This is a genomic window from Prosthecobacter vanneervenii (assembly GCF_014203095.1).
GTDB classification, from domain to species: domain Bacteria; phylum Verrucomicrobiota; class Verrucomicrobiia; order Verrucomicrobiales; family Verrucomicrobiaceae; genus Prosthecobacter; species Prosthecobacter vanneervenii.
In genome coordinates this window covers 461,374-519,044 of sequence record NZ_JACHIG010000005.1, presented here as the reverse complement: position 1 = coordinate 519,044, position 57,671 = coordinate 461,374, and the positions used below count along the sequence as shown (strand labels likewise).

Below are 57,671 nucleotides of genomic sequence, written 5' to 3'. Positions count from 1 at the left end.
CGGGCGTCGCGCAGCTCGATGATCCAGGCGCAGGCGTCCTCGCGCTTGCTGTGGCCGCGCATGGCCCCATTGCGCCCGGCGTGGTGCACGACGATGACGGTGATCTTGCGACGCCGCAGGTCGAGCAGCCAGTGGGAGATGGGCTCGTAGTCCATGCCTTTGTTTTCATCCACCCCGCTGGCCAGGGAGCTGAGATTGTCCAGAATGAGGACGCGGTAGCCGGACTCCAGGATGAGGTTGGTGATGCGCTGGCGGTCTTCGGCCTCGCCGATATTGACGGTGCTGGCCCCTTTTTCAAAGAGGTGCTCGTGGTGCAGGTACTGCACGCCGCTGTATTCCATCTGCAGGCCGTTGGAGCGGTACTGCGTCAGCTCCATGGACATCTCTCCGTCGATGTAGAGGACGGGCACGCAGGCGTCTGCGCCGCTGGGCGGGGGATCGAGATCCAGCGTGGAGGTGGTGGTGTCTGCGGTGCTCTCGGAGCCTCCTTCGCTCTGCGAGCTCCGAAGGCCTTCGGAGGAGGAGGAAGATGGGTTGCTGCCAGCGGCCCACAGGCCCAGCGGGGTGCGCTGGGAGATGGCGCGTGGCAGGGACATGGCCATCCAGGTCTTGCCCACGCCGCGCGGGGCGAAAATGTAGCCCAGATCTCCCTCGCACAGCCAGCGGTCCAGCAGGGCGGGGCGCTTGGGGATTTTCATGTGCTTGAGCTGCAGGGCGGTGAGCACATACGGGGCCAGCGGCGGGCGCGGTGGCGGCGGTGTGGCTGCTGCGGGCGCGGGGCTGCCAGTGCCCAGGGTGTGGGTGGCGGTGCCTGCGGGCAGGGTGCTGTAGCCGCGCATGCGCTCGTAGAGGGCCAGGTCTGCGGCGGTGGGCGTGAAGGGCCGTGCGGCCTGGATGTTTTCGATGTCGATCTGCGGGGCGGTTTCTTGGTCTTCGTTTGTTTTCATTGTCGTTGTTTGTTTTTCTTTTTCTTGGGTATTAGGACATGGTATGTCCTAAAATTGAGCTGTCTTCCTCCTCCTCTTACTCTTGCTCCTCCTCCCTGGAGGCTTGGTGGAGCTGGAGAGGCGTCTGCGAGTCCCGCTCCTCAGAGGGAGGAAGAGTAGGAGGAAGAGGAGGATTCAAAAAGGCGGGTGCACCTCGAGGTCGGGCTTGGGGAAGAGGTGGCGGCGGGCGATGGCGGCGGAGGTTTCATCGAGGCCGCTGGTGCAGTCGTTGAGGTCCTTGATGGGCAGGCCGTCGGCGCGGTGCAGGATGCCGAAGTCAAAGAGGTCCACCTCGCAGCCCACCCGGTGCAGCTGGGTGGCCCAGGCCTGGGCGCTTTTGACTCCGCCGCCGTCGGCATCGGCATGCGGGTAGATGCGCACGCGGCGGCCGCGCATGAGATCGAGCGCCTCGTCGGCGATCCTGCCTCCGGTGCTGCGGCCCAGCATGGCCACGGGGAGGACGTCCCAGCGCTCCAGCTCATGGGCAAAGTGCAGCGCGGCCAGGTAGTCGGGCCCGCCCTCGACGATGAGGAGGGTGCGGAACTGCGGCACCGTGCGCAGCACCGCCGCGCCGAGGGGCCAGCTCTTGCTGGAGCCGCGCAGGGTGTGGGCCTTGCGCGTGTGCAGCGTGCCGCACTCGGGGAAGGGCAGGCCGTCCAGCCGCCGGGCCTCGGCGCTGCGCTGGGCGGCATCGGTGAGGATCCAGCACTGAAACCCCTGCACGATGCCAAAGGTGAGCGTGCGCAGCCCCAGCGCCAGGGACACGGCCTCCTGGGTGATGCGGCGCGACTGCGCGACCTGCTGCCAGTCTTTCTCCGTGCCACGCTGCAGCGGTACACGCACCGCGCCGGGGGCATCGTCTGCGGTGGCGGGAGGGGCTGGCAATGGCGTGCCGCCGGGTGCGCTGGTGGGGCGCATGGTGCTGGCGGCTGCCACGGGCTGCGATACGCTGCGCGCCGGGGTGGCTCGCGGCTGCTTTTTTCCTGAGGATGGCGGCGTGTGCTGCGGCACGCCGGAGATTTCCAAAAACTGCCGCAGCGCCTGCCCTTTGGTGAGCTGCCGTGCGGTGGCGATGAAGTCGATCACATCGCCGCTCTGCCCGGTGCCAAAGTCCTTCCACCGCCGCCCGCCATCGTAGATGGAAAAGGAGGGCGTCCTGTCCGGGCGGAAGGGCGAGCGGCAGCGCAGGGAGGGCTGCCCCTCCAGCCCCAGCACCTGCCACACCTCCGGGATGCGCAGGCGGTCTTTCAAGGCTGGTATAACGTGGTATGCTGTGGAGCTGTGTGTCGTGTTCATGATGGGGCAGGGGAAAGCGGGTGCGGTGTGGCTGGGAATCGTCCTCCTCCTCGTTCTCCTACTCGTCCTCGATCACGGTGGGTCGCAGGGAGCTGGATGGACGAAGGAACGAAAAAGGAGATATGTTGCGGGAGCTCTGGATGGCAGCCTTGTTGTTGTGCAACAAGGGGTGCTCCGCTGGATCAAAGGGATGCGGTGGTCCGTGTGCTGGTTGGTCTTGAAAGCGCTCCCCTGTTCCACAGGAACAGGGCTACTTGGCGCTGGGCGCGACCTCGTGTATGGGTGGCGTGGGAGCGGAAGGATCGAGGACGAGTTCGAGTAGGAGGACGAGGACGAAGCTGGTGGCGCGTAGATGGCGCTGGTGGCACGTGTGTGTGCCGGGTGTGGCGGGACTGATGATCAGGCGCGCCGACCCTGCACACGCAGCGGCGGTTGGGTGCCGCTGCGTGGTAGGGTGTGGTATCAGGCGGCGCGGTCCAGGGCTGCCGGGGCCGTGGGAGCCGGGGCGGGGGCTGCGGCAGCTGCGCCGGCGTACGGGTGGCTGGCCTTCAGGGAGGCCAGCACGCGGTCCAGCTCATAGCGCACCACGTGGCCCACATGGATGGTGGGGACCACGAGGCCCTTGCGCTCCCAGTTGACGAGCGTGCGGCGGCTCACGCCCAGCATTTCGCAGAGCTGGCCGGGGCTGAGGTATTCCATCAGTTCGGCGCTGGCGGCTGCGCTGGCTTCGGCTTTGGCGGCGATGGTGTTTTCGTGTGTTTTCATGGTATGTCCGGGTATGATGTTGTCTTTTGTTTTGTTTTTGGTTTTGATCATCTCCCCGGATGCACCACAGGTTTTCCGCAGTTCATCTCGTGAAGATGTAATGTCGTTGGGACACTTTGGAAAAAGTCAACCGTGTTTGTGAAAATAATGTACCAAAAGGTGCGCGCCCCTCTGTTTTGGGTGCCCGAGCCCCTGTCGGCTGCTGAATAGCAGCTCGTGGTATGAAGTGGTGCGGGTGCGTGTTGGCACTCCTGTCGTAGGTTGGGTGTGTTTGGCGTCGAGAGTACACGCCTGCTCGACCGCCCCCTCCGCCAAACCGCCCGACCATCAGCGCCTTCCTACGCCGTGGTGCTTGCCGTACGCTGGTGGACGGGCGGGCTGTCGCCACACCCATCCTACGTATGGCGGGCATGCAAGCACTGGCTGCTTGACTTGCCTTGAAGTCCCCGACTGAACACCAAGTCTTTTCTTCAGAGCCGAACTTTCACCGGCTCCGAAATAGACCCGGCTTCAATCAATAAGGGCTTACTTCGTCCCGGCTTTGTCCTCGGCCAGTACTTTATCGAACAGCTTGCGCACCTGTGCCCTGCGCTCTTCGGCGGGCAGTTCCTTGATCTGCGGAAACAGCTCCCGCATGCGATTGCGGAATCTCTCCTTGGCGGCATCAGAGAGCGACTCGTACTGTTTGCGCATCTCGGGGTCGGGGCCGTCCCGCTCCGTATACGAAGGCCTTTCCTTCCCAGCCTCGGCAGAGTCCTTGCTGGCGGGTGTGGTGGCCTTGGGCTTGGCGGCGGGCCAGGTCTCGATGGGGGTGATGGAGAGGGTGTAGGCCACGCCGGAGACCTGCATCAGCTCGTATTTCTGCCCTGGCTTCAGCAGCAGCATGCCCGAGCCTCCGTGTCGTGTGCTGCGGTAGGTGGTCTGCACATTCGCGGTGCCCGGGTTGCCCACCTGGGAACTGGGCACGAGTGCGTTGGAGGTGAGGGCGTAACTCAGCTTCAGCGTGCCGTCTGCCTGTTCGGAGAAATCGCCGCGCAGGGAGATGGCTGCGTCGTCCGGCTGCGCCTCCTGCAGCGTGGAGAGGCTGCCGCTGATCTGAAAGCTGGCGGAGCAGGTCTGGGTGGAGATCTCTCCCAGGCTGTGCTCCCCGGCGGCGGCGCTGATGACGATGCGGTAGTTGGCCGTGAGCTGGGGTGCCTCTGCTTCCTGCGCAGGGGAGACGCGAGGCAGCACCGGACGCAGCGCAGGTGCGTTGGTCTGCGCCTGCGCCTCTGCCTGCATGAAACCGGCGGCCAGGGTCAGCACCAGGGCATGGGGGATGAGCGGGAAGGGTTTCATCGGCGTCGGTAAGAGGGGCGGTGGGGCGGGGTGGAGACTGGCGCTGCGATGCTGAGCGGCCACAGATTTATTTATTTCTGTGGCTCTGCGCTGATGGTGAGGGTGTAGGCCACGCCGGCCATCGTCATCAGCTCATAGCTGCGGCCGGGCCGCACGCGCAGCGCGCCGCTGGAGGAGTGATCTCGGAAGGAGAAAACGGTGGTCTGGGGTGCGGGCTCGGCTTTGTCTCCGGCGGCGTCCTTGCTCTTGGCAGGTGCGGACGTGGTGGTGCTCGATACCACCGGCACGCTCAGGCCAAAGTGATACGTGACCAGCAGCGTGCCATCTTCTTGCTCGGCCATCTTGCCGTGCAGAGAGAGCGTGGTGGCGGGCATGCTGTCCTCCTGGGGCTTGTCCAGGAAGCCGGAGACCTCCAGTCCGGTGGAGCACGTGAGCTGGGAGACGGCACCGAGGGATTTGTCGCCGGACTTGGCGGTGAGCGTCAGGCGGTAGTTGGTGCTCAGGGTGGGCGTGGTGCTGGCAGGCGCGAGGGACTGCCCCACACGGACGGGCACTCGTGCTGGCTGTACCTGGGCATGCAGGCTGGCGGCCGTGAGGATGAATGCAGCGGCGAGGAGGCGTGTGGCTTTCATGGGAGTGGAGAGGCGTATGCGTGCAGGTGCTGCAGCATGCCGGTGGGGCAGGGGCGGGCGGGCAAAGGCGATTGGACGCAGTATCAGGGAAAATTATTTTGGGTTTGCGCAATTTTTTCAATCCTATTCCGCATGGGGTGAGGAAAGGCGGGGCGGGGGCTGGGTGGTGTGGCTGTCTTGACAGTGCGGAGCTTTGAGAGATGATGTGGCATGACTGTGACCCTCCCTGCTGCCATGGAATCTTTCGTGCGGCAAAAGATCGCCTCAGGGCTTTACGAGAGCGCCGATGAGGTCGTGGTGGACTCCCTCGGGCTCATGCAGCAGCAGGAGCAGTGGAAGGCAGCAGCCTCTGCCAGGATCGACGAGGGCCTGAGTGATCTGGATAGCGGGCGCAGCCTCACGTCCGAGGAGTCACGCGCCGAGATGGCGGCTTTCAAGGCACGCTGGCGGGCGCAGGCATGACGGCACCGATTTACAGCCGTGCCGCCCAGGGAGACCTGCAGGACATCTGGGCCTACGTGGCGCAGCACAACCCCGAGGCGGCCGATGCCCTGGAGGCAGACATCCGGGCAGAGGCGGAGCATCTGGCGGCACTGCCAACACTGGGGCACCGCCGTCGCGATCTCACCCGGCACGATCTGTGGTTTCGCACTGTCAGGAAAAACTATCTGATCGTGTATCGCGTTGGAACGCAGCTGGAGATCGTGCGCATCTTGCACGGAGCGCGGGATGCCGTGCACGAGCTGCACTAAGCGCACAAGATGTGCATGCCATGATTCCTTGACTATTCCCTGACCTCTGGACTCTTTGCGCCCCCACATGGCACTCAAAGCGATCATCTACAAAGCCAAGGTCTCCCTCTCGGACCTCGACCACAACATCTACTCCGACCACGAGCTCACCATCGCCCGGCATCCCTCGGAGACGGAGGAGCGCATGATGATCCGGCTGCTGGCCTATGTGCTGAATGCGCCAGAGAACAACGACCACGGCACGCTGGAGTTTGGCAAGGACATGTGGGAGGCCGACGAGCCTGCGCTGAGCCAGCATGATCTCACCGGGCTGCTGGTGCATTGGATCGATCTTGGCCAGCCGGATGAGAAGCGCCTGGTGCGCACCTGCGGGCGCTCGCGCAAGGTCAGTGTGTACAGCTTTGCCAATACGGCGGCCACGTGGTGGGCCGGGCTGGCGGGGAAGTTTACGCGGGTGCAGAATCTCCACGTGTGGCAGATCCCGGCGGCAGAGAGCCAGGAGCTCGGCACGCTGGCAGATCGCTCCATGAGCCTGACGATCACGCTGCAGGACGGCGTGCTGTTTGTGGAGGAAGGCGGGCGCACCGTGGAGCTGCATCTGGCACGGCTGTGCGGCGCGGAGTAGTCGCTGGGGCAGGGGTGGGGCGGCAGGCGGTGCTGAGGGCATGCCTGCTTATTTAAGATAGGATATGCGCCCAATTTTCAAACGGGGCTCCTTTGGGTTGAATCGGGGTGTTCTGTGCCGCGTCTCACTGGCTGACGTTCGCTTTTGGCGACGCCTTCCCAAAAGAGTCATCGATCACAGAACAAACCAACCCATCAACCACCATGAAAACGTTTCACTCCCTCGCCGTGGCCACCGTGCTGGGCATGATTGCAGTGCCAAACAGCGCCAGCGCCGGGTTTCCCTTCTTCCGCTCGCATCCTCGTGTGAATGAGGTCAGCGGCCGACTCAACAATGAGCAGCGCCGTATTAACCATGGTGTGGCCACAGGCCGCCTCAGCCCGCTGCAGGCCGGACGCCTGCAGCGCGGAGAGCAGCGCATCCAGCAGCGCGAGACGCGCGACATGGCCATGCACGGCGGCCACCTGACCCGCCGAGAAACCGTGAATCTCAACCGCGCTGAAAACCGCGAGTCCGCCCGCATCAACCACGCCGAAGGCATGCGCCGCCCCGGCTTCTTTGGCCGCCTCTTCGGCCGCCGCTGATCGCTGGGTGGTTTAAGATTGTTAGTTGTTAGGTGTTGAGCAAACAGACGCGGCATCCCTCACAGGGTGTCGCGTTTTTGTTTGGGGAGTATGAAGACGCATGCCATGGCGTGGTATGGTGCAGTTTGGAGTGCGGCACATGAAGCTGCTGCTTTTTGAGCGGCTCGTGGTTTGCGTGGTCTTGATGGGACCGAGTAAGCTAACGGATGCCACTTGCGGGTATGAGATGGTATTTGAATGCCATTCAGCCAGTGGAAAGCCGTAGCTGCGATGCAGGCCTGCGCCTTGCATCTTCGCGACCGCAGTCCAAAGGGGTGCTGGCGGCACTCAGCCTCCTGCGCCTTCCTGCTCGAGGGGGCGTCCGCAGGTGTCGCAGCGGGTGGTGGAATGCAGGAGGGCTCCGCATTCGCTGCAGGCGTAGGTGATCTCCTCTTTGGCTTCGGAGATGCGGCCATCGTAGGGCAGGCCCTGGGCTTTCTTTTGCAGGCGCAGGTGCTCGGCCAGGGCGCAGAGGATCAGGCGGACGAGCCAGGCACCGGCGACCTGCAGCAGTGCGGGTACGATGCCCGCCACTCCGGCGATGATCAGCGTGGCCACGGCTGCCAGCACCGCCGCCTGCATGAGCAGCAGGGCGGTGGTGTCCAGCGTGGCCTCCAGGCCGCCATGGAAGTGGGACTTTGCAGGGACCTTCCGCGCTGTGGTGCCTTGGGCCTCGCTCTTGGCAGCGGGTGGCGGGGTGTCAGGGGGCACCGGGGTGTCGGTGGTCGCCTGGGTGCTGGGGCTGTCCGGCGTGCTCTCCTGCTCGCCCTGGCGTTGGGGTTTCTCGCGGGTTTTCCGCTGGGGTTTGCTTTTGCTCATGGCTCGGGAGGCGGGAGGTCGATGGCTTCCTTTTTAGCGGAGGGTGGGCAGGGGCGGCAATCTTTATCCAACAGGGCGGGGCAGGGGGGCTTATGGAGCTGGAAGCAAGTCTGCCTGCCGCTGCACACTCCTCGCCAGCCATTGCCAGATCCGACAAACCTTCTGCACTCCCCGGCTGCATTTCTACGAGAGAATGCTTGCTAAAGATGCGCCGCAGAGTCGTATCTTGCGCTTCCCTTTTCTATGACCACCCGCCTTGCCCTGATTCTCCTTGGTTCGATCGGTTTGGCTGCGCATGCCTCGCAGCCCACGTCTCTGGCCGATCTGCCAGATGCACACCCCGAGGCGGAGCTGAAGGCCTTTGTGGTCCCCGAGGGCTTTGAGGTGAATCTCTTTGCCGCAGAGCCCCTGATCCAGAAGCCGGTGCAGATGAACTGGGACGCGCAGGGCCGCCTTTGGGTCGTGTCCAGCACCACCTACCCGCACATCAAGCCCGGGGAGGAGGCCAAGGACCAGGTCGTCGTGCTGGAAGACACGGACAATGATGGCAAGGCCGACAAGTCCACCACCTTTGCCGAGGGGCTGCACATCCCCACCGCCCTGGCCCCGGGAGATGGCGGCCTGTATGTGGCGAACTCCACCGAGGTGCTCTTTCTCAAGGATGCGAATGGTGACCTCAAGGAAGATGACCGCACGGTGATGCTCAGCGGCTTTGGCACGGAGGACACCCACCATCTGCTGCACACTTTTCGCTGGGGCCCGGAGGGCATGCTGTACTTTGCGCAGTCCATTTATATTCATACGCATATGGAGACGCCCTACGGCGTGCGCCGCCTGATGGGCGGTGGCGTGTGGGAGTTCCGCCCGGAGACGCGCCGCGCGGAGGTCATCAGCAAGGGGCTGATCAACCCCTGGGGCTTTGAGTTTGACCGCTGGGGCCAGAGCTTTGCCTGCGACGGCGCGGGCGGGGAAGGGGTAAACTACATCTTCCCAGGCTCCGTCTTTGCCACCTCCCCGGGGGCCAAGCGCATCCTCCACGGCCTCAGCCCCGGCCAGCCCAAGCAGTGCGGCCTGGAAATCATCGAGGACCCGCATTTCCCCGCCGACTTCCAGGGCAACTTCGTGCTCAATGACTTCCGTGGCAATCGCGTGAACCGTTTCCAGCTCACCCCGAGCGGCAGCGGCTATATCGCCAAGCAGCTGCCGGACCTGCTGGCCTCCACCCACCGTGCCTTTCGCCCCATCGACGTGAAAATGGGCCCCGATGGCGCTCTTTATATCGCCGACTGGTACAATCCGATCATCCAGCACGGCGAAGTGGACTTCCGCGATGCCCGCCGCGACCACCAGCACGGCCGCATCTGGCGCATCACCGCCAAGGGCCGCCCGCTCAGCCCCAAGCCCCAGATCGCCGGTGCCTCCACCGCCGACCTGCTGAACATGCTGAAGTCTGACCGCAACTACGTGCGCCGCTTTGCCAAGCGCGAGCTGCGCGACCAGGGCGCTGCCAAGGCTGGCCGCGAGATCGAGGCCTGGGCCGCCGCGCTGGACACCAGCAAGGAAGCCGATGCCCACGCCCTGCTGGAGGCCACCTGGGCCCGCGAAGGGGTGAACTCCTTTGCCCCCACCCTCTGGCGCAAGCTCTGGGACAACTCCGACCCCCGCATCCGCGCCGCCGCTCTGCGCATTCTCTCCCACCGCTGGAAGGAATACGGAGACGCCATGAAGGTGCTGGAAAAGGCCGTGGCCGATGACAATGCCCAGGTGCGCCTGTGGGCGCTGGCCGTCCTGGCAGACATGCGCAAGCCTGGTGCTATCAGTCTGGCGCTCAAGGTTTTGGACATGCCCATGGATGAGAATCTGGACTTCCTTCTGGAGCAGACTTGCCGGGAGCAGGCAGAGGTGTGGCTGCCCGCCGTGAGCAGCGGCAAGCTCAAGCTGGACGAGCGCCCCAAGCACCTCGTCTATGCCATGAAGAGCACCGGCCGCAGCGATGCCCTGCCGCCGCTCTTTGCCTCCCTCAAGGCCGGAAAACTCAGCACCGAGGACGCCGCTGCCGTGCTGGCCATGGCCGGAGCCGCCGCTGATGCCGCCCAGGCCAAGGTCCTGGTGGCCATGGTGAATGACGCCGCCCTGGCCCCCCACTACGTGGGCCTGCAGGATGCCCTCATCAAGGCTGCCACCGACCGCAAGATCATCCCTGAAGGCGCTCAAGACACCATCATGGCCTGGTTTGACCGCCCCGAGCCCCACGTGGTGCACCGCGCCGCCATCCTGGCCGGGCTCTGGAAGGTGGAGCCCGCCCGTGAGAAGCTGGTGGCCCTGCTCACCGATGCCAAGACCATCCCCGCTATTAAAGACGGGGCTGTGCGCGGCCTCACGGCCCTCGGAGGCGTGAAATCCCGCGACCTCTTTGACAAGCTCTTTGCCGAGTCCCAGGACAACGGCCTGCGCAGCCTCATGATCGACGGTCTCACCAGCGTGGGCCCGCAGCTGGCCGCCAAGCGCGCCGTGGAGTTCCTGGCCAAGGCGGACGTGGACGCCGCCAAGCCGATTTTGACCGTTTTCCTCAAAAACAAGCAGCTCCCCGGCGTGCTGGCTAAGGAGCTGGACGGCAAGACGATTCTTGACTCCGTGGCCGTGGAGGGCATCCGCATGGTCACCTCCCGTGGCATCCAGGGCCCGCTGGCCGATGCGCTGAAAAAGGCCGGTGGTGTGAAGCAGATGGACCGCCCCCTGACCCCCGAAGAAATGAGCGCCCTCGTGGCCAAGGTGAAGACCCAGGGCGACCCCGCACGTGGCGAGGCCGTGTACCGCCGCCAGCAGATTCTTTGCATGACTTGCCACGCCATTGGTGAATCCGGAGGCGTGCTGGGGCCAAACCTCGTCAGCATCGGGGCCAGCGCCCCGGTGGACTACCTCATCGAAAGCCTGCTGGAACCCAGCAAGAAGATCAAGGAGGGCTACCACATGGTCATCATCAGCAAAAAGGACGGCGGAGTGATCTCCGGCGGCCTGATCAATGACGGTGCGGAGGAGTTGACGATTCGTGACCCCGCCAACCAGATCCTCAAGGTGGCCAAGTCCTCCATCGCCAGCCGCCAGATGAGCCCCGTGAGCATGATGCCCCCCGGCCTGACCGCCAGCCTGCGGGAGGACGAATTCGTCGATCTGGTGCGTTTCCTCTCCGAACTGGGCCGCGAAGGAGCCTACAAGACCCAGCCCAACCGCTATGTGCGCACCTGGAAGGCCATGGGCAAGATGGAGCAGAAGGATGTGGACCATGTCCGCCATGTGGGCAGCTTTGCCCTCAATGATGAGAAATATCCCTATCCATGGCAGCTTGCCATCAGCCAGGTCAGTGGGGATCTCCCCCTATCCGACCTGCCGGCTGCCCAGCGCATGTATCCATGGTTCCCAAAAATCGTACAATTCGGTCTGAAACTGGATGGTGCCGGAAAGGTAAAGCTGGGCTTCAGCACGGTTAAGGGGATCGTTGTAGCTGTGGATGAGGCTGAACTCAAGGAACTCAATCCGCAGCAGGAGCTGGATCTGGCTGCTGGAACTCACAGAATCAGTGTGTTAGTCACCAAGGAAGCTGGTGATCTGGCGGCATTACGCGTGGAAATCCTAGATGGAGCTGCCACAGTGGTCCCCTGAGCTGTTTGCAAAGACGAAAAATCGTAAAGCCGATGTATTTGCATTGACTGGAGGGTGGCGTTTTCGCTATTCTGAACGTTAGGCATGGTCTGCATGTCTCACGACGACGTACCGCCAAGCCCCAACCAGCGCCCCACTTCATGAGAAATCCCCCCACCGACCTGAGACAGAACGAAAGCCTCGTTTGGTCGAACGTTTGTGCACTTTCCGGGTTTGCCATGTCAAAGGTGCCAATGCCTTTCCGCGCTGCCGCCTAACAGGCCGAAAAGCACCCAGATTACTTTTTATTCCGATTCTCCCGTCACGCGCTCCGACACCCCCTTTTCACTGATGAAAACACTCCGAAGCAACCGCATCCTCCTCGGCTGGTTCATGACCCTGCTGGTGTTTACCATGCAAGTCGCCACGCCGCTTCGTGCTGCGACCATCTACTGGACGACGACTGGCACGACTGCCGGCCAGGTATCGTCGGGTACATGGAACACCACCACCACCAACTGGATGACCACCGCGCCCACCGGTACGGCAGGAACCCGTGTCGTGTGGCCAAATATCACCGGTTCTGGAGACACAAATGTGGCTTTGTTTGGTGCAGTGGGCAATACCTCCACTCAGACCATCACGCTGGGATCCAACGTGAATGCCAATGGCCTCACCCTTCTCAGCACCAGTGGTTTCAGCATGGTAAGTGCCGGCACGGTGGCCAGCCCGACCGGCAGCCTTACCTTTGACGGTACCTCCCCCACCATCACCATCGGCAGCGGCAGCACTGTCACCAACTACACGGCTAGCATCAATGCCTCCCTTAAAGGCACCAGCGGTCTGACTGTGGTGAATGGGAACACAAACGCGAGCTCGACTGCCACGCTGCAGCTGGGAACCAGCACTTTGGCCAATAACTTTGCCAACACCATGACCGGCGGAATTACCGTGGGGAGCAAAACCTCGGTGGAAACTTATGTCTCCTCTTCCAGCAATAATCCTCTGGGCAGCAATGCCATCACGCTGCAGTCGGGGGCGGGGCTCATTCTCAATGGCCAGAGCACTACTTCTGGCGGCCTCTCCGCCAGACTATTCACCCTCAACACGGCGACTTCGGACACCAGCAGGATCGATTTTACCCAGACCGCCACTGGGGCTTCCCCGCCCGCTCAGAGCTTTGTCGCCAGCGGCACCAGCGGACAAAATGTGGTGACTCTCAGCAGCACTGTGGTCGGCACCTCAGGCACTGTCCCCACGACTGCGGCCTTGGCCGTGGGTCAGCTCGTCTCCGGGCCGGGCATTCCGGCAGGGGCCGTTGTGGGGCAGATCCTGAATGCAACACAGTTCACCTTGGTGGACGGCAGCAATGCCAATCTGAACCTGACTTCGACGATCAGTTCGGTTTCCATCACGCCAGCGCTGGCCCCGATCACCATGAACAATGCGCCTTTCTTCAGCGTGCCCACGCTTGATGGCTCTGCCACGACGTCTGTCCGCTATCTGGACAGCAATGGCGTCACTCAGACCGTAGCCAACTATGGCGCTCAGTTTGTGGGCAAGGTAAAGATCAACAGTGCCGGTGGGTACACTTTCTTTGCCAGACCTGATGATGGTGCCCGCGTGTACATCGATGGTGTTCTGGTGTTGAACAATGATGGCGGCAAGGGCGCTACAGATCTCTCCAGCGCCGTCATTCAGCTCGGTGTCGGATATCATGACATCCGCATTGACTACGTGCAGGGTACGGGAGGCGGCTCCTTGGACGTGGCCTTTGCCGGCCCGCAGACAAGTTATGTCCGGACCAACCTTGCCAATTTCCTGTACCAGGCTGAGAGCAACAGCGCCAGCGGGTCCAGCAATGCCATCGGCATGAACAACGACGTCCGCCTGACCGGCGATGCCTCCATTAGTCTCAAAGGAGGCAATGCATCTTCCATTCAGCTCGGAGGACTCCAGCTGGATACAGGCACCACTTTGACGGTGAGGGCTACAGATGCCTCCAATACTGAAATAGCTGGGGGCGGAGGTGGTTTTGGTCAGACTCTGCGCTTTGCCGGCAGCTCGGTGCTCGGCACCACGGCGGGCACGGTTAACATCAATGCAAACGCCAACGTGGCGTTTGATGGCACCATCTCGGACGGTGGTCGTGCGATGACCCTGGTCAAAACAGGCACTGGCCGCCTCTTCTTTGGCCAGACGGCTGTCGCCAACAACCTGGGATCATCCACCGCGATCGAGGTTCGTGGCACCACAATCAATCAGGCCGCCACCTCGATGACCAGCGGCTCCTTCACCGTCAACGTCTCAAGCACCACGGGTCTGGTGCCAGGAATGACAGTGAGCGGCACCGGCATCGCAGCGGGGGCGTTTATCACTGCCATCAGCGGCAACACCGTTACGCTTTCTGGGAAAAATACAGCGTCTGGCACTCCCCTGCTGACTTTCTCCACCAACCCCGCCCTTGTGCTCACGGGCAGCACCGCTTCGGGTGCCTTTAATCCGATCGGTTCAGCTTCCGTTACGCTTAACTCCGGCTCTTTGATCCTGGACTCCAAGGGAGCCACGGTCGCCGGTGTGGGCCCCACTTTTGCCAATAATATCCTGGTCACCAAGGACAGCGTCATTCAGGACACGGTGAATGCAGCACTGACCACGATCGGCAACAGCAGCAACACCATCACCATCACCTCCCAGTCCATCAATTCCACCACCAACACCAGCAACAAGACGGTGACGATGACCAGCACTTCTGGTCTGCGCGTCGGGCAGGTGGTTTCGGGCACAGGGATCCCTGCTGGAACGACTATTGCGTCGGTTGACAGCGCCACTCAGATCACTCTGAGCAGCCAGCCGACAACGGCGGTGAGCAACACGGGTATCACTTATGGCACCACGCTCTACCTTGATGCCATTGCTGGTGGCATCAACACCTCGCTGAACAGCCTTTCTTCCGATCCGGGAGCCACTCTGAGCATCCTTTCCGGACTGGTGGGGAATTCCACCACAACGGTCGTCATCCGTTCGACGATCATGAACGCCGGCACGACAGTCAGCCAGTCTTCGGCGCTGGCCCAAGGCAGCACCAATGGCACAGTCCAGGCGACGGGCACCACGAACGTGACCCCGGGCATTGTGGCGCTGAGGGGTAACAATACCAACTTCCAAGGCACGCTGAGCTTTGAGCCCAACGCAGGACTGCGCCTGGAAGGCGCTAATTCGGTGAACAACATCACCATCAACCTCAACTCTGCCAACACCCTCTACCTGGTGGATGACGGCGATGGCACAGGTAGAACTCAGAACTTGAGCATCAGCGCAACGATCAACGTCAATAACAGCAACACCATTCAGGTGGGACGCAATGGCACCACCTACTCTCCGTATTTTGCGCAGGCTGCCAACAAGGTGATGCAGGTGCCTACACTGAACATGAATCAGGCCACTTTGGTCGTGGCCAACAACAATGGCTATGGTTTGCAGGTCACCGGGACGACCACTTTCGTAGGTGCCCCGACTTTCCAAGTCAATACTGCCACCGCTTCCAACCTGGTGCAGGGCCTCACGTTCAGTGGCGTGGTCTCCGGTCCCACTACTTTCCTCAAGACTGGCGGAGGTGCTCTCGTGCTCGGGAATTCCGGCAACACCTTCGGCGGCAACTTCACCGTCGCCAACACTTCGATATACGGCACCAGTTCTTCCTCGACTATCACGGCCTTCGATGTGTCAAAATTTGTCGTCGGTGAGAAAGTCAGCGGTACCAATATCGTTGCTGGCTCTGTGGTGAGTGCAGTGAATGTGCAAAATTTCTCTGCCAGCGCGGCTTCAGGTGCCACCACCCTGACTCTTTCGGTGGACCCTGCTTCGATTTTTGCCGTGGGCATGCCTGTCACTGGCACCGGCATCAACAGCAACACCACCATCAGCGCGATCAACAACAATGTCACCTCCACAACCACGGGAACAAACGGCACCAACACGGTGACGATCACAGGAGGCTCTGCAGCCAGCACCTATCAGGTCGGCAACCCTGTTCTAGGCACCGGTATTCCAAGTGGAACCACAGTTGTGGCTATCAGCGGCAACGTACTCACACTCAGCCAAAACATCACCTCAAACAATCCCACGGTCAGGCGTTATCAAGTTACCCTGAGCAGTGCCAGCACGGCTGCCAATCCGACGGTGGTGCTGCAGCAGGTGGTTCTGAACCAGAATCTGCAGGGCACCCCTGGAACACTGACGGTGACTCCTGTGATCAATGTCACTGCGGGCATCCTGGCTGTGGCCTCTGATGGAGCGCTTGGCGACTCGAACAACCAGATCTTGCTCAATACCAACGCCGCCACTGGAGCCGGCCTGCGTGCCACGGGCACTTTTGCCACCAGCCGCACGATCACCCTCAATCAGGCTAGTAATGCCATCGAAGTGACCGCTGGAAACACGCTCACCCTCAATTCTGCTCTGGCGATGAGCAGTCTTAGCAATAATTTCCAGAAAAACGACCAGGGCACTTTGGTGATGACCCAGGCGCAGACTGGCTGGAACGGCACTCTGACCGTTGGGCAGGGCAGCCTGCAGGTGACGAATGTCGGTGTGTTTGGAAACAGCGGTTCTTCCAACGGGGCGCTGCGCACTATCGTGGGTGACATCAGCTCGGAACTGGCCCTGAACATCGCCGGTACCAACACGATCAATGAGACTGTGCAGATCAACGTCTTTGGCGGTCGTTTCAATTCTGGTATCAACTCCCAGGGCGCCATCCATCAGATGACGGGCACCGCCACACTGACCGCGCCGGTGTTTGTGAACGTCTCTCCTGCTGACAACAGCAGTTTTGGTTCGATCGTGGCAGGAGCGGACGCCGGCAGCACCATCAATCTCTCCGGCGGTGTGCGTTATATTTGGAATACAGGCGGCAGCGGGCAAACCATGAACCTCTATCTGACTGGCGCAGGTACGGGGAATTTGAACGCACCGCTGGTCAATCTCAGCAACACTCCGGCGACCACCTCCCTTCAAAAGATTGGCACCGGCACCTGGAACATCACCACCGGCAATGCCTTCACTCCCACCTTCGCTGCTTCGACGACGCTCAACAGCACGACGGTCACGGTCGGCAGCACCAGTGGTTTTTATTCAGGGATGGTCATCAACGGTAATCCGAACATTCCGGCTGGATCCACGGTGACAGCTATTTTGAACGACACTCAGATCACCATTTCCGCAGCAGCCACGGCCACGGCCTCCAGCGTGGCCACTACCTTTGGCTCCACGACTTCCGGCATCGGCGCGCTGAACATCAGCCAGGGGACGCTGGGCCTGCTCAGCAGCGGCGTCGTGACCGGAACTGGCACCGTTTCCATTCTGCCGGGAGCTGTTTTGAGCATTGATAATTCCGGCACCAACGTGAACAACCGCCTCTCTGGCGCGCCTGTGACCATGTTCGATGCCAACCTGAACATCACAGGAAACAGCGGAGCATCCACCCTGGAACAGACCGGCACTTTCACGGTGGGGGCCGGAGCCAGCACCATCACACTGACGCCCAATGCTGCGCAGCCCCTCACTCTGACTCTGGGCACCTCCACCACGGTGGCCCGCAGCACTGGTGGCACGCTCCTGATTCGTGGCACCAATCTCGGTTCCGCCTCTGCGGCAAACACTGCCGTCGTGACCGGACCCGCCTCGGCCAACGGCCTGACCTTCCTGGGACAGACGGGATCTACCGGGGCCAGCAACAAGGCCATCGTGCCTTGGGCCTTGGTGGACACCAGTCTCACGGGCAGCGGTATCTCTTTTGCTACCGCCGACTCCAGTGGCGGAACCACGACGGGCACCAGTGTGCTGCGTGCCCTCACTCCGAGCGAGATGAGCACCAGTCTTTCCACCAATGCCAACGTCTCCCTCAGCTCCGCCGGGACTGTCATCAATCCGCTGGTGATCAACTCCCTCACCCTCAATAGCGGTGGCGGCATCACCACGAGTGTGGGCCAGACGCTGACACTCGACAGCGGCGGCCTCCTCGCACTGACTGGCAACACCGGCATCAGCGGAGGTCTTCTGAGCGTGAACAGCAACCGTGACCTGGTGGTTTTTGCACTGGCCAATTTGAATATCAGCAGCGCGATTGTCGGCACCGCCGGCGGCCTGACCAAATCTGGAGTCGGCACGCTGACCCTCGGGACCGGCAACACCTACACCGGCACCACCACGATCAACCAAGGAACGCTGAAACTCGCTGCCAACAGTGTCAATTCCCTGTATTTCAACAATGCTCTCTCCGTCAATGCGGGTGGCACCTTGGATCTCAACGGCAGCATTCAGTATGCAAACCTGCTGCGCACTGACGGCAACGTCTTTGTGGCCGGCAATGGCGGTACCGTGATCAACAGTGGCTCTCAGCAGGCGACGCTGGTGCTGGCCAATGCCAACGTGAACTGGGCGGGCCAGATCAATGGCAACATCGCTGTGGCCCGTTCTGTGGTTGGCTCAGGCTCCAATGACTGGAATATCTACGACGCCCAGGGCTACTCCGGCGCGACCATCCTTACAGGCGGTCGAGTCCAACTTCTTGACTCGGGTACGTTGCTCAACACCTCCTCGATCACCCTGATCAACTCCAACCTTCTGATTCAGAACGGTTCTACGCTGGGCACCAACATCAATGACCGTATCAGCAATAACGCGCCCATCACCATGATGGGAAGCATGATCCAGTATCGCAACCGCCAGGGCACCTCCTCCAGCGAGACCTTCAACTCTCTCACGCTGCTCGGTGCGCAAAACATCGTGGAAACCCTCCTCAACGGCATCAACGTCAACTCCACAGACCTCACCTTTGCGAGCCTCACGCAGACGGCTGGTTCCAGGGCCACAATGTTCTTCCGTGGTGCCACGGGCTTGATTGGCAACAATGGCCGTGTGTTCTTCAACACTGCGCCGACTTTGGTGAACAATCTTTTTGCCAACTCCAACGGACAGACCGGCTGGGCTATAGTGGATCGCGACTTTGCCAGCTACGCTGCAGGCACGGGCGTGGGGGCTCTTAGCCAAGTGGGCTATGCAGGCTACGCATCCAATCCCACCAACACCATTAACACCGGTGGTGCCACGGACAACCTGAAGGTCTCCATGCCCGCTCTGACAAGCACGGGCTCTGTCGGCTCCAATCTGCTGACCGTGAGCAGCACGGCCTCTCTGCAGGTGGGCCAGACGATTGCCGGACCTGGCATCCCGGCAGGAACAACCGTCGTTTCCATCACCAACGGAACGCAGTTCATCATCAGCAACAACCTCACGGCCTCCAATCCGACCATTGCGGCTTATCAGACCCTGACCAGCAATCGCACGATAAACACCCTGAATCTGGACACCAGCCGTAACGCGACTCTGGACCTCGGTGGCAACACTCTCACTCTGGCTGGCGGTGGCATCATCGCCTCGCAGACTTCAGACAACACCGCCAGCGTCGTGATTCTCAGTGCCTCCACCAGCAGCAATCAGGTCGTGGTGCAGTCGATTCCTGCAGGTCTGGTCGTGGGCTCCACCAACTTCAGCGACTCCGGCAGGACTGTCACCGCGATTGATTATGTGAATAACATCATCACACTCAGCGCCAACTCGGGCACTGCGATCAATGTGCCGACCACACGCACCTACACCAGCGGCTACCCCACAGTGCTCACCATCACCAATGGTAACCTTACCAGTGGTACAACAAGCTCCCCTGCGGACCTTTATTACTGGGCGCTGCCATATGCCTCCTCGGCCAGCACATGGAACCGCATCCAGGTGCTCGGTGCCAACATCGTGGACAACACCGCTGGCGGATCGGTTTCTCTGGTGCTCGGCGGCAACATCACCGGCCTCGTAAGCTCAGGGGTCGGAGCCGGCACATCCATCACAGGCAGCAACACCTATACGGGAGGCACATACGTGAACTCTGGTGTGTGGTATCTCTCCAATCCGAGTGCCAACGGCACCTCCGTCTACTCGATCCCTGGCAACATCACCATCAGCGGTGGCATTAACGAAGAAAACAATATCTACGGCGGTCAGGTGATCATGACCGGCGCCAATCAGATCAGGTTTACCGGAAGCCTGACCCTGAACGGCGGCGGCTCGCTGGACATGAACGATTACAATCAGACGCTGGCTGGCATCACCATCAATAACAATGGTGGTGCGGCTCCGACCATCGACTTTGGTGTCGGCACGCTAAAACTGAACGGAAACATCACCGCCACCGCCTCTACGACGGGCAACGTGGCCCTGCTGACGAGCGGAAACATCGCCTTCTCCTCCACGACCACCAATGGCAGCCCTGTCATCACTGTGGCCAGTACCTCAGAGCTTCTCGTTGGCGGGGCGGTTTCTGGCACTGGCATTCCTGCTGGCGCGACGATCACCGCCATTATTGACGGCACTACTTTTGTGATCTCTGCCAACGCCACCACCACTGGCACGAACAACCTGACCTACGCAAATCTGGGACGTCTGGATCTCAATGGCAGCAATCGCACGATCAGTGTCGGTGCCATCACCATCAACGGGCAGAGCGTGGCTCCGCTTCAGGCCACTCTCAACATCAGTGTCCCTGTCATCAATGGCAGCATCACCAAGACAGGGGCAGGGCTGCTGCAGCTGGGGGGGCAGAGCACCTTTGCTGGGGGCGTCAATGTGACCGCAGGCGGCCTCATCATTGGTGCCAGCAGCATTGGCAGTGCAGTGGGGGCGACTGTCACCAGTGGTCCTGTAGGAACTGGCACGCTGACTCTGGCCAGCGGAACGACACTCGTTTCCACCGCCGCTGCCAACACTCTGGGCAACACCATCGTTTCCCAGGGGGATCTGACCTTTGACGGAATCAACGGACTCACTCTGAACGGTGATGCAACCATGGCCGCTGCTGCCAACATCAATGTGGTGCTGCCGAGCGCAGTGGCCACCTTTGGCGGCAAAATCACCGGAGCGCATACGTTTAACAAGAACGGCCTCGGTGTGCTGGCCTTCTCCAATGCCTATCTGCCCAGCGGCGTGCTCAACAGCAGCACGATGACCGGCACGATGAATGTGAACAACGGTACACTGCGCCTCATCGGCCCTGCAGGCGCCGCCTCGACCACTCCGCTCGGCACCATGGCCATCGTGCTCAAGGGGGGCACGCTGGATCTGCGCAGCAACGGTGCGTCTTCCTACGGCAGCATCATTTTTGGCAACAATGTGAGTGTGGATTCTGCTCAGACCAGTGCCATCATCACGATGGACCGAGTCTCGGCCAACACCAACAACACGGTGCAGATGGGAACGCTGGCCATTGCCGCTGGTCAGACCCTGCAGGTGACCGGATCCAACGGCTACAATCTCCGCTTCACGGGAGGCAGCTATTCGGGAACAGGCACGATCAACTTTGCTCCTGCCCAAGGTACCACAGTGACTGTCGGCGGAGGTTTCACCAACACTCTGGGCTACGCCAACATCGGTCTCGGAACAGTGCTGCTGTCTGGCAACAACACCTTCACCAGCAACACCACGGTTACAAATTCCTCCACAGGCCTGATCGGTGCCGCACCGGTCATGAACACCGTCAGCACCCCGTTTGGCTCTGGCAGCGTGACGCTCAACAACGGGGCTTATTTCCCGATTGTACCATCCACAGGAACGGCACAACAGGGCTCTCCCCCCGCAGGCTACACCCAGGGTGGACTCAGCGTCAGCTATTACTCTGGTGGCGCCAGCAACCTGAACTCTGCCTTCGGTTCCGGCATGACGGCGGCCGCTGTCGTCAATGGCGTGCTCCCGGTGGATGCCAATTATAACAATCGTCCTGCCATTGTGACCTCCCTGGCCGGCACTCAGGCGGTTTATTCCGGCCTGCTGCAGATCACCACCGCTGGTGATTACAACTTCCAGATGACGGCCAAGCAGGGCATGCTGATCATTGATGGCGTGCCTGTGGCGGGTGTGAACGTGGACACCACCAGTGGTGCGGGAAGCATGGCGCTGAATGCCGCTGGAACGGGCTCGATCCGCCTTTCCGCTGGCTATCACACCATTGTAGTGCAGACCAACAGCACCACCGGCAACGGCGGTCTGCAACTGCTCTACGGAGGCCCGGACACCGCAGGCAACAACCTGGCCACGGGTATCAACACCGTGCCTACGGCTCCCTCGGCCAACCTGCAGGCCATCCCGGCTTCGGCCTTGTATTGGTCATCTTCCACGGCAACCGCTGCCAACAACTACAGCAACGCCGCCCAGATCAACAACGCCTTCATTGTGCCGGCCTCTGCGACGGTCACGCTTGACGGACAGGGCACCTCCATCAACAGCACGGTGGCCACTCTCACCCTCAATGCGGGTTCCAAGCTCAACGTGAACAACCAGCTGGGGACCGGCTGGATCGGTGTGCTCGGAACCACCACGGTCGGGGCTGGAGTCACCGTTTCTCCTAACTCCGGCAAGCTCTACCTGATCGGTGGCATTTCTGACAGCGGCAATGGCCTGACCAAGACGGGAGACGGCACGCTGATCCTGGGGGCCAGTTCCAGCTTCACCGGAGCCCTTACGGTAAACCAGGGCTATGTGCAGCTTACCGATGCCAACTCCCTGCCAACCGGCGGCACTCTGATCACCCGCACGGTGCAGCCCACCTCCAGCGTCAGCTCCACCACGGTGGCAAACAACAATGTGGTGACTGTGGCGGACACCTCCGCTCTCAAAGTTGGCATGGCTGTCAGCGGCACTGGTATTTCGGCCGGAGCTGTTATTACTGCCATCACGGGCGCTACTACGTTTACGCTTTCCTCCAATGCCACGGCTGCAGGCACCAACACTCTCACCTACGATCCATCCAGGCTGGTCATTTCGGGCACTCCAGCACAGAACTCCCAGACCGTGACCGTCGCCAACACAGCTGGCCTGGCCGTTGGTATGGCCGTTTCTGGCGGCATCATTCAGCCGGGGTCTTACATCACCTCGATCGTCAACAGCACCACGATCACCATTTCCCAGCTCACGCAGAATGTGGGAACCTCCACCGTCAACCTCACCTTCAACACCGACACCTACGGTGCTCTGGACCTGAACGGCGTGGCCTCCAGCGTGGGACGCAACATCACGCTCAACGGCGTTTCCCCGATCTTCCGCAACACCACGACGCCTGCGGCCTTGTTCAACAGCAGCAGCACTGCCGCTGTTTTCAACGGGACCGTCTCCATTGGAGCTGCCACCAGTGCAATGGCCACCGCCATCGGCGGCTATGGAGACATCAATATCGCTGGTGTGGTGCAGGATGGCGGCACAGCTGGCATCGGCTGGACCAAGGTCGGCTCCGGAACGGTCACTCTCAGTGGCAACAATACCTTTACCGGGGCTCTGACTGTGAACAACGGCATCCTGAAACTCGGCAGCGCCAAGGCGCTTGGCACGACAGCAGGCGGAACCACCGTCAACAGCAGCGCCACGCTTGACCTCAACGGCCAGACTGTCGCTCTTGCAGATGCAGATACCCTCACCATCAACGGCTCGGGAACGACCCTGCTGACTACAGCCAATACTCTCGGTGCCCTGATCAACAGCAGCGGCACGGCAGCGAATTATGCTGGTTCCATCGTGCTCGGCTCGGCCAGCAGCATTGGCGGCTCGGGAGACATGACGCTGAGCGGCGTGGTTTCTGGAACCACCCTGCTGACCAAGACAGGGCTGGGCAAGGTGACCTTCACCGGAGTGAACACGATGAGCGGTGGCGTTACCATCAATGCAGGCACCATCGCCATCAGCGGTGCTGGTGTGCTCACTGCCGGCGGCACCACCACCGTCAACTCAGGGGCCATACTCACGGTTGATGACACCGGCGGCTATCTGGCCAGCCGTCTGGGCAACCGCCCTGTGACCCTCAGCGCGGCCACGCTCAATATTTTTGGCAACACCACGACTTCTTCGACCGAGGCCACGGGACAGGCTCTGACCCTCAATGCTGGTAACTCGCTCATCAACCTCACGGGGACAAACGCCTCTGTCGGCACGGGTGCAGGCACCGTATTCTCCAATGCTTCGCTTGCCCGCAATGCCGGAGGCACCGTGATCTTCCAGAGCAATGCCAACCTGGGCGTGGCGGCGGCAGGCGCAGGCGTCAGCAACATCATCTTCACCACAGCTCCTGGCGCCACAGGCCAGGGGGGGGCTGCGGGGACCACCAATCGTGGCATCCTGCCTTTTGCTCTTGTCTCCAGCGATGGCGGCAGCACCTACAGCTTTGCGGCACCGAGCCTTTCCACCACCAATGGCCTGCAGGCACTGGGGACAAGCGACCGCGTGGCTGACAGTGCCGCCACGGCCAACGCCAACGTTTATTTCACGACGGGCACGACGACCGCCAGCGCTGGTCCTCTGACGCTGAACTCGCTCACCTTTGCCGGTGGTAATCTTGCCATCAACGCCGGCAGCCGCGTGCTCATCGACAGTGGCGGCATCCTGGCCACATCCAGCGGCAGCATCAACGGCACCGGCCAGTTGCTGACCACAAACAGCTTCAACCGCGAACTGATCGCATGGGTCACGGGCTCCAGCACCCTGACCATCAACCCGACTCTTTACATGTCCGGTGGTGGACTGACCAAGGCGGGATCCGGCACGCTGCTGCTCGCAGCTCAGCAGACCTACCTCGGCAACACGGTGATCAATGGCGGCACGCTGAAACTCGGTGGTGGTGCCCAGACAATCTTCTCTCCCTTCACCACCATTCCTGGCGCCGGTGCGCTTGGGTCAGGCCCATCCGGCCAGGTTCTGCAGATCAACCTCGGCGGCACCCTTGATCTCAACGGCAACAATCAGTCTTTCGCCAACCTTGCCAGTGTCGGCACGCTCCCGGGCACGGGTGGAACCATCATCAACAGCAGTACTACTGCAGCCACCCTGCGCATCGGCTTCAGCGCCAGCCAGACATGGGCGGGGGGCATCAACGGAGCCAACCTTAATGTGGTCCGTGATGGGGGCAACACCTGGACGGTCACGTCTGACAACTCTTTCACCGGAAACCTGACTCTGCAGGGCGGTGCTACGCTGCTTCAAGATTCCGGCACGTTCAGCGGTGCTACGGGAATCACTGTTCGTCGCTCTGTGCTAATCTGGGATGACAGCGCGGGCATTCAAGCTGTCAGCAATCGTCTGAAAAACAATGTTGCCATGACTCTGACCGGCGGGGCATTTGTCTTCCGCAGCCGTGCAGGCACCAATGGAGTGGCGCAGATCGGCAATCTGACGCTTGGCTCAGGTTCCTCACTGCTGATGGTGACTCCGAACAATGGCACGGCGCAGATCACCCTGAACTCCCTGACTCGCACGGCCAACTCCGGCTCTGCTATTACCTTCGCTGCTGGCAATACCGGGGCTGTGGGTGACAACGGCCGGATCATGATCACCAATGCTCCGACATTGGTGAACGGCATCATTGGTGCCTGGGCCACGGCCTTGGGCACTGACCCGATTGCGGGTGGCGGCTTCAACGCCGAGTTTGCCACCTATGATCCCGCCACCGGCATTCGCCTTGCCGGCAACTACAGCACCGCCCTGACAGCTGGCGCGTTTGGCAATTCCCTGCAGAACATCAATGTGCGCCAGTCCGGCAACATCACGCTTGGAGCCGGGGGCATTACAGTCAACACACTCACCATCAACAATGCCGCCGCCGCATTGACCTTTGCTGCCGGCACAGATGTGCTGAAACTGACAGCTGGCGGCATCCTCGCCGGTCTCGACAACAACGCCAAGAGCATCGGAACCACTGCGGTGCGAGGCCAGATCACCACAGGTGCAGGAGTGAGCGAACTCTTCATTCATGTGGGCCAGAACGTCCTGACCATCAACTCGGTCATCACTGACAACGGCAGTCCGCTGAATGTGGTTCTCGATGGCTTGAGCCAGGTGGCCTTCACGAACTCCACTGCTCCTGGCATCACCCTCACGGGTGCGAACACCTACACGGGCACCACCTATGCTAACAATGTCATCGTCAATCTGAACTCTGTGGCAGGTCCGGCCATTGGCGGCAATCTTGTGATCTCCGGCGGCAATAGCAATGGCACGGACTCCGCGCCAATCGCCAACTCCGTCGTTAACTTCTTCCAGAACAACCAGATCGCCACGACGTCTGCAGTCACGGTCAATGGCGGTGGCCAGTTGAACCTGAACGGCTTCAACAACACCATCAAGAGCCTCACCTTCACCAATGATGGGGGCTCCAATGGCAACAACGGCCCGGCAGTTACCACGGGCACTGGAACGCTTGCCGTGGTGGGGGCACAGGCGCTGAGCGCCACCACTACGCTGGGGTCCACCACCCTGGTTTTCTCTACTGCTCCAGGTGCCACCATTCCTGTGGGAACTCAGATTGCAGGGGTCGGCATCCCTGCTGGTGCCACGATCACCGGCCAGGTGAACAGCACGACCTACACGATCTCCAGTGCAGCCACCGCTTCGGGCACCATTTCCGTTCCGGTCAATGCCTCCACAACGGCGAATTCCAACCAGCTGACCTTCACGATCGCTCCTGGCGGTGGCACCCTTGCTCCGGGTACTCCGGTCAGCGGTCTGGGCATTGCGCCGGGCACCACCATTCTCAGCGGTTCTGGCACCACCTACACGCTCTCTCAGAATGCGACTGCCACGAGCAGCGGAAGCATGGTGGTGGGCGGCATCATCAACGCCACCAATCTGGCCAACGCCAACAGCATCCCTGTTCTTAACGGCTTCCTGGACGCGAGCGCGGGCGTGAATTTCAACGTGGACGCCTCCACGGTGCTGCCAGGCCAGATCGGGCTGGCTCTGAACTCTGCGATGAACTCGGGCTTCATCATCAAGACCGGGGCTGGCGTGCTCGGCATCGGTGGTCAGAGTTCCTACAGCGGTGCGACGTATGTGCAGGCTGGTACGCTGGCCTTTGGTCAGACGGGAGCCTTCATTGGCAACTCCCAGGTCGTCCTCTCCGGCGGTACCACGCTGGATGCACGTGGTCTGGCAGGCATTGTGGGCTCGATCACGGGCGGCGGCACTGTCACCAACTACAACCTCAATACCCAGGGAACGGTGGTTACTGGCTATGATAACACCAATGCCTCCTTCTCCGGCACCTTCACCAGCCCGTTTGTCAACGGTCTGCTCAACGTCTCCAAGATCGGAACTGGCTCTTGGACTCTCACTGGGGACAGCATGGCGGGAGCTGCCGCATCTGTGTCCAACCTGCTGACTCTGAACCAGGGCACCACGGTGCTCAGCGGTGCCGGTCGTGTGAATTTCCGCAACACCACCATCAACAGTGGCTCCACGCTGACGATCGACAACTCCACCACCAATGTGGCCAACCGCCTTGGTGCTGCCGCCGATGGCACGGCCGGCCAGTACACAGACCTGAGTACTCTGGCCGCCAACCGGGCCATGAGCTTGCAGGGAGGCTCCATCAGCGTCATTGGCTCCAGTTCAGGCTCGCTGACGGAAAGCCTCGGAGCGCTCACCATCCAGAATGGTGCCAGCACTCTCACGATCACCCCTGGCAGCGGTGGTTCCAATGTGCTCAGCGCCAGAACCATCAATGGCATTGCCAACAGTGGGGCTCTGGGTGGTACTCTGCTCCTGCGTGGTACCAATCTTGGCGGCACAGCCGGGGCTGGAGTGGCCAACTTCACCGCAATCACCGCACCAACCTTGATCGGGGTTGGCGGTGCTGCTGGCACGACCACCATGAACATCCGTCCGGATATCATCGGAGACACCAGCCTCACCGGTTCGGGCACAGGATTTGTCACTTACATCGCCGGCACTGGCTTCCGTCTGCTGACCGCTGCCGAACTGGCTACGTCGCTGGGTTCACAGCCCACGATTGCGCCTTTTGCCCCGCTTACGCTGAATACCAACGTTTCGCTGACCGCGCTCAATACCATTACGACCAACACCACCATCAACAGCCTCGTTCTGCAGAGCAAAGGCGGTGTCTACGTTTCTGGCGCAGGGATCACCTCCTTGATCAATCCTGCCGGAACGCTCTTCAGCGCCAGCGGCACGCTGCAATCGCTTATCGTCAGCAGCGGCGGTATCATGTCGATGGCTGGCAACAGTGGCATTACCGGAGGTGTGGTCACCACCAACACCACAAACCAGCTCATCTTCTACAATGTGGGAGATCTGGCGCTCAACAGCTACATCAGCGGCACATCCAGCCAGGGCATGGTCAAGTCCGGCAATGGCAAGCTGACCCTGGGGCGCAGCAGCCTGATGGGCGGCACCACCACGGTGAACGCCGGTACGCTGGTGCTCGGCTCAGGAGCCAGCAACACCCTGCTGGTTTCCAGCACCGCCTCCACCGCCACGCTTTACGACCTCCGTGTGAACGGCGGCACGGTGGATCTGAACGGCAATAACCAGATGATCGGAGCCCTGAGCAGCAACGACACAGCCGTCATCGGCAGTCTGACAACAGCGCTGTCCAACTCTGGAGGCACCATCACCAACACCGGTGCTGGCGCGGCTAATTTCTACACCAGCACGGCATCCAATACATCTTTCGGCGGCCTCATCACCAACACAGGTGGTGCTCTCTCTGTGTATAAATCCGGGACAGGCACCCTTATCCTCACCAGCGCACAGAGCTACACTGGCAGCACCAACGTTCTCGGAGGCGTGCTGAATCTGCGAGATAATGGAGTGCTGACACAGACCAGCGCCATCAATGTCAAGTATGCCACCCTGACGCTGGACAACCAGGGCTTGGTGGACAATGCCTCCCGCATTCCGGCAGCCGCTCCTATCAACCTCAGTGGTGGTGCCATCATCATCAACGCACGCCAGGCCATTGATACGCAGAATTTTGGCGCAGTGACTCTGGCAGAGGGGGGCTCCTCTGTGACGTTCAACAATTTTGGTGGCGCCACCTCAGGAGCCTATGCCGTTACGATTGCCAATCTGAACCGCGCGGCCAGCAGCCAGAGCGTGATCAACTTCGTTCCCGGAAACGGGCTCACCTTTGGTGGTACCTCGACTGCGGCGCCTGTGGGAGCTCAGCCTCAGGTCCTCATCAACCAGCTTAACGGTGCTGCTTTCACGCAGGCCAATCTGATCAATGGCATCATCGGTGGCTGGGCAGTGATCAACGGCTCTGAATTTGCCTCCTACAAAGACGGCATCGGTATCAGCCAGCTTGGCAACACCGGGGCTGGTTATGCTGGTTATGCCTCTGGCGATGTCACTGCCGCGACTGCCACACAAAACGTCAACGATGGCTCCTCCCGCACCCTGACCACGAGCAGGACCGTGAACTCCTTGCGCAATGCTCCTGGGGCCGCGCAGAATCTGACACTGGGCGCCGCCACCGCTCCGGTGACGCTCACTATCGGCACAGGCGGCTATATCACCAATGCCAACTTCGCCATCGGTGTGCTCTCCGGTGGTGTCGGTTCCTCCATCACCTCTGGAGCATCCGACCTCTTCGTCTGGGTGAACCAGAACACCACAACCATCAGCTCCAAGATCACTGGTAGCATTGGGTTGGTGAAGTCTGGCCCCGGCACGCTGACTTTGGGAGCTTCTGTCAATCTCGCCACGAACACCACCAACAACAGCGCGGTCATCACCCTGGCAAACACGAATGGGCTGACGGTTGGTCAGGTCGTCACAGGCACCGGCATCCCCGCGAACACCACCATCCTCTCCATTGACAGCCCCACGCAGATCACGCTCTCCCAGAACAGCACCGTCACGGGCTCGGCCACAATGACCTACTCGCTGACGGCAAGCGGTGTCAGTTGGCTGACGATTGGCTCTGGCGGCACCACCGTGAACACCAAGACCGTCACGCTGGCCAACACCACGGGACTGGTTGCCGGCATGCCGGTGGCTGGCACTGGCATTCCGGCGGGAACGACGATTGCGTCGGTGGATTCTGCCACGCAGATCACCCTCTCACAGAATGCGTCCGCGACCAATTCTGGTCTGAACATCAGCTTCAACCAAGGCAACACGACCACCGGAAACCTCAATGACTACACCGGGCCAACCGTGGTCAATCAGGGTACACTGACCCTGAACACGATTGTCTCTGGCACACAGCTCATTCCTGGAGACCTGAAGATCAACGGAGGTGCGGTGAATTTTAGCAACACCAACACCGGTCAGATCTCGTCCAGCAGCAACATCACCATTGGTGGCAACGGCACCTTTACACTGCCGAATTACAGCGCCGCCACCTCCAATACCTTTGCCAGCCTGACCTTCAATGGTACTGGTGGCAATGCTGCGCCTACTTTCTCCTTTGGCACACCCACGGCCAACAGCACGGTGGTGCTCAGTGCAGCCAATGCCATTACGGCCGTTACGGACAATCTTGGTTTCACTCCCACCATCTCTAGTAGCGCGTCTAACCTCAGCTTCCTTAGTCTGAGCAATGCCAATCCGGTCATCAATGTGACCGGCCTTTCACCTCAGGGATTGCTGATCAGCGTTCCGCTCGACTACACCGGCACTGGCGGCCAGATCACCAAGACCGGCAACGGTTCCCTCATTTTGGCAGGCTCGGTGGCGAATACGCTGACCAACGGGCTCCGTATCAGCGGTGGTACGGTCATCTTTGACAATACCGCAGCGTCCAACGCGTATGGCGCAGGCACTATCACGCTCGACGATGGCGTCACCATCATGGCCGGCACTGCAGCCCGCAGCCTTTCCAATGCCTTCGTGGTTAATGGTGGATTTACCTTTGGGGGCACCCCCAGCGGAGCCAATGGCACGGTCAATAACCTGACGCTGGCCAATACGGTCACGCTTTCCGCAGGCATTACGCATGCCATCACAGTCACGAGTCCGCTCGTGACCGCGACTCTTTCGGGCAAGCTGACAGGAGGCACAGGTCTGGTCAAAGCTGGGGCCGGAACTCTGGTCCTATCCAGCAACGCGAACGACTATGGTGGAAGCACAACCGTCAACGGCGGCCTGCTCAGGCTGGGGACTTCGAATGTCATACCGGATGCCTCGAGCTTGATCGTTGGTGCCGCAGGTGCGGTGGATATCAACAGTGCGACCGAAACGGTCGGGTCGCTTGCTGGCAATGGTTTGATCACCAATTCAGGGTCGTCTGTGACGTTCACGATCGGTGCGGATAATACCAGCACCCTCTTTGGCGGTGTCATCACAAACGGAAACAGTGCCCTCAATCTGACTAAAACAGGCACAGGAACACAGACCTTTACGGGGCTGAACTCCTACACGGGCAAGACCGTGATCCAAAACGGTGCCATCAGCGTCAATTCTCTGAAGAACACGAGTGTGGCCAGCGCGCTTGGTGCACCAACTACTGCTGCCAACGGCACTATTGATCTTGGTGCAACCACCTTTACTGGCGGTCTGATTTACACGGGGTCAGGAGACACCACCAACCGCGTCATCAACCTTGCAGGTACCACGGGCGGCGGTTTCATTGATTCTTCCGGCACCGGGGCGATTGTCTTCACGACAGCGTTCACCGCCACTGGCGCTGGCAGCAAAACCCTGACTCTCCAGGGCAGCAACACGAGTGAAAACACCATCAGTGGGTCTATCGTCAACAACGGCACCTCAACGCTGACTTCTTTGACGAAGTCTGGAACAGGTACCTGGGTGCTCTCAGGGGCCAACTCCTACACGGGAGCCACTACGATCAATGGGGGAACCCTGATCCTCCGCCGCGCCACGGCGGGCACCTCCAACAACACGGCCATCACGGTGGCACAGGGAGCCACCCTCCGGGTGGACGGTGCCTACACAGCCGGCCTGACCACAACTGCGGCAGCTGGGGCCACGGTGACCATGAATGCAGGTTCGAACTTCACATTGGCTGACGGCACCATCAATACCTTCTCCCTGGCGCAGGGCAGTTCGGTGGCCACGGGTCTTACGGTGGCTTCCAGTGCGAGCGCCATCAGCACGATGACATTTGAAATCGGTGGCACTACGACAGCTGCCGACAAGCTGGCCGTGACCAGAGGTATCAACATCACCACTCCGGACAGCACTCTGACTCGCATCAACATTGCTGCGCTGACCGGCACCTCCAGCATCACCGCCAACACCTCCACCGGTTACGACATCATCACCGGTTCATCCATTACGGGAGTGTCCAATTTGACACTCGCCACACCCTTCCTCATGCTGAGCCCGACTGTGGCCTATGCGCTGACGCTCAAGACCGATGTGGCAGGCAAGGTTTCCCTCCTGGTGGCCAATCAAAATGTGAACACCCTTTACTGGGCCGGTGGCACGAACAAGCTATGGAACAATGCCGCCAACTGGAAGAGCGACGCTGCAGGGACGCTGGCTGGCAGTACACCTGACAATGTGGATACGGTTAATTTCACGACCAACACTGCGGGTACCACCAACTTGGACACCACCCTTGGGCAGAACATGTTTGTGGGCACGGTCAACTTTACCGGCGTTGGCACCACGGCCGCGACCACTGGTGTCTCCATCGGCGGTGCGTTTAACCTGACGATCTACGGCTCTCTGAATGTCGCCTCAGGTTCTGCCGCCCACAGCATCACCGCCCCTGTCATCTTGGGGAACAGCCAGACTTGGACCATCAACAACAGTGCTGTCAACGCCTTCACCGCCAGCGGAGTCATCAGTGACAACGGCAACAACTTCAGCCTGACCAAGGCTGGCAGCGGCAACTTGGTGCTCTCCAATCCCGCCAACACCTATGGCGGAGCGACGACGATCAGCGCTGGTATTTTGAATGTCGCAACCCTTGCCAATGGAGGGCTGGCCAGCAGCATCGGCAGATCTTCCTCAGCTGCCTCCAATCTGGTCTTTAACGGCGGTACCCTGCAATACACTGGCAGCACGAACATCAGCACTGACCGTGTCTTCAGCATCCAGTCCACTGGTGGCACGCTGGACTCCTCTGGCTCTGGCACGCTGACTTTCAGCAGTTCCGGCCAGGTCAGCCAGCCTGACACGCAGACCTTCACGGGAACGCTGCAAAATTCCACCATCGACACCAATGGCAACATCACGACTCCTTCCTACACGATCACGGGTGTCAATACGGCTGGTCTCGTGGTGGGGCAGTACCTTACCGGAACGGGTATTCCTGCAGGTGCAAGGATCGCCACCATCAATTCTGGTGCCAGCACGATCACCATTACTCTGCCGATCTATTATGACGACGATGGGGATCCTAGCAACGGCGTGCCTGGCACAGTGACCCAGTCTTTGCTTTTGGGTGTATCTCGTGCGCTGACCTTGACTGGCAGCAACACGGGAGCCAACACGCTCAGCGTTCTTCTGGGGGACTCGGCAGGTGGCGGCCCGCTGAGCCTGATCAAGACAGGAACTGGCAACTGGGTCATTTCCGGTGCCAATACATTCACGGGGGGCGTGAGCATCCAGAATGGCTCTCTCACTGTTTCCAGCCTCAACAGTGTCAACGGTGGCACGCCTCTGCTGGCCAGCAGCAGCCTCGGTGCTCCTGTGACCGTGGCAGCAGGTACCATCACGCTTGGCAATCTGACCACCACAGGTACGCTGATCTACAATGGCGTGGGAGAGATCACGGACCGCGTCATCGCTCTTGGTGGCACGACGGGTGGCGGCACCATTACCTCCTCCGGAACAGGCGCACTGGTCTTCACCAGCAATCTCTCGGTCACAGGTGCTGGCAGCAAGACCCTCACGCTCAACGGCACCAATACGAATGCCAATGAGTTTGCAGGCATCATTTCCAACTATGACAGCAGCAACCTGACCTCTCTGGTCAAAGATGGCAGCGGAAGCTGGATCGTCTCGGGTGCCAATACCTTCACCGGAACTGTCAGCATCCTCAACGGCACATTGAGCGTGAGCTCCATCAACAGCGTTTCAGGAGGCACTGCCAGCAGCAGTCTCGGGGCGCCCACGAGCAGTGCCAATGGCACCATCGTGATGGGAAATGCGGCTAACTCGGGAACACTGCTCTACACAGGTGTAGGTGAAACCACGGACCGTGTCTTCAACCTGGCTGGTACCACAGGTGGTGCCACCATCCTTTCCTCCGGCACTGGAGCGCTGACCTTCACCGGAGCTTTCAACGCATCGGGAGCAGGAGCGAAAACTCTCACTGTGGGTGGTGCCTATGCTGACAGCTCCAACAGAATCAGTGGAGTCATCAGTGACAATAATTCCTCCAACCCAACCTCATTTGTGAAGGCTGCGGATTCCAGCTCATGGATCCTCACTGGCACAAACACCTACACCGGCACGACGACCGTTAACGGCGGCCTGCTGCAGGTGGGCGTAGCTGGTGTGGGCCGCACTGGCTCCGGGGCCACGGTGATCAATTCCGGCGCCACCCTGGCTGGATCAGGCCTGATCAACGGCACTGCTTCGGTGACCAATCATGTCATTGCCTCCGGGGCGACCCTTTCTCCAGGTGATGTTGGCGGCGGCAGCATCGGCACCCTTACCTTCAACGGCAACCTGCAGTTGTCGGATGGCTCGGTGGTCAACTTCCAGGTCAGTGCTGTCACCGGTAACGACAGCGCGATTGCGGCCCAGCTTTACGGCGGCACTTACGACAGCCTGGGCGGTTACCGCGACCTCGCCAGCACGACTAACCTCTGGAACAGCTATCTTCCGAGCTCTGGCCAGCATGACTACCTCAGCGTCAACGGAACGCTGCTTTTCAACCAGACCACCTTCAATCTGATCGACACTGGCTTTGCCACCAATGCGCGTCTGGGCGATGTGCTCAATCTCGGCGGCTGGCTGACTCTGAACGGCAGTTCCACATTCAATGTGGGAGACAACTATCGCACCGGAGGCACAGGTGGTGGCAACCTCAACCTGCCTACGCTGAGCGGTGGACTGGTTTACGATGTCAGCAAGTTCCTGTCTGACGGCATCATTGTCATCATCACCACACCTCCGCCAATCCCGGTCAAGCTCAGTGCCTACAACCTCGCAGGCAGCGGCTCGTGGAACCCAACGGCTTCATGGAGCCCCGCGCTGGTGCCGAACTCCACGGCCAGCATTGCAGTCTTGGGCTCCAACATTACTTCCAACGCCATCGTCACACTCGACGGCTCCAAGACGGTGGGCAAACTGATCGTCGGCGACCAGAACAACACCAACTTCTTCACGCTCGCTCAGGGCACTGGTGCTGGCAGCCTGGTGTTTAACAACGGAGCCTACGGCAACGCCTTGCTGAGCAAGGTGCAATCCAACAGCGGCACGGTGGCCACGGACGTCATCGCCGCTCCGGTGCTTCTCAACACCAACTTGAACATCAACGTGAACTCCGGTGGTGCTGCCGGACGAATGGACATCAGTGGTGCCATCTCGCAGAGCACCGCAGGTCTGGGAGTGAACATCATGGGGGCGGGTCGCGTGACTTACAGCGGCCTTACGGCCAACACTTACTCAGGTGACACCCGTGTGTTTAACCGCGGTTTTGGTGACGCCACCAACGCCCAGCTGGTGCTGGCTAAAACACAATCGATCAACGGCGGTGCTGCCACCTTTAACACTACCGCCAGCAGCAATCAGGTTACAGTTTCCGGTGACATCACCACCCAGATCTATGCTGGAATGAGCATCACTGGTGTTTCGGCCATCCCGTCTTCTGCGGTGGTCAGCAGTGTGAGTTACAACTCAGCGCTGAATCAAACCGTCATCACGATGTCCAGCAACGCCAGTTCGACGGCCAGCGCATCGGGAACGTTTGGAGCTTTCGGCACGATCCCATTCAATACCAGAAGTGGCAGCTCGACGATCACGGCTACGGGCAATTATACCAATCGTCTCTACACAGGCATGCCGCTTGGGGGTAATTCCAGCATTCCTGCCGGAGCGCTGGTGGGTGCTGTGAGCTACAACGCCACGACCAACACCACCTCAGTCACCCTGATTTCCAACGTGACCAACAGCGGTCTGAACGCCACGGCGGACTCCACGGGGGTGGCCACCACTTACGGCAGCTATGCTACGACGACTAATGGAAGCACCACCGTGACGGTGGCCTCCACAGCTGGTTTCTATCCAGGCATGCCTGTCACGGGGAACCCCAACATTCCAGCTGGGGCCACAGTCGTTTCTGTCACCAATGCCACACAGTTTGTGCTTTCTGTTCCTGCCACAGGGGCAGGTACGGCTGTGACCACCATCTTTGGTTCCAATGTGGCCAATGGCTCAATCGCCGGCAACCTCATCATCGGCAATGTCAGCATGGGCGGCTCAGGCAACGCCGTGGTGGCGCTCGCTGGCAGCAACCAGATCGCCGATACATCCATCCTGCGCTTTGACTCAGGCAACGGCGCGGCATCCACCGGCAACGCCGGCAACAACAGCTACTTCAAGCTGATGGGCTTTGATGAGACTGTGGCTGGCCTTTCCGACTACACCGCGAGCGGTGTGATCGAAAACACCGAAGGGGAAGCCAATCCGTATGACAGCACGCTGACGCTGCTGACTACTGGAACGCAGAGCTTTAACGGCTTCCTGCGCAACCGTGCCAACAACAACGGCTCCGGCATTCTCAACCTGGTGGTGAGCGGTACTGGCACGCAGGTGCTTGCGCTCGGCAACATCAGCTACACCGGCTCGACCACCATCAACAGCGGGGCCACGCTGGTTCTGGACTCCACCACGAACTTCAACAGCATCATTATCAACAACGGCACTCTTGGAATCCGCAGCGCCGGCACCACCTTCAACTTTGCCGAAGTGGTGACAGGAAACGGTTCTGGCTTCCGCGATGGTGGCGGCGGTACTGTGGCTCTCACAAATCCCAATCAGCAGGCCACATGGACTGCTGGCAGCACCACCGTGACGGTGGGCTCCACTGCTGGACTGGTTGTCGGCATGCCGGTCAGTGGCACGGGGATTCAAGGTGGAAGCACCATTGCCAGCATCCTCAATGGCACGCAGTTTACCCTCAGCTCCGCTCCGACGACTGGTGCGACGCTCACCAACCTGAACTACAACGGCACTCTGCAGAAGACCGGGGCCTCGACCAACTCCACTGTCAGTGGCAGTGCTACAGTGACTGTGGCCAACACCACGGGACTCACTGCGGGAATGGCTGTTTCTGGACCCGGCATCCCGGCTGGTTCGGTCATCCGCAGCATCACCAATGGCACACAGTTTGTTATTTCTGCCGCCGCCACGGCCACCAATGGCGGGCAGTTTTACACCTTTGGCACGCTTGTCTCCTTCGGCGGTGGGTTCAAGGTCTATGATGGCACGGTTTACAATGCCAACAGCATCACCAACTTTAACACGCCCACCACCATTGGCGGGACGGGCTTCTATATTGAAGGTCTGCAGAGCCTTTCCACGGTGACCTGGAACCAGCCTGTCACGGTCAGCTCCGGCGGCCTGACACTGAAAGGCACCGGCGACAACGTCATCAACGGAGCGGTGCTCAACGTGCAGTCTTACAGCACGGTGAATGGAGCGGTGACGATTGCTGGCGGCGATCTTCGCATCACCGGAGCTAATGGAGCTCTGAGAGGTGTCACCGCCATCAACCTCTCCGGCAGTGGCAATTCTGGCAACAGCAACAATCTTCCCGGCCTGAACATCATTAATCGCGCCAGCGTCGTTAACAGCGCACTGGATCAGAGTGCCAATGTGGCTGACCGCCTTCCTGACACGGCGGCTATCAATATGAACGCAGGGCGCCTGCTGCTCATTGGTCAGGGAGATGCCTCCTCACCGACTGCTGTCTTTGCGGAAACTCTGGGTACCCTCACCCTTAACGGTGGTTCCAATTACATTGGCAGCTTTATGACCAATGGTGTCAGCAATACGCTGACCTTCAGTGGTTTCGGCAGCCGCGCAGCGGGCGCCACGGTTTTCTTTGATTCGGTCAATGGCAACGTGGATTCAGGTTCAACTGGCATCAGAATCTCCAGCGGGCTCAGCAACGACTCCACTGGCATCCTGGGCGGTTGGGCCACTCGCAGCTGGGTTTCCTCCGGTGCCACCTTGATCGACTGGGCTGCACTAACAGGAACGGCAGTCACAGCTTTCAACAGCTACAGCACGGTTGGCATTGGGTCTTGGAACAGCAACGCGCTGAACATCAAGATGTCTGGCGGCAATCAGGCCTCGGCCAGCAACACCAGTTACGCGGTTCACACGCTCAACATCCAGGACACCACAGCCAGGACCCTTACCATTGCCAGCGGCAGTGTTCTCAGGATCGATGCGGGCGGCTTGCTCTCCAGCCGGGCCAATCATGTCATTGCTGGTCCGGGGTCCATTACCGCAGGTAACGGTTCGGGCTCATATCAGCTGATCTTCCAGACGCCGACGAATCAGCTCACGGTCAATGCTAGTGTGGCCGATAATGGCAGCAACGCAGTCTCTCTCGTCAAATCGGGGTCTTCGACGCTGATTCTCAACCCTATCACTACCAAGACCACCAACCTCACGGTGGGTAATAACGTTGTCGCGATCACGTCCGGTGGCACTGCCGACCTGCGAGTGGGGGCTACGGTCACTGGCTCTGGCATTCAGAGCGGCACGACCATTACTGCCATCAACGGCAACAACATTACTCTCTCCCTCGCTCCGACGGTGGCAGGCAGCAACGTCACGCTGACCTACGGCTCGGTCAATACCTACACAGGCAAGACCATCATCAATGAAGGCGTGGTTCAGATCACTCGTGAGTCCGACCTCGGCGCCAATCCCTCTAGCTTTGTTGCCGATCAGCTGTTCCTCAATGGCGGACGTCTGCTTATCAATGATACGATGTCCTTTGATGACACCAACCGAGGCATCACGATCGGTGCGACGGACGGCCTGATCTCCGTCTCGGACAACCGCCGGGTTACCATGGGGGCGACCAATACGATTGATGGACGCCTGGGCAGGCTCATTTACGTCACTGACTCGACCCACGAGGGTGCGCTGGAAATCGCGGGTAATAACGACCTTTCCGGAGGTCTCGAAACCAACGGAACCACGACTGCAGGTGTGGCCACACTCGCATCCACTTACTCCAGCGGAAGTACTCGGATTTATGTTGGCCCATCCTTGGTCCAAGGGCTGAGAGTGGGGGCCACAGTCACTGGTCAGACAGTGACTCTGCCTGATGGCACCACCACCACCACCACTTACGGAGTTCCGCTTGGGACGGTGATTACAGCGATCGACTACAACACGGGGTACATCACGGTTTCAAACGCACTGACCGCAGACGCCAACGGAGTCAATGTCAATTACGGCGGCTTCAACACCATGGTGCTGACGGGTGACAACCAGATCGGTTTCATCCGTGTGCTTGGGTCCTCCATTGAACTTCGTGGCAACAACACTCTCAATGCGGACATCGCCATCAACAATGGCACGCTGCGTCTTGGCTATCAGGGCTCCGGAACCAACATCTTCAACGGCACACTGACACTCAACACTGGCAACGTGATCTTCAACAGTGACACGGCTCTTCAGACGAGCAGCGGCGCGGGTTATAACCTCAAGCTTCTGGGCGGCACCATGGACCTCAACGGCTATGACACCACCGTCTCCAGCCTGACGGGTAGCGGAACTCTGACAAACGAAGGCACCGGTGTCTCGGTAGTCACCATCAATTCCGACCTCAGTTTCAGCTTCAACGGCAACATTCGTGACGGACTCTCCGGAACAGGAAGCGTTTCCGTGGTCAAGAACGGCCAGGGGATTCTTGGTTTGCTTGGTTCAAATGGCTACAGCGGACCAACCGTGATCAATGGAGGCGGCATTGTCATCAGTACGCTCAGCCTGGGAGGATTCAACGGTGGTCTTGGGACCGCATCCAATGCCGCATCCAATCTGGTTCTCAACGGTGGTGTGCTCCGCTACACTGCCGCCAACAGCGCGATCACTGATCGTTCCTTCACGCTGGGCACGGGGGCTTACGCTGGCGGACTGGTGGCTGACGGCACACGCCTGAACGCCACCCTGACCTGGGGCTTTGATTTCTCGCCTGCGGTTGAATTCACAGGCAGTGGAGACCGCACCCTGACCCTAGGGGGGGCAAACCGTGGTGACAACATCTTCGGCCTGGTGCTTGGTGATGGAACGGGCGGACTCACCTCGCTGACCAAGATTGGCAACGGTACATGGGTGGTTGGTTCTTCTGTCAGCCGTGATGGCACGACCACCAGTGGCAGCAGCACGATTGCCATGGCGGACACGTCCAGAATCAAAGTGGGTCAGCAGGTGAGCGGTGCTGGCATACCAACTGGCAGCACGGTTGTGAGCATCAACACGAACAACAGCATCACTATCAGCCGCAACGCCACGGCGAGCGGGTTGGTTTCTGTTTCAGTTCAGGGCAACAGCTACAGTGGTGAAACCACTGTTCTGGCCGGTATTCTTGCCGCCACGGTCGACGGGGCATTTGGTGCTGCAGGCGGCGCGGGTGTGGTCATCGGCGGGGGCACCAATACGAGCACTGTTCTGGGCAACCAGAATGCCACGCTGGACTTGCGCAATGTCGCCTACACCACCATTGAGCAGATGTTCCTGGCCGGCGGCACTCTTGCCACCACCACGGGCAACAGCTCTTGGGCCGGCACCATCACGGTCTCTGCCAACTCCAACATTCTTGTGAATTCAGGGGCCACGCTGACGCTTTCTGGCAGCATCGCCGGGGCGGGAGCCATCACCCAGCTTGGCTCAGGCACCCTCATTCTGACAGGTGGTGCTGAAGCTACCACACGTAACAACACCACTAGTGCCATGGTGCCCAGCTTCACGGTTCAGGCTGGCACGCTGCAGCTGAATTATTCGACGAACAACACCTCCAAGTTGTCTGACACCGGCTCACTCACTCTGGGTGGTGGCCGCTTGGGCGGCTCCATCGTTCTGGTTGGCGGTTCGCATGTGGAAATTGTTTCCGGAACCACCGTGGCCATCGGCAGCAACACCATCAGCAGGACCAGCGGCACTTCCATTATGCGCCTCAACGGAATCGGCGTGCAGTCCGGTGGCACGCTGAACTTCTCTGCCAACGATATTGCCAGCACCGACACCAACAACACCAACGGCATCCTCGGTGGCTGGGCCACGGTGGGTGGCACGAGCTGGGCTGCCAAGAGCAGATTCAACGAAGCCGGTACAGACACTGGCAACACCACGGGTGGAGATCTGCTGATCCGTGCCTTCACCTCCTACCTCTCCAGCAGTGCAGCCAATGACTGGGTGCTGCCCACGACGGCGAACTCTGGAGCCAACATGGACATCGTCGGCCCCAGCACACAGAACAACACCACGCCGAACACGCTGCGCTTTAATACAGCGAACACGAGCGCCACCAATATGACCGTAACACTCTCTGGCACCAACGTTCTGCAGGGCAGCGGTATTCTGGTCACCTCCGGCCTTGGTTCTGATGTGGCCGTCATCAACGGCACGGGAACGCTTAGCGGTGGTGCTGGTTCCAACTCGGATCTGCGCATCTACCAGAACAACACCCTGGCACCGCTGGAAATCTCTGCTGTGATTGCGAATTTGGCGCCCACAAGCAGGACTGGTTCAGCTGTTTCAGGCACCAATACCATCAGCGGCATCAGCGTGGTTGGACTTGCTCCCGGCCTGACGGTTTCTGGAACCGGAATTCCTAGCGGGGCCACGATTACCAGCATTGACGCGGTGAACGGTGCCATCACCCTGAGCAGCAACGTCACCCAGAGCGGTTCGCCAACGCTCAGCTTCACCCCGGTGGCCAACGGCTTGAGCAAAACTGGGGCTGGGAATCTCATACTCTCCGGCCTGAACACCTACACCGGCGTCAATACGCTGAACAGCGGTGTGCTGACCGTGCGTCAGCTCTCAGTGGAAGGCTTCGCTGCCAATTCCGTTCTTACCACGGTTAATTCCACCACGACCAGGTTGGTCAGTCTCACAGACACCACAACCAACGGTCTAACCTTTGGTCAGGTCGTCACTGGTACCGGACTGCCAGCAGTGGTCAGCCTCAGTTCCACGACAGTATCTGGCAGCAGCCAGGTCACTGTTTCTGATTCGACAGGCCTTACCAACGGCTCTCCTGTGGTGGGGGCCGGCATTCCTCCGGGAACGGTCATTACCGCCATCAATGGCAACATCGTAACGATCAGCGCTAATGCCACCGCCAGTGGCAGTGGCAGCCTCAGCTTTGGCGGTGCCACCATCTCTGCCATCAACAGCAACACGCAGTTCACGCTCTCCAACGGAGCCACCATCTCCACAACACAAAATCTCAACTACAGTGCCTACACTGGTTTCAGCGGTTCGTTGAACTCCACCACGCAGAGAAATAGCTCCACCATCACGCTGGTAGGTGGCTCCACCACTGCCGGCTTGACACCTGGGCAATCTGTTACCGGGAACAACATCCCTGATGGTGCTGTTATCGCGACGATCATTGATGCCACCCGTTTCACCATCAGTCTCACCGCTACAGACAACGGCACCAACAGCCTGACCTACGGTGATCCATCTGCCTTTGTGAAGAGTGGCGTCTCTCTGGCCTCCACGACCACCAGTTCTGCAAGACTCGTGCTGCCCAGCACGGCTGGACTGACTTTGGGCCAGACGGTTAGCGGCACAGGCATCCCCGCCGGGGCGGTCATCATCCGTATTCTGGACTCTCACAATGTGGACATCAGTGTTCCTGTGACAAGCACTGGAACCAACAACCTCACGTTCAGCGCGCCGACGGTTCTGGGCGGCAGTTTCAACGCCACCACCACCAGTGGCAGCACCGCTGTTACATTGACCGCTCCAGCCACCGGGCTCACGGTGGGCCAGCTGGTCACTGGTCCTGGCATCCCTGCTGGCACGACCATCGTCTCCGTCCTCAGCAGCACACAGATTGTTCTTTCCAATCCTGTGATGGCCACCTCATCGTCCAGTTTGCTTGCCTTTGCCAATGCAGCAAGCAACCTGGGGGCCTCCAGCAACGCTGCCGCCAATCTGATTCTAAACAACGGCACGTTCCAGTTTAATGGTACCAGCGCTACATCTGATCGCGGCTTCACCATCAGTGCAGATGGTATCTTCGATGTGGGCAATGCCTATACAAACCTCGTCCTCGGCGGGAACATCACCACCCCTGCAGCCGAGGAAAACTACCGCCTCATCAAGCAGGGTGCCGGCCTGCTGGAACTGCGAGGCACTCTGACACCTAATGCAGGCAGCTACGGCATCAGCACCATCCTTGTAAATGACGGCACGCTTCGCCTGAACGCCACCTACAGCGACCAGTTTGTGCGCAATGACGTCGGTGCCCTCACCATGGGGGGCGGCATGCTGGAGCTTGTCGGTGCCTCCGACCGCAGCACCACGCAGAACATCATCGGCACCTTCACCCTGACGGAAGGCGCATCGGTGGTCAAAGTGTCCAGCACTGCCAATGCCACTGTGGACACCACACTGGCGCTGCAGGACAGCGCCAATCCCACCAAGGTCAGCTACAGCAAGGGCAGCTCGGCGCTGTTCATAGAAAACACCAACGGTGGCAGCGGAGATGCCAACATCACCCTGGCCGGCCAGTTCGGGCTGGATGTGCAGGTCGTTCTCCCGCGTATCACATATCAGACTTCCATCGACATCAGAAACCCCGGAGTGAACTACTTCGCCTTTGTGGACGCGAACGGCTACAGTGTCATTGCTTCTGACAACATCGCCATCGGTGGTGCTGCAGCGCACGTGATTGCCGGGGACGTCTCCACCTGGCAGCCCTACATGAACGTCATGGACGGTGCTCAGAGCTTTGACGCCTTTACGGGCACCACACTGACATCTGCTGCAGCCCTCACGGCCTACAACCTCCCCAACGCCACAGTCAATACGATCCGCTTCTTCAACAGCAGCATCGCCCGCGGGGCCACCTTCACGGCTGGCAGCAATCTGGTGACGAATGTGGTCACCACAGGATTGCAGGTCGGACAGACAGTCCGCTCATCAGACGCCATCCTGCCGCTGGGCACGACCTACACGATCACAGCGATTGATGCGGTCAACAAAACCATCACCCTCAGCGGCAATGCGGTGATCTCATCGTCCACAGACAGCATCTATGTCGATGGCACGAACTCCAGCACCATCACCATTGCGGACACACTGACCCTTGCCCAGGGAGCCATCCTTCAGACCACGCATGCTGGCAATCACGTCAATTCCATCGTTGGTGGGGTGCTCACCAGCGGCCTGGCCAATACTGACGGCACTACGGCTGACCTCATCATCCACAACTGGAATCCGTCACGTTCGCTGATCATCGGATCCACGATTGCCAACAACAGTGCTGGCGGTCTGGCCGTCAATCTCGTGCAGACTGGAGACGGCACCACCGAGCTCACTGGTGCCAACACCTACACTGGCATCACCTACATCCAGGGTGGAAGCCTGCGTCTGGACAATGGTGCTGCGCTCTCACCCTTCAGCAATGTCCATCTGGAGGGTGGTGTCATTGGCATCGGCTACAATGGAACATTCCAGAACACGATTGGTTCGGCGGCGGGCCAAATCAACTGGGTCAACAGCGGTGGTTTTGCCGCCTACCTGTCTGTGGCCCCCCTGTCTGGCACACGAACATTGAACAGTTCCACGATCACCCTTGCTTCGAATGCTGGTCTCGTGGTCGGCACGCGAGTGACAGGCACGGGGATTCCTGCAGGAGCCACTATCACCGCAGTCAGCTCCAATGGCACTGATATTACTATTTCAGCCAGTGCCACCTCCAGTGGCACTTCGCTGGTCAGCTTCTCCATCGATCGCACCGTCAACATCGGCGGTGCCGGAGCTACGCTTGTCTGGGGTTCTGGCGGTTTTGTGCCGGACAATGACTCGCTGATTCTTGGTGCGCAGGATTCCGATACCACGTTGGTGTTTGCCAATGGCATCGATCTGGGGCGCAAAACCCGGCTCTTTGAGGTGGCCTCTGGCCGCGGCGCGGCCAGCACGTCTGACGCACGCCTGACCGGGCTTCTTGTGGGAGACGGCGGCAGCCTGGTCAAAGGCGGCCTGGGTACTCTCGAAGTCAATAATGCCAGCAACAGCTACACCGGCGGCACCTATCTTGCTGGGGGCACGCTGGTGACCACGAACAACACCTCCTTTGGCTCAGGCGGCATCTTCGTCGGCACCAACAGCGACACCGCATTCAGGGACACCACCCTGACGCTTGAGTATCGTTACAACACCCCAGGAGACGGAACTGTGGCCAACAATATCAGCTTTGGTTCGGCCAATTATGAGGGGGTCAGTCTGCTCAAGGTTGGCAATTCCGACTTCACGACCACCTTCTCCGGCAACACCGTTCTGGATCGCCCTTCCGGAGCCAATGTGCTCATTCAGACCAGCAACAGCAACATCTTCGCGGGCGGTGTGGAATTCTCGGGTGTGGTCAGCGGTGGTGGCGGCTTTACAGTGATTGGAGGCGGCACGGTGGCACTGTCCAATACAGGCAACACCTACGGGGCTTTCACGGGGGCTTCAGGTGCTGCGATCAATGGCGCCACGGTGATCCGCAACGGTGCGCTGAAAGTCAATGACACAGGTGTTTTGGGCGGCACGACCCTCGAACTGGGCGATGCGAGCTACGTCGTGTCCAATGTCGCGCTGGCCACCAATGGAGCCTCGGTGCTCGGAGTGGACCGCAGCACGGTGGGCTACACGGCGGACAACAAAGGCTCTCTGGGTGGTGCCTTTGTGGCCAATGGCAATGGAACGGTGGCCGGCAATGGCGACGCTGTTCCCGGACCTGGGGCATTCTACAACATCAGCACCACCATTGATGGTACCACCTTCACCACCGCCAACATCGGCACTCGCATCCTGGTTAAGGATGAGGCCGCCAATCCAGAGCGCAACGGCATCTATCAGATTGTGCAGTTTAATCCGGATGGCACCATGAACATGGTGCGTGTCGGAGACTTTAGCACCTCGGCCAATATGCTCTATGGCACACAGGTTACGGTGAATGGAGGCACCTCTGCAGGCCAGACGTTCTTCATGGCGGCACAGAACGTGGCCAGTCCAAATACCGCCACCAGCAACCCGGTGGTTTGGCTGGCGGACACCGTCAGTCCCAACGTGACGCTCATCGTGGCAAACGCCAACCTCACGACGATCACTCAAAACATTGATATCAATGCCAACGGTTTTGGCACTACCACCATTACCAGCGATACCAGCAGCAACAATGCTACCTTCACCGGTAATATTACGTTGCAGGATCTTCAGCCTGGTGTGCAGGAGGCCAAGACGCTTTCGGTGGATCCGTATGGAGCTACATATACCTTCACGGGTGTGATCGGTGAAGCCACCCCCGGCAGCTCAGCGACGGATGACCTTCTGTCACTCGCGCTTAATGTCGGACCTGCAAGCACGGTGGTGCTGTCTGGCGCAAACACCTACAAAGGTGGCACGACCATCTCCTCAGGCACAGTTTTGGTTAACAACACCACCGGCTCAGGCACAGGCTCGGGCAGCGTCACTGTCTCCAGCGGCGCCACACTCACAGACACTGGCATCATTGCTCCCACCACAGGAGCCAGCATAATCGTCCAGAGCGGTGGTGTGCTCAACGGCTCGGGGGTCATCTCTCTTGCTTCCGGCGCCAGCGTGAATGTCAACTCGGGTGCTACCTTTGCCGTGGGCTTGGCGGCAGACACCAGCGCCAAGACCTTCACCATCAACATGCAAACCGGCAGCAATGTCACACTGGCTGGTAATCTGCAGATCAATCTGTTCTCTAACCAAGCCGGGACCACCTTGGCTGAGGCTGATCGCCTTATTTTCACCAAAACCGGTACACCGACGATTAACATCAGCAATGGTGCAAAGCTCCAAGCGAGCACCGTGGGCAGCCTGTCATCGACAAGCTTTGTGGTGGGTGACAAGTGGCAGTTGATCGACTGGGCGGGTCTGACCCCGACCGGCACCTTCACCTTCAGCAATCTCACCGGCAACTTTACCCGAGACTTCGCGAATTTGCCGACGCTTCAAGGCAGTCTGGCATGGGACATCAGCCAGCTCTACACCACGGGTGTGATCACAGTCGCTGTGCCCGAGCCTGGGCGCCTGCTGCTGCTTATCTTCAGCCTGATGGCGCTGGGCTGGAGAAGGCGCCGCCGGGTTCTGTGAGACCAAATCTCATGCCATGTTGAACTGTCCGGGCAATTCGTTGTCTGTAGTTACAAAATAAATACTCTTGATGTTTCGAGGGGTATTTCGTAGCATCAGGTAAATCAGGAAATTCAACCTCCGCTCATTTTATGAATGCATCACAGCATATTCGCCGTACCGACCGGCGCAGGAAAGCCATCGCGCTTGTCCTTGTCATCACCGTAGTGGCCCTGATGTCCATTTTAATGGTGGCTATTTTTTCGGTCACCCGCATGGAGTACAAATCCACGCAGGCGTTTGTATATAGCAAATCGGCCAAGCAACTGGGGGACATCGCCACTGCGATCGTCCAGGCGCAGATCGCAAACGGGCAGAATCCAGATAATTACAATCAACGGGTCACCGCCAAAATGTACACTCATGCCACGCAGCCGGGCATGGTGCGCACCTATGATTCTTCGGGCAATTTTTACGCGGCCTACAAGCTCTACTCCAGTGCCAACATGAAAGTCACAGGTGACGAAAGCGGCCTGTACACAGACCAACATGTGCCGCCATCTGCTTGGAATACCATGCCGGCCCGCTACGTGGATCTTAACGAGCCAGTAGTCCGCCCGGGACTGGCCAATGGCACCTACGCGGTCTATTTCCCCATTTTGGATCCGCGTGCCGCCTGGAACTATGGTGTGGGAGGACAAAGTGCCGGAGCTGTCGTAGGCAGCACTCAAGTAGAAGGCTTTTCCTACACCAAAGCAGCCCCCAGCGTAGGGACGGGAGGAGGTCAGGACTACTCCTCGACGATCGTGACTCCGGCGGATGCCTCCAACCCGGACAATCTTCGTCTGCCGATGCCTGTGGAATGGATGTATGTTCTGGAAGATGGCACTCTCGGGGTGCTTGATAACTCCAACAACTTTGTTAGTTCCAGCCAGGCAACTACCGCAAGCGCGAGCAATCCTATCGTGGGTCGCATCGCATTCTGGACTGACGACGAATCCTGCAAGGTCAACATCAACACGGCATCCGAGCCCACCTTCCTGACTTCTCCCTTTTTCTTTCATGAGCGAGATTCAAAATGGGCTCATTTCCCGCCTGTGACAGGAGAGTATCAGCGCTATCCCGGCCATCCCGCCACCGTTGCACTGAGTTCTGTTCTTGCCCCCAACTACAGTTTTGACCCGCTTTTGCCGAAGCAGGATGGATTTTCGAGTTTCATGGATCTGGTGAGGCTCAAGGAGAAATTTTACAGCATCGCCCCCAAAATCAGCGGTGGCGGCTCTGAAGCTGGAACCCGCCCGTTTGCCCAGGATGACTTTTCCGGCCAGAATGGCGAGCGCAGTTCGGCTGTTGCTGTTGATCTTACCACCAATGCCAAGGCACGACTCTATGCGACGGTGGACGAGCTTTTGTTCCAAGATGGCTACGTGGCGAGCAAGGGCCGTGTCCAGCAGCTCACTGACAGCGGCACCGACCAGCTGCCGAATGGCAACTATCTCCTCAGTCACGATGTCATCGAACGCTCCCGCTTTTTCCTGACGGCGCAGAGCCGCTCCCCCGAGTTCAGCATCCACGGGCTTCCTCGCGTGTGCATCTGGCCTGTGGCGGACGAAAATCAGAAGAAGGACAAATGGCGCACGACTTTTGACAACATGATCGCCTACTGCGCTACGATCCAGAGAAAGAGCTCAACCACAGACACTTATAAGAAAAGCTACATCTTCCGCCGGGCCGATTCGCGCAGCGGCAGCAACGATCTGAACATCAATCGTAACAGCCAGCTGCTGGACTACCTTGTGGACCAGATGTCTCTTCTGAGCTGGCCTAACACTGCCTTCAATGCCAGCAGCAGCTTCGACAACTTTGCCTCCAAATATGGCAACGACAACGTCAACCAGCTTGCCATTCAGTTCTTCGACTACATCCGCAGCACCAATCTTTACGACGGCATCACCGCGCGAAACAACAACGCATGGAACGCCGCGGGCTCCTCGGTGGTGGATCTTTATAACTACCGGGATAACAACTTCTCTGACTGCTACACCTTTACCAGTCAGCGCATTTCGCCTCAGCCGACGTCAACCGTTGTGTCTGGTGACAATGCCTCGAGCAACCAGCAGGCCGTCTCATCTACTGGAATTCTTCCTGGCCATGGACAGGTCTCGCCGGCAGTGTGGAAAAAAGGCGGTCGCAGCTACAAAGGCTTTGGCCGCATGATCACCATTTCAGAAATTGGCTTCCAGTTTATTTGCACGGCGGATGGACAGATCGATGGCGGATCTTTGAACCACGCTATCTGGAATAAAGCGAACCCTACTTATGGGCTGGGCGGTGGTACCGCTCTCAGGTATGGAGTCAATCCCGGGGATGGCGTCGAAACAACCAATGTGGCCTACCCGGGCCTGACCCTCACAACGAATAATGCTCCTGCGAATGCTTACTATTATTCCAATTTCCCGCCACTGACTCAACTTGCCAGTGTTACAGCTGCACAGACTATTTACGGGACTGAGACTACCCCGAGAGGTACCACCAAGCATCCATCGAAACATCCGGGCTTTTATCCGCAGTTCTGGAATATGACCCTGCCTGATGGGGTCTGGCTTGATAGTGATTCCAAGCGTGTTCAGGTCATGCTGCTGCTCGAAGCCTTCTGCCCGAGCCTCGGATACACCGGCATTTACCCTGAATACACCATCGTTTTGGATGGCAGCACGATCTCCAACATGAAGATCCATTCCTATCGAGACGGTGAGGTGTCTTTGTTTAACACCACCGGAGACATCCCGATCAAATCTTACACCAACATCTACTCCCAAGGGCGTTCGGCTGACATTCTGGGAGGACATTCAGGCCCGAGCAATATTTCCGGAGGAAGGCATACCCGAGGCATTTCCGGTAGTGGCGGCCTGGTGCTGATGCCCAAAGACGTCAACTATGATGTTAACAACACCTCAGGGCACAATGCCCTCCAAAACTATGCCTTCTGCAGTGACTTCGTTACTGTGGACAGGAGATTGCCCATGCGGGTGACCTTTCCTACCGGAGATATCAAAGTCTCGATCTATGATACTCACAATTGGGAGACAGCTTCCCCCGTGCAGGTCATGTATGTCAATTTCAGCAGCCTTGGTTCCTCTGTCCCAGTGCCTAATCTGGCAGAATCTAAACCCTACACTGAATCAGTTGATTCTTTTGGCAGGATTGTTTACACACGCACTCTGGTGGGCCCCCACTACTGGGTGGCCAATTACGAAGGCTGCATCGGCCGCATGACAGGCCTGCCCAACCCTCAGTTTGATGGACGCAATTCTTTCTGGCTCCAAGGGCCTGCGCCCGCTCCGTCTGCCATCAGCTCAGACGCTCCCGGGGCGCGTAATGCACAAGCTATCCGAGGCCGACTTGACACTACCGCCTCCCTCATCAACGAGACCCGCACTGGTGTCAGCCCTCAGGCTGTTACAGTCATTGCACCGAACGGTGTCAACCAGCCGACCGATGTCGTTCGAAGCATTGTCCCGGCCATGGGTGACTACCGCACCCTGGCTGCCAGGAACGAGGTGCCCAGCAGCTGGTGGATGCCACATCCTCTCTCGGTTGATCCCTCACTCTTTCAAGTGCATAGCTTCACCAATTCGATGGCGAATGCCGAGCCTGGTGTGAAGCTCGCGCAGGCGAATGCGGACAACAGTGTGGATCCCCAAGCTTACAACAGCTTCTACGACAATTCGTATCAGCTCATCGGCGGAGCTCGATTCAACACCAATGCTTTGGGCAACACCTATAATGGTGTGCACCCAAGACAAGCCGACCTCCCTCCTAGCCGCGACTTTGCCACTGCCGCCAATGCTTTTGGCGACTTTGATACTGGCTTGTCCAATGCCCGTGAAGGCCCGTATATCAACAAGCCGGACGAAGGCAACTTCTATGCTGGAAACGAGACGCTCAACAATCAGACCAAGTTCTTCCGTTCAGCTTATTTCTTTAACACATGGCATAATGCAGACGACTGGCGCAGCGGCATCTATATGACGCCGAACCGCATGATCGCCTCTCCAGTCATGTTTGGCTCATTGCCGACTGGAGTCTGGGGTAATCCGAGCGGCCTGCCCACGGCATCAAGTGCCAGCAACGACTATGCCCCATGGCAGACCCTGCTTTTCCGCCCTCACGCCCAGATCAACGGCCTGAGTCCTGTTTCGCAATCCAGCCATCCCGGCATGCAGGATCCCTCTGACCACTACCTGCTCGACATGTTCTTCATGCCGGTGGTTGAGCCCTATGCCATCAGCGAACCGCTCTCGATCGCTGGTCGTATAAACATGAATTATCAGATCATGCCCTTCATCAACATCCGTCGTGCCACCGGCATGCATGCCGTGATGAAAGGTGAGTTCATGACAGCCATTCCGAACGAAGACATCGTCCCCTCCAAGGAATACTATCCTCTAGGAGGCGGCTCGACCGCGGCTTGGGATCAGCGCTATTGGAATGATGCCGGAGACAACAAGTTCTGGCACCGCCAGCTGGATGTGGCAGCCACACTACGCCAGTTTGACCTGAAGTTCCTGCATCAGTCAGGTGGTCAGAAGTCCTATGCCGGGCTCTTCCGTTCGGCCAGCCAGATCTGTGACATGCACCTGATTCCGCAGACTAAGAACGGCGGCAATAACATCACCAATCCTACGGGTGTGCTCAACGCCACAAGCCAGAACCAGATCAATGAGATCATGAACAGCTTCTGGTCCTACAATCGGCCTACTGGAGATAATGTGCGTGAGCGCCCCTATTCCAACTTGTATGCACGCCTGACCACCCGCAGCAACACTTTCCGGGTGCATGTGCGCACTCAGGTGCTGAAAAAAGCACGTTCGACAGACGCCACCACCTTTGTCCCAGGCACAGACCAGGTGCTTAGTGAGTATCGCGGTTCTGTCCTGCTGGAACGCTACATCGATCCAAACGACCCCAACCTCGTCATTCCTGACTATGCCGAAGGGGCGGTCAACCAGGCACCTCTTGATTCCTTCTACCGTTTCCACGCACTGGAAACCAAGCGCTTCAACCCATGAACCGTGTCATGAATTTATCCATTCCCAGTCGCCGAGCGGGTTCCAGGCGTGCCTCTTTTTCCAACGCTGGATTCTCCCTTGTGGAAGTCGCCTTGGCTGTAGCGATTGCGGCACTTGCGATCATCACCTTGCTGGGGCTGCTCCCGCAAGGGCTTGAAATGTCTCGCAAGACCTCCCTGCTCACCACCAACAGCAACATTCTGGAGCAGGTCATACGCAATTACGAGAACATGCAGTTCACCTCGTTGCCGAGTGGCTTAACGCTCAAGTACTTTACGGACCAGGGCCTGGAGGTGTCGGCCACCTCGAAGGAAATTAGCTATGTGGTCCAGATTGATGCAAGATTCAAGGCGGCACTGCCCAAGGCAGAGACGGAAGAGCCCAATCTGTGCCGCCTTGTGATCAAGGTAGCCACGACGAGCAATACCTCATTCAATTTCGAATCGCCAGACACCAAGATGTCTTATGCGACTTTTAACCATCTCATTGCCAAAAGCCGCTGACTTTTTCCGCCATGAAACACTCAAAATACATGGTCAAGGCAGCAGGTGGCCGTAAGTCCAGAGCGCGTGCATCTGCAGACGGCTTCACGCTGATCGAGCTCCTCGTGTCCATCACCTTCCTTGTCATTCTCATGCTGGTGGTGACCCAAGTGATGGGCATTGTTCAGCGCACCTGGGTGCGCAGTAATTCGCGTGTGTCACAGTTCCGTGAGGCACGAAAAGCCTTCGATTTGCTTTCCAGCAATCTAAGCCAGGCCACGCTCAATACTTATTGGGCCAGTGACCTGAAGACACTGAACAACGATGCCCTCGGGCAGGCGATTCAAACTCCGGATGGATTCAAAAGGCAGTCAGAGCTTCACTTTATCTGTGGACCGACGACCGAAATTTTGACAGGAGCTACGATGGCGCAGTTTCCCGGGCATGCCGTCTTTTTCCAGGCTCCCCTGGGAGTTGTTAGAACTGACGCGAGCGCTGTCAATGCTGCTGCGGCTGGAACCGCAACCACTGTGGCGGACATGGCCAATCTGACCAACCTGATCTGTGGACGAGGTTATTTCGTGGAACTGGACAGCGATGCCTATTTCCGGCCTTCATTCCTGAACAGCGCGCCTTACTCGACTCTCGTGCCAACCCGCACGCGGCTTCGGCTCATGGAGTACAGCCCGACGGCTGACGCAAACCGCATCTACGACAGCAATTATCGTTCAAATCCTTCAAACATCAGGCAGTGGTATCAAAATACAGAAAGCGGTGCACTGGCTAATGATGTGCGTTCTGCCAAGGTCAATGGCACTGAAAATGATGCGACTTTCGGGCGCTTTTTCACCCGGCCAATTGCAGAAAACATTCTCGCACTCGTCATTTCTCCGCAGACTGAAAATACTTCCACCACGGGTACGGCATCCAGTGACGTGTATCAAATAGCACCTGACTACACCTACGATTCATCGCAACTCGGGCCGGCTGTGTCGGGTACCGCGCCTCAGGGGACGCAGCATCTGCTGCCGCCGCTTCTCAAGGTTACCATGATCGCTTTGGATGAGCGGTCGGGCGAGTATCTGGCTTCCACAACCAACACTGCCCAGCTCACCCAGCTCATGACCGATGTCGGCGGCCTCTTTAAGTCTGCCAGCCGTTACACTCAAGATCTCGAAGGAACTCCTGAAACACCAGGTGCGCTCAGGCAGATGTTGCTCGCGGCGAAGCTGAACTACCGTGTTTTTACGACCACCATTGCTCTCAGGCAGGCACGGTGGAGCTTCTAGTCCAAGTCATTCTTCCTGAATCTTCACCCTCTTCAATTTAACATTTTAGTCATCAAGCTATGAAACGCTTCATGTCTCTCTCAGCACCGCGTTCCCGTGGATTTAGCCTTATCGAAATGCTCGTGGTTATTACCATCGTGGTTATGCTGCTGGCTTTGGCCACGCCGGCGCTCACACGAACCATGCAGGCCAGCAGGCTATCTGCCGCAGGGGAGGCCATGGTGGGATCATTGTCGGAAGCGCAGCAGACCGCCAGCAGCACCAACTCTCCAGTGGAGATACGTTTTTTCAGCTTCGCAGAAGATCAGGACCAGTCGCCAGTTTATCACGCTTATCAGCTTTTCAAAATCACTCAGGTTAATCAAGGGGGTAATGGAGGCGCTGTGAACATTCAGGAAGTGATGACGCCCGTGGGCAATTTGGTGCGGCTTCCTGAGGGCATTATTATTCCGGCTGATGACACACTCAGCGGGGCGATCTACACCAAAGGAGGTGGTGTCAATGACACCAAGCCCGGATCATCCTCGGGTTACTCGGGGGTGAACGGCGCCAAATATAATGCCATTCGGTTCATGCCTGATGGCTCGTGCCTCGTGGTCGGTGCTGCCACCCAAGGTGGGATGGCTGTCACAACTACTCCTAAGGATCTCAGTAAAAACTGCTTCACTCTGACTTTCGGTTCCGGAACTCCGGTGACGCAGGCCAACCTGCCCAAGAATTTCTTCGTCATCCAGATCGACCCCTACACTGGCAAAGTGCGGAGCTACAAGCCAGGCTTCTAATTGTGGCTGGCGAGAGAGGCCCTGAATGGGCACGTTGTGCATATCGGTCAAATTTCCGCATGACAGAAGCCTGATCGTGGCTTGAATGGCGCATGGGTGAACTGCCATCTCTCGCTTTAAGTTTCGACGACGTTCTTGTCCTTCCCGGACTGAGTCAGGTGCTGCCTGGGGACGTCGATGTTTCCACCAAACTGGCCTCCATCGGCCTGAATGTGCCGATTCTCTCCTCGGCCATGGACACCGTCACGGAGTCCGAGCTCGCCATCGCCCTTGCGCGTGAGGGCGGGTTGGGAGTGATCCACCGCAACTGCCCCATCGACCAGCAGGCCGAGCACGTGGCACGGGTGAAGCGCTCTGAAAATACCGTCATTCAGCATCCGCATACCGTTTCGCCTGAGACAAAGCTCGGCGAGGTGCAGCGCCTGATGCATGAGAAGGGTGTCAGCGGCTTCCCGGTGGTGGATGCCCAGGGCAAACTGGCCGGCATGGTGACCAGCCGCGACATGTGGTACATTGAGGACGAAGCCACGCCCGTCTCGGCCATCATGACTCCACGTGACAAGCTGGCCACCGGCACGCCGCAGACCAGTTTTGAGGACGCTCTGAAGATCCTCTACACCCAGCGCATCGAAAAGCTCCCGCTGGTCGATTCCAACGGCAAGCTGGCCGGTCTGATCACCAAGCAGGACATCGTGAAGCGCCAGATGTTTACCAATGCCGCCAAGGACGCCAACGGTCAGCTCCGCGTGGGTGCCGCTGTGGGTGTGGGTGAAGACTGCGTGGCACGCGGTCTGGCCATGCAGGCAGCCGGGGCAGATGCCGTCTTTATCGACGCCGCCACCGGTCACACCAGCCGCGTGATGCAGGTCATCGCCCGTCTGCGTGAGAGTCTAGGCTCCAGCATTCCGATCGTGGCTGGCAATGTGGTCACTGCCGATGGTGCGCGCGACCTTGTGAAAGCAGGCGCTTCTGCCGTCAAGGTGGGGGTGGGCCCTGGCTCCATCTGCACCACGCGTATCATTTCCGGCGTGGGCATGCCGCAGTTTACAGCTGTGCAGGAGGTGGCTGCTGTCTGCCGTGAGGCAGGCGTGACCGTCATTGCTGATGGTGGCATCCGTTATTCAGGCGACATCGTCAAAGCGCTCGCTGCAGGTGCTGATTTCGTGATGCTGGGATCTCTCCTGGCTGGCACGGCTGAAAGCCCTGGTAATATGGTCAAGTGGCAGGGGCGCACCTTCAAGGAATACCGTGGCATGGGCAGTCTCAAGGCCATGCGTAAAGGTGCTGGCGATCGCTACGGGCAGAACAGTTCCGGCAAACTGGTGCCCGAAGGCGTCGAAGCACGCGTGCCATACAAAGGCCCGCTTGCTGAGGTGGTCTTCCAGCTCATCGGCGGCCTTCGCTCCGGCATGGGCTACGTGGGTGCCAATACGCTTGACGAACTGCGCGCCAAGGCCCGCTTTGTCCGCATCACTGCCGGTGGTCTCAAGGAGAGCCATCCGCACGATGTCGTCATCACCGAAGAGCCGGTGAACTATGAGCCGCATTGATGCTCTGGCTTTCGCTGCTTCACACTCTACCTCCGTCATCTCCCCCTCATGACCCTGCAAGAAGTCGCCGTTCTCGATTACGGCTCCCAGTACTCCCAGCTCATCGTCCGCCGTGTGCGCGAACTGGGCTTTGCCTCGCACCTTTATCCGCCTGCTGAGCTGGCCAATCTGCAAAACCCCGGAGCCATCATCCTCTCTGGAGGCCCGCGCAGCACGTCAGATGTCGATGCTCCAGATGTGGACTACGACAAGCTGATGTCCTTTGGAGTGCCTGTGCTGGGCGTGTGCTATGGCATGCAACTGCTGAACATCAAGCACGGCGGCACAGTGAAGCCGGGGGTGACCCGCGAGTATGGCCCTGCCAAGCTGGTGGTGACTGATCACGCGGATCTCTTCAGTGGCATCTCGCATGAGTCCCAGGTCTGGATGAGCCACAGTGATACGTGCGCCAATCTCGCCAGCACCACGCAGGTCATCGCCACGAATGAAGACGCCGTGCCCGTGGCGCTGAAGTGGTCTGACCGCTGCTGGGGCATCCAGTTTCACCCAGAGGTCACGCATTCGCATGAGGGGACCGCGATTCTCAAGAACTTCCTGACCAAGAGCGGCGCCACCCTAGCCAAGTTCGACATCCAGGCCTTCAAGGCGCAGATGCTTGAGCGCATCAAGGCCGAGGTGGGCAGCCGTGAGGTGATCTGCGGCGTTTCTGGTGGTGTGGACAGCACGGTGCTGGCCGTGCTGCTGGCCAAGGCTGGCGTGAAAGTGCGCTGCATTTTCATCGACACTGGCATGATGCGCCTGAATGAAGGCGCAGAAGTTAAGCAGCTCTTTGCAGAGGTTGGTGTGCCGATCGAACAGATCGATGCCAGCGCCGTCTTCCTGGGCGCGCTGAAAGGCGTGACCGACCCTGAACAAAAGCGCCGCATTATCGGCACGCTGTTTGTGGAGGAGTTTTGGAAGGTGGCCGACAACGTGGAACTGCTGGCGCAGGGGACGCTCTATCCTGACGTGATCGAGAGCGCCACGAGCGGCAGCATTGCCAGCAAGATCAAGACGCACCACAACCGAGTGGACCGCATCATGGAACTGAAAGAGCAAGGCAAGGTGCTCGAACCTCTGGCCGAGCTCTTCAAGGATGAGGTGCGTGCTCTCGGCGCCAGCCTGGGCATTCCGCATCAGGCGCTGTGGCGTCATCCATTCCCGGGTCCGGGGCTGGCTGTGCGTATTCCGGGAGAGATCACCGCTGAGCGTGTGGCCACCACCCAGCAGGCGGATGCCATCTTCATCAATGAGCTGCGCCGTAGCGGCTGGTATGAGCGTACCTGGCAGGCCTATGCCGCGCTGCTGCCGGTGAAAACCGTGGGTGTCAAAGGAGACGAACGCAGCTATGAGCAGGCCATCTCCCTGCGTGCTGTCATCAGCGAAGACGCCATGACCGCCGACTGGGTGGAACTGCCCTACTCCGTGCTGCGGAATGCCTCCAACAAGATCCTCAACAGCGTCAAAGGCGTGAACCGCGTGCTATACGACATCAGCACCAAGCCGCCTGCCAGCATTGAGTGGGAGTGATGCGATGAGCGCTGGTTTCCTGCTCTCCTTTGAAGGCTCCGAAGGCTGCGGCAAGTCCACGCAGATAGGCCTGCTGCGCACGCGGCTGGAGACTGCGGGGCGGCGTGTGGTCGTGCTGCGCGAGCCAGGCGGCACGGAGCTGGGAGAGAGCATCCGGCATCTGCTGCAGCATGCCAAGGAAGGGGCCACGATGTCCAATGAGACGGAGCTGCTGCTCTTTGCCGCCAGCCGGGCCCAGCTGGTGCGCGAGAAGATCCGCCCGCTGCTGGATGACGGTGCGTTTGTCATTCTGGACCGCTTCCTGGACTCCACGACGGTTTATCAAGGCGTGGCGCGCGGCCTGCCGCTGGAG

General features: G+C 59.4%; 19 protein-coding genes (2 of these 19 only partly in view). 13 read left to right on the top strand and 6 right to left on the bottom strand.

Annotation, left to right across the window (positions count from 1 at the left end; genetic code table 11):
• The 5 genes from HNQ65_RS14400 to HNQ65_RS14380 form a co-directional block, all read right to left on the bottom strand.
• On the bottom strand, positions 1–947 hold the 5' portion of the coding sequence (locus tag HNQ65_RS14400) for an AAA family ATPase (protein ID WP_184340253.1). 382 nt of this gene lie to the left of the window's left edge; 947 of the gene's 1,329 nt are visible here — the first part of the coding sequence; it begins with the start codon at positions 945–947; its stop codon lies beyond the left edge, outside the window.
• Between the two features lie 174 nt (positions 948–1,121).
• On the bottom strand, positions 1,122–2,282 hold the full coding sequence (locus HNQ65_RS14395; protein ID WP_184340252.1) for a CHC2 zinc finger domain-containing protein: 1,161 nt from the start codon (positions 2,280–2,282) through the stop codon (positions 1,122–1,124).
• Positions 2,283–2,744: 462 nt separating this feature from the next.
• Positions 2,745–3,047, bottom strand: coding sequence for a MerR family transcriptional regulator (locus HNQ65_RS14390; RefSeq protein ID WP_184340250.1), 303 nt, complete (start codon positions 3,045–3,047; stop codon positions 2,745–2,747).
• Between the two features lie 525 nt (positions 3,048–3,572).
• Positions 3,573–4,385 carry a hypothetical protein gene (locus HNQ65_RS14385; protein ID WP_184340249.1) on the bottom strand — a complete coding sequence of 271 codons (813 nt, stop codon included), beginning with the start codon at positions 4,383–4,385 and terminating at the stop codon, positions 3,573–3,575.
• Between the two features lie 71 nt (positions 4,386–4,456).
• On the bottom strand, positions 4,457–5,017 hold the full coding sequence (locus HNQ65_RS14380; RefSeq protein ID WP_184340247.1) for a hypothetical protein: 561 nt from the start codon (positions 5,015–5,017) through the stop codon (positions 4,457–4,459).
• 210 nt (positions 5,018–5,227) lie between these two features.
• On the opposite strand from HNQ65_RS14380, the gene HNQ65_RS14375 reads away from it, so the two are divergent.
• The 4 genes from HNQ65_RS14375 (at position 5,228) to HNQ65_RS14360 (ending at position 6,978) form a co-directional block, all read left to right on the top strand.
• Positions 5,228–5,479 carry a type II toxin-antitoxin system ParD family antitoxin gene (locus HNQ65_RS14375; protein ID WP_184340246.1) on the top strand — a complete coding sequence of 84 codons (252 nt, stop codon included), beginning with the start codon at positions 5,228–5,230 and terminating at the stop codon, positions 5,477–5,479.
• Positions 5,476–5,769, top strand: coding sequence for a type II toxin-antitoxin system RelE/ParE family toxin (locus HNQ65_RS14370; protein ID WP_184340244.1), 294 nt, complete (start codon positions 5,476–5,478; stop codon positions 5,767–5,769). Before HNQ65_RS14375 ends, HNQ65_RS14370 begins: the two co-directional genes overlap by 4 nt.
• A gap of 67 nt (positions 5,770–5,836) precedes the next feature.
• On the top strand, positions 5,837–6,394 hold the full coding sequence (locus tag HNQ65_RS14365; RefSeq protein WP_184340243.1) for a YaeQ family protein: 558 nt from the start codon (positions 5,837–5,839) through the stop codon (positions 6,392–6,394).
• A gap of 203 nt (positions 6,395–6,597) precedes the next feature.
• Positions 6,598–6,978 carry a hypothetical protein gene (locus HNQ65_RS14360; protein ID WP_184340241.1) on the top strand — a complete coding sequence of 127 codons (381 nt, stop codon included), beginning with the start codon at positions 6,598–6,600 and terminating at the stop codon, positions 6,976–6,978.
• Positions 6,979–7,305: 327 nt separating this feature from the next.
• Here the strand turns inward: HNQ65_RS14360 and HNQ65_RS14355 are convergent, their stop codons facing one another.
• Complete coding sequence (locus tag HNQ65_RS14355) at positions 7,306–7,836, bottom strand: hypothetical protein (protein ID WP_184340239.1); 531 nt, start codon at positions 7,834–7,836, stop codon at positions 7,306–7,308.
• Between the two features lie 243 nt (positions 7,837–8,079).
• On the opposite strand from HNQ65_RS14355, the gene HNQ65_RS14350 reads away from it, so the two are divergent.
• The 9 genes from HNQ65_RS14350 to tmk form a co-directional block, all read left to right on the top strand.
• Positions 8,080–11,496 (top strand): PVC-type heme-binding CxxCH protein, encoded by a 3,417-nt coding sequence (locus HNQ65_RS14350; protein WP_184340238.1) that lies wholly within the window; start codon positions 8,080–8,082, stop codon positions 11,494–11,496.
• A gap of 330 nt (positions 11,497–11,826) precedes the next feature.
• Positions 11,827–46,596 (top strand): autotransporter-associated beta strand repeat-containing protein, encoded by a 34,770-nt coding sequence (locus tag HNQ65_RS14345; protein WP_184340237.1) that lies wholly within the window; start codon positions 11,827–11,829, stop codon positions 46,594–46,596.
• Between the two features lie 131 nt (positions 46,597–46,727).
• On the top strand, positions 46,728–51,647 hold the full coding sequence (gene vccA / locus HNQ65_RS14340) for a Verru_Chthon cassette protein A (RefSeq protein WP_184340236.1): 4,920 nt from the start codon (positions 46,728–46,730) through the stop codon (positions 51,645–51,647).
• An 8-nt stretch (positions 51,648–51,655) separates the two neighbouring features.
• Entirely contained in the window at positions 51,656–52,150 is a 495-nt protein-coding gene (gene vccB, locus HNQ65_RS14335; RefSeq protein ID WP_184340234.1) for a Verru_Chthon cassette protein B, read from the top strand.
• Positions 52,151–52,161: 11 nt separating this feature from the next.
• Entirely contained in the window at positions 52,162–53,418 is a 1,257-nt protein-coding gene (vccC, locus tag HNQ65_RS14330) for a Verru_Chthon cassette protein C (protein ID WP_184340233.1), read from the top strand.
• A gap of 71 nt (positions 53,419–53,489) precedes the next feature.
• Positions 53,490–54,200 (top strand): Verru_Chthon cassette protein D, encoded by a 711-nt coding sequence (gene vccD / locus HNQ65_RS14325; protein ID WP_184340232.1) that lies wholly within the window; start codon positions 53,490–53,492, stop codon positions 54,198–54,200.
• A gap of 92 nt (positions 54,201–54,292) precedes the next feature.
• The gene (gene guaB / locus HNQ65_RS14320; protein ID WP_184340231.1) at positions 54,293–55,750 is read left to right on the top strand and encodes an IMP dehydrogenase; all 1,458 of its coding nucleotides are present in this window, start codon (positions 54,293–54,295) and stop codon (positions 55,748–55,750) included.
• 48 nt (positions 55,751–55,798) lie between these two features.
• Positions 55,799–57,319 carry a glutamine-hydrolyzing GMP synthase gene (gene guaA / locus HNQ65_RS14315; protein ID WP_184340230.1) on the top strand — a complete coding sequence of 507 codons (1,521 nt, stop codon included), beginning with the start codon at positions 55,799–55,801 and terminating at the stop codon, positions 57,317–57,319.
• Positions 57,320–57,323: 4 nt separating this feature from the next.
• Positions 57,324–57,671, top strand: partial view of a dTMP kinase gene (gene tmk / locus HNQ65_RS14310; RefSeq protein WP_184340229.1) — the 5' portion only. It continues 288 nt past the right edge of the window; only the first 348 of its 636 coding nucleotides appear in the window; its start codon is at positions 57,324–57,326; its stop codon lies off the right edge, out of view.

Bases quoted from the DNA above. Each gene is read 5' to 3' on its own strand.
- HNQ65_RS14395 (WP_184340252.1), bottom strand. From the start codon at position 2,282: ATGAACACGACACACAGCTCCACAGCATACCACGTTATACCAGCCTTG.
- HNQ65_RS14390 (WP_184340250.1), bottom strand. From the start codon at position 3,047: ATGAAAACACACGAAAACACCATCGCCGCCAAAGCCGAAGCCAGCGCA.
- HNQ65_RS14385 (WP_184340249.1), bottom strand. From the start codon at position 4,385: ATGAAACCCTTCCCGCTCATCCCCCATGCCCTGGTGCTGACCCTGGCC.
- HNQ65_RS14380 (WP_184340247.1), bottom strand. From the start codon at position 5,017: ATGAAAGCCACACGCCTCCTCGCCGCTGCATTCATCCTCACGGCCGCC.
- HNQ65_RS14375 (WP_184340246.1), top strand. From the start codon at position 5,228: ATGACTGTGACCCTCCCTGCTGCCATGGAATCTTTCGTGCGGCAAAAG.
- HNQ65_RS14370 (WP_184340244.1), top strand. From the start codon at position 5,476: ATGACGGCACCGATTTACAGCCGTGCCGCCCAGGGAGACCTGCAGGAC.
- HNQ65_RS14365 (WP_184340243.1), top strand. From the start codon at position 5,837: ATGGCACTCAAAGCGATCATCTACAAAGCCAAGGTCTCCCTCTCGGAC.
- HNQ65_RS14360 (WP_184340241.1), top strand. From the start codon at position 6,598: ATGAAAACGTTTCACTCCCTCGCCGTGGCCACCGTGCTGGGCATGATT.
- HNQ65_RS14355 (WP_184340239.1), bottom strand. From the start codon at position 7,836: ATGAGCAAAAGCAAACCCCAGCGGAAAACCCGCGAGAAACCCCAACGC.
- HNQ65_RS14350 (WP_184340238.1), top strand. From the start codon at position 8,080: ATGACCACCCGCCTTGCCCTGATTCTCCTTGGTTCGATCGGTTTGGCT.
- HNQ65_RS14345 (WP_184340237.1), top strand. From the start codon at position 11,827: ATGAAAACACTCCGAAGCAACCGCATCCTCCTCGGCTGGTTCATGACC.
- vccA (WP_184340236.1), top strand. From the start codon at position 46,728: ATGAATGCATCACAGCATATTCGCCGTACCGACCGGCGCAGGAAAGCC.
- vccB (WP_184340234.1), top strand. From the start codon at position 51,656: ATGAATTTATCCATTCCCAGTCGCCGAGCGGGTTCCAGGCGTGCCTCT.
- vccC (WP_184340233.1), top strand. From the start codon at position 52,162: ATGAAACACTCAAAATACATGGTCAAGGCAGCAGGTGGCCGTAAGTCC.
- vccD (WP_184340232.1), top strand. From the start codon at position 53,490: ATGTCTCTCTCAGCACCGCGTTCCCGTGGATTTAGCCTTATCGAAATG.
- guaB (WP_184340231.1), top strand. From the start codon at position 54,293: ATGGGTGAACTGCCATCTCTCGCTTTAAGTTTCGACGACGTTCTTGTC.
- guaA (WP_184340230.1), top strand. From the start codon at position 55,799: ATGACCCTGCAAGAAGTCGCCGTTCTCGATTACGGCTCCCAGTACTCC.